Origin of the sequence: Polaribacter sp. 11A2H, assembly GCF_011379025.1 — a bacterium.
Classification (GTDB): Bacteria; Bacteroidota; Bacteroidia; order Flavobacteriales; family Flavobacteriaceae; genus Polaribacter.
Genome location: NZ_WTLD01000010.1, coordinates 1 through 57,671, shown reverse-complemented (window position 1 = coordinate 57,671; position 57,671 = coordinate 1). Strand labels below are relative to the sequence as shown.

The 57,671-nt window shown below is 30.4% G+C and carries 50 protein-coding genes (1 of these 50 running past the window's edge); 36 read left to right on the top strand and 14 right to left on the bottom strand.

Translation table 11 applies throughout. From position 1 onward, the window contains the following. Positions 1-96 carry the 5' end (the start) of a division/cell wall cluster transcriptional repressor MraZ gene (gene mraZ, locus GQS58_RS13040; RefSeq protein WP_166386584.1) on the bottom strand. Its footprint begins 372 nt before the window's first position, so 96 of the gene's 468 nt are visible here — the first part of the coding sequence; its start codon is at positions 94-96; its stop codon lies beyond the left edge, outside the window. Between the two features lie 202 nt (positions 97-298). On the opposite strand from mraZ, the gene GQS58_RS13035 reads away from it, so the two are divergent. From GQS58_RS13035 to GQS58_RS13025, 3 genes are read left to right on the top strand one after another with little or no spacing between them, the layout of a single operon-like run. Then, positions 299-1,063, top strand: a complete 765-nt coding sequence (locus tag GQS58_RS13035) for an alpha/beta fold hydrolase (RefSeq protein ID WP_166386582.1) — start codon at positions 299-301, stop codon at positions 1,061-1,063. Between the two features lie 42 nt (positions 1,064-1,105). Continuing rightward, positions 1,106-1,717, top strand: coding sequence for a ribosome biogenesis GTP-binding protein YihA/YsxC (gene yihA, locus GQS58_RS13030; RefSeq protein WP_166386580.1), 612 nt, complete (start codon positions 1,106-1,108; stop codon positions 1,715-1,717). A gap of 6 nt (positions 1,718-1,723) precedes the next feature. Next, the gene (locus GQS58_RS13025; protein WP_166386578.1) at positions 1,724-2,410 is read left to right on the top strand and encodes an RluA family pseudouridine synthase; all 687 of its coding nucleotides are present in this window, start codon (positions 1,724-1,726) and stop codon (positions 2,408-2,410) included. A gap of 408 nt (positions 2,411-2,818) precedes the next feature. On the opposite strand, the gene GQS58_RS13020 is transcribed toward GQS58_RS13025, so the two are convergent. Further along, complete coding sequence (locus GQS58_RS13020; RefSeq protein WP_166386576.1) at positions 2,819-5,203, bottom strand: penicillin acylase family protein; 2,385 nt, start codon at positions 5,201-5,203, stop codon at positions 2,819-2,821. 97 nt (positions 5,204-5,300) lie between these two features. On the opposite strand from GQS58_RS13020, the gene GQS58_RS13015 reads away from it, so the two are divergent. The 7 genes from GQS58_RS13015 (at position 5,301) to GQS58_RS12985 (ending at position 15,316) form a co-directional block, all read left to right on the top strand. Beyond that, the gene (locus GQS58_RS13015) at positions 5,301-6,464 is read left to right on the top strand and encodes a DegT/DnrJ/EryC1/StrS family aminotransferase (RefSeq protein WP_166386574.1); all 1,164 of its coding nucleotides are present in this window, start codon (positions 5,301-5,303) and stop codon (positions 6,462-6,464) included. A gap of 109 nt (positions 6,465-6,573) precedes the next feature. After that, positions 6,574-7,584, top strand: coding sequence for a UDP-glucose 4-epimerase GalE (gene galE, locus GQS58_RS13010; RefSeq protein WP_166386572.1), 1,011 nt, complete (start codon positions 6,574-6,576; stop codon positions 7,582-7,584). Positions 7,585-8,012: 428 nt separating this feature from the next. Then, positions 8,013-9,464, top strand: a complete 1,452-nt coding sequence (locus GQS58_RS13005) for an MBOAT family O-acyltransferase (RefSeq protein ID WP_166386570.1) — start codon at positions 8,013-8,015, stop codon at positions 9,462-9,464. A 1-nt stretch (position 9,465) separates the two neighbouring features. Next, positions 9,466-10,536: a hypothetical protein gene (locus GQS58_RS13000; protein WP_166386568.1), complete on the top strand. Its 1,071-nt coding sequence runs from the start codon at positions 9,466-9,468 to the stop codon at positions 10,534-10,536. A 486-nt stretch (positions 10,537-11,022) separates the two neighbouring features. Continuing rightward, positions 11,023-11,694 (top strand): YiiX/YebB-like N1pC/P60 family cysteine hydrolase, encoded by a 672-nt coding sequence (locus GQS58_RS12995; RefSeq protein ID WP_166386566.1) that lies wholly within the window; start codon positions 11,023-11,025, stop codon positions 11,692-11,694. Between the two features lie 479 nt (positions 11,695-12,173). After that, positions 12,174-12,368, top strand: coding sequence for a hypothetical protein (locus GQS58_RS12990; RefSeq protein ID WP_165732480.1), 195 nt, complete (start codon positions 12,174-12,176; stop codon positions 12,366-12,368). Positions 12,369-12,481: 113 nt separating this feature from the next. After that, complete coding sequence (locus GQS58_RS12985) at positions 12,482-15,316, top strand: M16 family metallopeptidase (RefSeq protein WP_166386564.1); 2,835 nt, start codon at positions 12,482-12,484, stop codon at positions 15,314-15,316. A 136-nt stretch (positions 15,317-15,452) separates the two neighbouring features. Here the strand turns inward: GQS58_RS12985 and GQS58_RS12980 are convergent, their stop codons facing one another. Then, entirely contained in the window at positions 15,453-16,067 is a 615-nt protein-coding gene (locus GQS58_RS12980; protein ID WP_166386562.1) for an FMN-dependent NADH-azoreductase, read from the bottom strand. 119 nt (positions 16,068-16,186) lie between these two features. Here GQS58_RS12980 and GQS58_RS12975 point away from each other — a divergent pair, with 119 nt between their 5' ends. Further along, positions 16,187-16,552, top strand: coding sequence for a winged helix-turn-helix transcriptional regulator (locus GQS58_RS12975; RefSeq protein WP_166386560.1), 366 nt, complete (start codon positions 16,187-16,189; stop codon positions 16,550-16,552). A 50-nt stretch (positions 16,553-16,602) separates the two neighbouring features. Here the strand turns inward: GQS58_RS12975 and GQS58_RS12970 are convergent, their stop codons facing one another. After that, the gene (locus tag GQS58_RS12970) at positions 16,603-17,019 is read right to left on the bottom strand and encodes a winged helix-turn-helix transcriptional regulator (RefSeq protein WP_166386558.1); all 417 of its coding nucleotides are present in this window, start codon (positions 17,017-17,019) and stop codon (positions 16,603-16,605) included. 89 nt (positions 17,020-17,108) lie between these two features. On the opposite strand from GQS58_RS12970, the gene GQS58_RS12965 reads away from it, so the two are divergent. Both GQS58_RS12965 and GQS58_RS12960 read left to right on the top strand, forming a co-directional pair. Next, positions 17,109-17,804 carry a hypothetical protein gene (locus GQS58_RS12965; protein WP_166386556.1) on the top strand — a complete coding sequence of 232 codons (696 nt, stop codon included), beginning with the start codon at positions 17,109-17,111 and terminating at the stop codon, positions 17,802-17,804. Positions 17,805-18,036: 232 nt separating this feature from the next. Then, positions 18,037-18,972, top strand: a complete 936-nt coding sequence (locus GQS58_RS12960) for an alpha/beta fold hydrolase (protein ID WP_166386554.1) — start codon at positions 18,037-18,039, stop codon at positions 18,970-18,972. Between the two features lie 543 nt (positions 18,973-19,515). Here the strand turns inward: GQS58_RS12960 and fabD are convergent. Continuing rightward, positions 19,516-20,403 carry an ACP S-malonyltransferase gene (gene fabD, locus GQS58_RS12955; protein WP_166386552.1) on the bottom strand — a complete coding sequence of 296 codons (888 nt, stop codon included), beginning with the start codon at positions 20,401-20,403 and terminating at the stop codon, positions 19,516-19,518. A gap of 331 nt (positions 20,404-20,734) precedes the next feature. On the opposite strand from fabD, the gene GQS58_RS12950 reads away from it, so the two are divergent. From GQS58_RS12950 to GQS58_RS12925, 6 genes are all read left to right on the top strand, one after another. Continuing rightward, positions 20,735-21,445 carry a DUF547 domain-containing protein gene (locus GQS58_RS12950; RefSeq protein ID WP_166386550.1) on the top strand — a complete coding sequence of 237 codons (711 nt, stop codon included), beginning with the start codon at positions 20,735-20,737 and terminating at the stop codon, positions 21,443-21,445. A gap of 258 nt (positions 21,446-21,703) precedes the next feature. After that, positions 21,704-22,189, top strand: coding sequence for a rhodanese-like domain-containing protein (locus GQS58_RS12945; RefSeq protein ID WP_166386548.1), 486 nt, complete (start codon positions 21,704-21,706; stop codon positions 22,187-22,189). Positions 22,190-22,367: 178 nt separating this feature from the next. Next, complete coding sequence (locus tag GQS58_RS12940) at positions 22,368-22,985, top strand: TIGR04282 family arsenosugar biosynthesis glycosyltransferase (RefSeq protein WP_166386546.1); 618 nt, start codon at positions 22,368-22,370, stop codon at positions 22,983-22,985. A 71-nt stretch (positions 22,986-23,056) separates the two neighbouring features. After that, on the top strand, positions 23,057-23,872 hold the full coding sequence (locus tag GQS58_RS12935) for a purine-nucleoside phosphorylase (protein WP_166386544.1): 816 nt from the start codon (positions 23,057-23,059) through the stop codon (positions 23,870-23,872). A gap of 77 nt (positions 23,873-23,949) precedes the next feature. Then, the gene (locus tag GQS58_RS12930) at positions 23,950-24,834 is read left to right on the top strand and encodes a sterol desaturase family protein (protein ID WP_166386542.1); all 885 of its coding nucleotides are present in this window, start codon (positions 23,950-23,952) and stop codon (positions 24,832-24,834) included. A gap of 38 nt (positions 24,835-24,872) precedes the next feature. Continuing rightward, positions 24,873-26,966: a S46 family peptidase gene (locus tag GQS58_RS12925; protein ID WP_166386540.1), complete on the top strand. Its 2,094-nt coding sequence runs from the start codon at positions 24,873-24,875 to the stop codon at positions 26,964-26,966. Positions 26,967-27,220: 254 nt separating this feature from the next. On the opposite strand, the gene GQS58_RS12920 is transcribed toward GQS58_RS12925, so the two are convergent. From GQS58_RS12920 to GQS58_RS12895, 6 genes are all read right to left on the bottom strand, one after another. Beyond that, positions 27,221-27,952 carry a metallophosphoesterase family protein gene (locus tag GQS58_RS12920; RefSeq protein ID WP_166386538.1) on the bottom strand — a complete coding sequence of 244 codons (732 nt, stop codon included), beginning with the start codon at positions 27,950-27,952 and terminating at the stop codon, positions 27,221-27,223. Between the two features lie 69 nt (positions 27,953-28,021). Next, complete coding sequence (locus GQS58_RS12915; RefSeq protein ID WP_317168386.1) at positions 28,022-29,296, bottom strand: outer membrane protein assembly factor; 1,275 nt, start codon at positions 29,294-29,296, stop codon at positions 28,022-28,024. Beyond that, positions 29,296-30,699 carry a hypothetical protein gene (locus tag GQS58_RS12910; RefSeq protein WP_166386536.1) on the bottom strand — a complete coding sequence of 468 codons (1,404 nt, stop codon included), beginning with the start codon at positions 30,697-30,699 and terminating at the stop codon, positions 29,296-29,298. Before GQS58_RS12910 ends, GQS58_RS12915 begins: the two co-directional genes overlap by 1 nt. A gap of 6 nt (positions 30,700-30,705) precedes the next feature. After that, positions 30,706-31,539 carry a universal stress protein gene (locus GQS58_RS12905; protein ID WP_166386534.1) on the bottom strand — a complete coding sequence of 278 codons (834 nt, stop codon included), beginning with the start codon at positions 31,537-31,539 and terminating at the stop codon, positions 30,706-30,708. Positions 31,540-31,620: 81 nt separating this feature from the next. Continuing rightward, entirely contained in the window at positions 31,621-32,625 is a 1,005-nt protein-coding gene (locus tag GQS58_RS12900; protein WP_166386532.1) for a glycoside hydrolase family 113, read from the bottom strand. Between the two features lie 25 nt (positions 32,626-32,650). Next, positions 32,651-33,544, bottom strand: a complete 894-nt coding sequence (locus GQS58_RS12895; protein ID WP_166386530.1) for a transporter — start codon at positions 33,542-33,544, stop codon at positions 32,651-32,653. Positions 33,545-33,703: 159 nt separating this feature from the next. Here GQS58_RS12895 and GQS58_RS12890 point away from each other — a divergent pair, with 159 nt between their 5' ends. The 8 genes from GQS58_RS12890 (at position 33,704) to GQS58_RS12855 (ending at position 42,914) form a co-directional block, all read left to right on the top strand. Then, positions 33,704-35,053, top strand: a complete 1,350-nt coding sequence (locus GQS58_RS12890; RefSeq protein WP_166386528.1) for an NAD(P)/FAD-dependent oxidoreductase — start codon at positions 33,704-33,706, stop codon at positions 35,051-35,053. An 85-nt stretch (positions 35,054-35,138) separates the two neighbouring features. Then, entirely contained in the window at positions 35,139-36,761 is a 1,623-nt protein-coding gene (locus GQS58_RS12885) for a 4Fe-4S binding protein (protein WP_166386526.1), read from the top strand. A gap of 157 nt (positions 36,762-36,918) precedes the next feature. Then, positions 36,919-37,395: a toxin-antitoxin system YwqK family antitoxin gene (locus tag GQS58_RS12880; RefSeq protein ID WP_166386524.1), complete on the top strand. Its 477-nt coding sequence runs from the start codon at positions 36,919-36,921 to the stop codon at positions 37,393-37,395. Then, positions 37,392-38,087 (top strand): glycosyltransferase family 2 protein, encoded by a 696-nt coding sequence (locus GQS58_RS12875; RefSeq protein WP_166386522.1) that lies wholly within the window; start codon positions 37,392-37,394, stop codon positions 38,085-38,087. The genes GQS58_RS12880 and GQS58_RS12875 overlap by 4 nt, the downstream gene beginning before the upstream one ends. Before the next feature lie 56 nt (positions 38,088-38,143). Further along, on the top strand, positions 38,144-39,577 hold the full coding sequence (locus tag GQS58_RS12870; protein WP_205860436.1) for a cellulose synthase family protein: 1,434 nt from the start codon (positions 38,144-38,146) through the stop codon (positions 39,575-39,577). Beyond that, complete coding sequence (locus GQS58_RS12865) at positions 39,577-40,995, top strand: mannosyltransferase (RefSeq protein WP_166386518.1); 1,419 nt, start codon at positions 39,577-39,579, stop codon at positions 40,993-40,995. The genes GQS58_RS12870 and GQS58_RS12865 overlap by 1 nt, the downstream gene beginning before the upstream one ends. Positions 40,996-41,056: 61 nt before the next feature. Continuing rightward, positions 41,057-42,085 (top strand): LacI family DNA-binding transcriptional regulator, encoded by a 1,029-nt coding sequence (locus GQS58_RS12860; protein WP_166386516.1) that lies wholly within the window; start codon positions 41,057-41,059, stop codon positions 42,083-42,085. Next, complete coding sequence (locus GQS58_RS12855; RefSeq protein WP_317168385.1) at positions 42,054-42,914, top strand: HAD family hydrolase; 861 nt, start codon at positions 42,054-42,056, stop codon at positions 42,912-42,914. Before GQS58_RS12860 ends, GQS58_RS12855 begins: the two co-directional genes overlap by 32 nt. 10 nt (positions 42,915-42,924) lie before the next feature. On the opposite strand, the gene GQS58_RS12850 is transcribed toward GQS58_RS12855, so the two are convergent. Together GQS58_RS12850 and GQS58_RS12845 are read right to left on the bottom strand one after the other, a co-directional pair. Then, complete coding sequence (locus GQS58_RS12850) at positions 42,925-43,767, bottom strand: glucosaminidase domain-containing protein (RefSeq protein ID WP_166386514.1); 843 nt, start codon at positions 43,765-43,767, stop codon at positions 42,925-42,927. Then, complete coding sequence (locus tag GQS58_RS12845; RefSeq protein ID WP_166386512.1) at positions 43,764-44,723, bottom strand: pyridoxal-phosphate dependent enzyme; 960 nt, start codon at positions 44,721-44,723, stop codon at positions 43,764-43,766. Before GQS58_RS12845 ends, GQS58_RS12850 begins: the two co-directional genes overlap by 4 nt. 612 nt (positions 44,724-45,335) lie before the next feature. Here GQS58_RS12845 and GQS58_RS12840 point away from each other — a divergent pair. The 7 genes from GQS58_RS12840 to GQS58_RS12810 all read left to right on the top strand — a co-directional run bounded on the left by GQS58_RS12840 (position 45,336) and on the right by GQS58_RS12810 (position 52,780). Next, the gene (locus GQS58_RS12840) at positions 45,336-46,781 is read left to right on the top strand and encodes a RimK family protein (protein ID WP_166386510.1); all 1,446 of its coding nucleotides are present in this window, start codon (positions 45,336-45,338) and stop codon (positions 46,779-46,781) included. Position 46,782: 1 nt separating this feature from the next. Beyond that, positions 46,783-48,015, top strand: a complete 1,233-nt coding sequence (locus GQS58_RS12835) for a glutamate-cysteine ligase family protein (RefSeq protein ID WP_166386508.1) — start codon at positions 46,783-46,785, stop codon at positions 48,013-48,015. Positions 48,016-48,017: 2 nt separating this feature from the next. After that, complete coding sequence (locus GQS58_RS12830; RefSeq protein WP_166386506.1) at positions 48,018-48,698, top strand: N-formylglutamate amidohydrolase; 681 nt, start codon at positions 48,018-48,020, stop codon at positions 48,696-48,698. Between the two features lie 1,123 nt (positions 48,699-49,821). Continuing rightward, on the top strand, positions 49,822-50,262 hold the full coding sequence (locus tag GQS58_RS12825) for a thioredoxin family protein (protein WP_166386504.1): 441 nt from the start codon (positions 49,822-49,824) through the stop codon (positions 50,260-50,262). Position 50,263: 1 nt separating this feature from the next. After that, positions 50,264-51,244 carry an FAD:protein FMN transferase gene (locus tag GQS58_RS12820; RefSeq protein WP_166386502.1) on the top strand — a complete coding sequence of 327 codons (981 nt, stop codon included), beginning with the start codon at positions 50,264-50,266 and terminating at the stop codon, positions 51,242-51,244. Further along, complete coding sequence (locus tag GQS58_RS12815) at positions 51,241-51,453, top strand: DUF4266 domain-containing protein (protein WP_166386500.1); 213 nt, start codon at positions 51,241-51,243, stop codon at positions 51,451-51,453. The genes GQS58_RS12820 and GQS58_RS12815 overlap by 4 nt, the downstream gene beginning before the upstream one ends. A 13-nt stretch (positions 51,454-51,466) precedes the next feature. Then, on the top strand, positions 51,467-52,780 hold the full coding sequence (locus GQS58_RS12810; protein ID WP_240914615.1) for a DUF3570 domain-containing protein: 1,314 nt from the start codon (positions 51,467-51,469) through the stop codon (positions 52,778-52,780). A gap of 321 nt (positions 52,781-53,101) precedes the next feature. Here the strand turns inward: GQS58_RS12810 and GQS58_RS12805 are convergent, their stop codons facing one another. Beyond that, the gene (locus GQS58_RS12805) at positions 53,102-55,645 is read right to left on the bottom strand and encodes an adenosylcobalamin-dependent ribonucleoside-diphosphate reductase (RefSeq protein ID WP_166386496.1); all 2,544 of its coding nucleotides are present in this window, start codon (positions 55,643-55,645) and stop codon (positions 53,102-53,104) included. A gap of 447 nt (positions 55,646-56,092) precedes the next feature. Between GQS58_RS12805 and GQS58_RS12800 the strand changes: the two genes are divergently transcribed. Together GQS58_RS12800 and GQS58_RS12795 are read left to right on the top strand one after the other, a co-directional pair. Beyond that, complete coding sequence (locus tag GQS58_RS12800) at positions 56,093-56,761, top strand: hypothetical protein (RefSeq protein WP_166386494.1); 669 nt, start codon at positions 56,093-56,095, stop codon at positions 56,759-56,761. A 154-nt stretch (positions 56,762-56,915) separates the two neighbouring features. Beyond that, positions 56,916-57,599 (top strand): hypothetical protein, encoded by a 684-nt coding sequence (locus tag GQS58_RS12795; RefSeq protein WP_166386492.1) that lies wholly within the window; start codon positions 56,916-56,918, stop codon positions 57,597-57,599. Positions 57,600-57,671 lie beyond the last annotated feature (72 nt).

The window sequence follows — 57,671 nt, the reverse complement described above, 5'->3', positions numbered from 1 at the left end:
TAACACAGAATCCAGTTGCTTTTTAAAGGCTGATGAAAACATCAATCTTCCCTTAGCATCTGATTTACACTCATATGTACCGATTAGGTTTATCACTCTTAAAATATATTAATTGAAGTCAAAAATATGTAAATTTTACCACTTTTTACCACATTTTACCACTTTGTTAATAAATAACGCTTTTATTAACAATTCATTGCAATTAGAACCCATTTTATTTTAAAAATAGTCCTTTACGAAAACGATATTTATTTCGCAAAAAAGAATTACATTTGCTTCTAAGCCAATTAAAAATTTAATGACTGATAAGTTAACAGAGGAAGGGAAATTTACATATGCAGAAGCTGGAGAAGGACCTGTAATCATTATTTTACACGGATTAATGGGTGCTTTGAGTAATTTCGACTCAACATTTGATCATTTTTCCAATAACGGATATAAGGTTTTAATACCTGAATTACCATTATACTCATTACCCCTTATAAAAACAAATGTTAAAAACTTAGCAAAGTTTTTAAAGGAGTTTTTAGAACATAAAAAAGTAGAACACGCCATTCTTTTAGGGAACTCTCTAGGAGGGCACATTGCATTATATTTTACAAAACATTACCCACAAAAAGTAAGTGCACTTGTACTTACCGGTAGTTCTGGTATGTATGAAAAAGCGATGGGAGATAGTTTTCCTAAAAGAGGAAACTACGAATATATAGAGCAAAAAGCTAGAGAAGTTTTTTACGACCCAGCTATTGCAACTAAAGAATTAGTAGACGATGTTTACAGTACTGTTAATGACAGAATGAAAGCTTTAAAAACTTTATCTATTGCCAAAAGTGCCATAAGACATAATATGGCTAAAGATTTACCCGATATGAAACATCCAACATGTTTAATTTGGGGAAAACAAGACGGTGTAACACCACCTGAGGCAGCAGAAGACTTTCATAAACTTTTATCGAACTCAGAATTATTCTGGATAGATAAATGTGGACATGCAGCAATGATGGAGAAACCAGAAGAATTTAACAACATTCTTCACGCTTGGCTTACTTCTAAAAACATATAATTCTCACTTAGAGAAATTTCAATAAAAAGACACCCCAGTATAATGAAAATTAGATCTGCAGATTTTGTAATGAGTAATAGTAATGTTACGAATGCTCCAAAAGAAAGAATGCCAGAATATGCATTTATAGGACGTTCTAATGTTGGTAAATCTTCATTAATTAACATGTTAATGGAACGTAAAGATTTAGCAAAAATTTCTGGAAAACCTGGAAAAACACAACTTATTAATCATTTTAAAATTAATGAAGAGTGGTTTTTAGTAGATTTACCTGGTTACGGTTATGCTAAAGTTTCAAAAAAGAAAAGAACTATTTTTCAGTTTTTTATAGAAAACTACTTCAAAGAAAGAGAACAACTAGTATGTACTTTTGTTTTAATTGATTCTAGACACGATCCTCAAAAAATTGATTTAGAGTTCATGAAATTTTTAGGCGAAAACCAAATTCCGTTTTGTATTGCTTTTACCAAAGCAGACAAATTAGGAAGCTCTAAAATAAACAAGCAAATTACTTCTTATAAAAAGAAATTATTAAACACTTGGGAAACGCTTCCAATGTCTTTTATTACTTCTTCTTCTACCGGACTTGGTAGAGAAGAGTTTTTAAATTTTATTGATGGAGTGAATAAAGATGTTGCTAAAGATTTTAAATAATCAAAAATGCATTCTACTAAAGAAAATTTACAAATTTTATTTGAAGACAACCACATTATCATTGTAAATAAACGCGCAGGCGATATTACACAAGGTGATAAAACAGGTGATAAACCTTTAAGTGATGTTGTAAAAGAATACATTAAGGACAAGTACGACAAACCTGGAAACGTATATTTGGGTGTTGTGCATAGATTAGACAGACCCACTTCTGGTATTATTATTTTTGCGAAAACGTCTAAATCTCTAGAACGTCTTAATAAGATGCTACGAGAAAAAACAATTAATAAAACCTATTGGGCAGTTGTAAAAAACCATCCGAAGAAAGAAAAAGACACCTTAATTAATTTCTTAAAAAAGAACCCGAAGAATAATAAATCTACGGCATACCCTAAAGAAATTGATGGTAGCAAAAAAGCGATTCTTCATTATGCCGTTATTAAAAAACTAGATAATTACTCCTTAATAGAGGTAGATTTAGAAACCGGAAGACACCACCAAATTAGATCGCAATTATCTAATATTGGCTGTCCTATAAAAGGAGATTTAAAATACGGATTTAACAGAAGCAACAAAGATGGAAGTATTCATTTGCATGCTCGTAGAATTCAATTTATACATCCAGTCACAAAAGAACAAGTTACCGTTACAGCACCGACTCCGAAAGAAGTTATTTGGAACGCCTGTTTGTAATTTATCATTCTTAAAACACCTCTAATTGTCATTTTTAACTCCAATTGTCATTTCGAGGCTAGGAGAAATCTCATAGCAATGATAACAAACACCTACCTAATTTTATGGGATTTCCTATAAGGATAAAAATAACAAACTGATTGCAAAACAGCATAACAATTGTCATTTCGACGTTAGGAGAAATCTCATAACAGTGATAACAAACACCTACCTAATTTTATATAATTTTCCACTAAGGAAGAAATGACAAACTGATTGCATAACCGCATAACAATTGTCTTTTCGACGATAGGAGAAATCTCATAACAGTGATAACAAGGACCTACCTAACCTTATGGGATTTCTCCCAAAAGGTCGAAATGACAAAACTAAGTGTTTTATTTTTTTCAGATGACCAAGAACAAAAAACTACTCCATCGGCTTAAAAATCAACACATTTTTACTTTGTTCAATTTCAGCTTGATTTAGTTTCATTTTTACAAATTTCCCTTCTAAGTATTTTTTAGTTTGATTTTTGTAATACCTACTAAACACATTACCAGATTGCCCGGTAGGTATAATTGCTAAACTATTTTCTACATCAGAAAAATCGATAATCCTTCTTGTAGATGGTCCCGCAGCTACTTTATAATACCCCGTACTATCTAGTTTAAAAATCTGATTATTTATCACTTCATTCCCACCAATAGTTTCATAAGGACCTAAGTTAAACAGTTTTCGCAACAATCCGCCTGCTTTACCTATTGCATGCTCATACTCTACTGAGATCACTCTGTTCCAAGTCCAATTTTCTACATTTTCACCTAACTGATTTTGTAAAAATGAAAAAGCACTTTTATAAGACGTTTGTATAATATCACTTTTCGTTTCAACCTTATCTTTCGTAGCAATATTATCCCACCAAACAGAATGCTCTCTATTTAGTTGATTTGGCAATACTTCATCCTGCAATTGAGAATTGATAAACAACTCGAAACTACCACCCAATTCATCTTTATAAGTCGCGCTTAAAAACTCATATAAAAAACGATTGTAAATTGTTGGGCCAACAGCTGTTTTTAAATAGTTTCCATCCCAATTTTCAAGAACAGAAAACGCTTTTCTTTCCGATGCAGACAAATCAGATTTATCTACACTTTTTAACAAACCACGAATAATATTAGGCACTGTAGATGATTTCACATCATAAGTCATATTCGCAACATCTTCTCTTGTAAAATCATTCTTTTTATCTAATAATTCTACAATTCTTTTAGCTCTATCTTGCGGCTGATAATAACCAGGATACAATTCTCCTCTTACAGAATCTACTTGATTATTGGCCGAATACACATAATTCCAACTTGGGTTTATAGCTTTCGGATTTTCTTCAAAAGGTAAAAACTCTAAGATTTCATCATTTCCAGAAGCTCCATTTAAATAAGTTTTAGAAGACAAACTGTCTCTTAGTTGATACAATCTTGCCGAAGAAAACCAAGCAATATTATCTTTTGCATCACCATACATTACATTTAAACCTGGTGCGTGAATTCTAGCAACTCCACTTTTAAAATCTTTCATAGAGTTTGCATGAGACATTTTATAAGAAACATCTAACATTTCATTAGGCAGTTGCGTGTACACCCAATTCATGGCAATAGGTCTATCATCTATAATATGTGTTATTAAATTATTCATTATAGGTCCGTGTTTACTTACTTTTACCAGAAAAGTAGTATCCTCTTCATTCTTTATACGAATGGTTTTGTCCCTAAATTCATATTTTTTATAACCTTCTTTGGTTTTATATTCTGCTGCATCCGCAGGATTATTTTCTTCTACATAAAAGTTTAGATCATCATTTGCCAACATGGTTAAACCATAAGCATATTCTCTATTATGTCCTAATAAAGGAAATGGCATTAAAGCAATATTGAATCCATAAATTTCAAAATCGGGTGTTTTTATATGGTTTTGATACCAAACTGAAGGTTGCGAAAACCCAATATGCGGATCGTTTTCAAAAATCACTTTTCCGTTCTTCGTTTTTTCCGGACCTAAAATCCAAGCATTACTACCAATAAAAGGAGAAACAGGTAAATCGTCCATAATGGCAGCTACTGATTTAGAAAATGTAGCTTCAACTTTAGTTGGAATACTTGTTCTGTTAATTGTTAAATACTCATTATTAGTACTCAATAATTCATTTAAATAAGAATCTCCAAGTTTTTCTTTAATCTCAGTTAATAAAGGATCCGTTTTATGAGCAGCTGCAAAACTAAAAGACATATAACCAAAAACATTATAAATATCTTTCATTGTATACTTCTCTTTCTCCACTCCTACCAACGTAAATTCTAAGGGTGTTTTTCCCTCTTCTATATATTGATTTATTCCATCTAAATAAGACTGGGTTAAAATATAAGATTGAGTCGTTTTATCTAGACCAGCAATTGTTACCTCTGCAGCTTCTTCAATTCCTAACCCTCCAAAAAACTGATCTACACTTACCAAGTCTTTTCCAAAAATCTCAGACAATCTTCCGGACGCAATTCTTCGCATTAATTCCATTTGCCACAATCTTTCTTGCGCATGCACATACCCTAAAGCAACATAAGCATCCTCTTCATTTTGAGCATTGATATGCGGCACACCTATTTCATCAAAATAAACAGTTACTTCTTCAGAAATATTTTTTAATTCTAACTCCCCAGAATATTTAGGGTGATATGTTTTAGAGTACACCCAAACAGAAACCACCAGCAAGACTACAAGAATTAACAGAATTTTAAAAAAACGTCCTAAAAACTTCATAAAATTGATTTTTTTCAAAGATAACAGAATTATTATTTACGGATAACTACAAAGAAAATGAAAGTAAGTTGTATTTTTGATGAGCAAAATTTTTTATATGAAAAAAATTCAAATGGTTGACCTACAAGGTCAATATCAACAAATAAAAGAAGCTGTAAATTCTTCTATAGAAGAGGTTTTAAATACTTCAGCATACATAAATGGACCTTTAGTTCATGAATTTCAAGCAGATTTAGAGAAATATCTAGGTGTAAAGCACGTAATTCCTTGTGCAAACGGAACCGATGCATTGCAAATAGCAATGATGGGATTAGGTTTAGAACAAGGTGATGAAGTGATTACTGCCGATTTTACTTTTGCAGCAACTGTAGAAGTAATTGCATTGTTAAAATTGACCCCTGTTTTAGTGGATGTAGATGCAGACACGTACAACATAGATATTGAAGCTTTAAAAAGAGCGATTACTCCAAAAACAAAAGCCATTGTACCTGTTCATTTATTCGGACAAGTAGCAAATATGGATGCCGTTATGGAAATTGCAAAAGAACACAATCTTTTTGTAATTGAAGACAATGCACAAGCAATTGGAGCAGATTACACATTTAAAGACGGAACAAAAAAGAAAGCAGGTACTATTGGTAATGTAGGAACAACTTCTTTTTTCCCTTCTAAAAATTTAGGTTGTTATGGAGATGGTGGTGCTATTTTTACTAATGATGATGCTTTAGCGCATACAATTAGAGGTATTGTAAATCACGGAATGTACACACGTTATTACCATGATGTAGTGGGTGTAAATTCTCGTTTAGATTCTATACAAGCCGGAGTTTTAAAAGCAAAACTACCACTTTTAGACACTTATTGTGAAGCAAGAAGAAATGCTGCTCGTTTTTATAACACAGCTTTATCGGCTTCAGAACATATCATTACACCAACAACAAAATCGAACGCAACACAAAGTTGTGGAGAAATTTGTAACACCTGTGATTGTCACGTTTTTCATCAATATACATTGCAAATTACAAATGGTAAAAGAGACGATTTACACAAACATTTATTAGACCAAGGAATTCCGAATGCAATCTATTATCCTGTAGCTTTGCATTCTCAAAAAGCGTATGCAGACACTCGTTATAAGGAAAGTGATTTCCCTGTAACCAATGAGTTAATTAAAACGGTAATTTCTTTACCAATGCACACAGAGCTAGACAAAGAACAATTAGAATTTATTACAAAGACTATTTTAGATTTTGTAAACTAAAAAGTAATTGCCACGTCATTGCGAGGAGTAACGACGTGGCAATCTCAAAAATAACCAAACAGACTACTTCATCATATTTCCTCGCAATGATAGGTATAAACTAAACACAATGAAAAAAATACTAGTAACTGGAGGCTTAGGTTTTATTGGTTCTCACACTGTTGTAGAATTACAAAACGAAGGTTTTGAAGTGGTAATTATTGACGATTTATCAAACACTTCTATTGGAGTTTTAGACAAAATCACAGAAATTACAGGTACAAAACCAGATTATCACAACATAGATTTAAGAGTTAAAAGTGATGTGAAAAACTTTTTCGACAATAATAAAGTAGACGGAATTATACATTTCGCAGCCTTTAAAGCAGTTGGAGAAAGCATGCACAAACCTTTAGATTATTATGAAAATAATTTAGGAACCCTAGTATATTTATTGCAAGAAATGAGAGATAGAAAGTTAGACAACTTTATTTTCTCTTCTTCATGTACCGTTTACGGTCAGGCAGATGAATTGCCTATTACAGAAAATGCACCTGTAAAAGCTGCAGAATCTACCTACGGGAATACCAAACAAATTGGCGAAGAAATTTTAAGAGATGCTAGTAAAGCACATGGTTTAAATATTATCGCTTTAAGATACTTTAACCCAATTGGAGCACACCCAACCATAAAAATTGGAGAATTACCTTTAGGTGTTCCTCAAAATTTAATTCCTTACATTACACAAACAGCTGCAGGAATGCGTGCAGAATTATCTGTTTTTGGTGATGATTATGATACGGTAGACGGAACTGCGGTTCGTGATTATATTCACGTAGTAGATTTAGCAAAAGCACACATTGCCGCTTTACAACGTTTGATTAAAAAGAACAATAAAAAAGCATTTGAATACTTTAATGTAGGTACCGGAAAAGGAAGTTCTGTATTAGAGGTAATTAAAGCTTTTGAAAAAGCTTCTGGAAAACCTTTAAATTATAAAATTGTCCCTAGAAGAGAAGGTGATATTACTGCTGCTTTTGCAGACACTACTATTGCTAATAAAGAGTTGAACTGGAAAACAGAAAAAACTCTAGAAGAAGCACTTGAGGCTTCTTGGAAATGGCAATTAGCTCAGAAATAAAATTCTTAAAAACTCCAATCTTTACCGATTGGAGTTTTTTTTTGTTTTAATGAGAAACCATATAAGTCTTAGAAAATATAAGATCTAGTTATAATAATTACTTTATTTACAAGCTTTATATAATTGTGAATTGTCCAAAAATAGAACGGTCTTAAAAATTTTGAAATGCTCTAAAACATTGATAAACAAATGGAGTTAGACTGTATTTGGTAGGTGCTGAATTACAAATCTTATTCGGAAAAACTGAATGTAGAAAACACGCCAGCATTAGCTTAAAAACAACTCCAGAAGAGTCAATTTAGTTTGATTCTAAAATTAAAAAAAGCTAACTTCGTTAACTTCTGATATAAAACATTGAAACGATTTAAAATCATTAGAGTTGTGCGTCATACAAAATGAAATTACAAACATTAAACAAGGAATTATAAATGCTTTTTAACTCAATAGATTTTGCAGTATTTCTACCAATAGTATTTCTATTATATTGGTTTGTTGCGAATAAAAATTTAAAACTTCAAAACTTTCTAATAGTTGTTGCAAGTTATGTTTTTTACGGTTGGTGGGATTGGAGATTTCTTTCTCTAATACTATTTAGTACATTAGTAGATTATACAATTGGTCGTAAATTATTAAATGAAGAAAACCAGACGAAAAGAAAAATACTACTTTGGACAAGTTTAGTTGTTAATCTTGGATTTCTAGGATTTTTTAAATATTATAATTTCTTTTTAGCCAATTTTGTAGAAGCATTTAGTTTCTTTGGACATCCTATAAATCCACAAGGACTGAATATCATTCTACCAGTTGGAATTAGTTTCTATACATTTCAGACTCTTAGTTACACAATAGATGTTTACAGAAAAAAACTTGAACCTACTAAAGATTTTATTGCGTTTACAGCGTTTGTAAGTTTTTTTCCTCAATTAGTTGCTGGGCCAATTGAAAGAGCAACAAATTTATTACCTCAATTCTATAAGAAAAGAAAATTTGAATACGATAAAGCAGTTGACGGACTAAGACAAATTTTATGGGGTTTATTCAAAAAGATTGTAATCGCAGATAATGCGGCACAATTAGCGAATGAGATATTTAATAATTCGGCTGATTATTCTGGAAGTACATTAGTTTTAGGTGCATTGTTTTTTACATTTCAAATTTATGGGGACTTTTCGGGATATTCTGATATTGCAATTGGAACATCAAGACTTTTTGGCTTTAATTTAATGCAGAATTTTAATTTCCCATATTTTTCAAGAGATATTGCAGAGTTTTGGAGAAGATGGCACATTTCACTTTCTACTTGGTTTAGAGATTATTTATATATTCCATTAGGAGGTAGTCGTGGCGGAACTTGGATGAAAGTTAGAAATACATTTATAATATTTGTTATAAGTGGCTTTTGGCACGGTGCAAATTGGACTTTTATTGCTTGGGGAGTATTAAATGCTTTATACTTTATGCCTTTGTTACTACTTGGGAAAAACAGAATAAATACCGATACAGTGGCAGAAGGTAAATATCTCCCTTCAATTAGAGAGTTCTTTCAAATGGGAATAACTTTTGGCTTAACTGTATTAGGTTGGGTGTTTTTTAGAGCAGATGATATTGGACACGCTTTAAGTTATTTATCAACTATTTTTTCAAAATCATTAATATCTATTCCTCATTTTCCACAAATGAGATTAGCCCTAACAACAATAATTTTAATTGGTTTTTTCATTATCGTAGAATGGATAGGACGAAATAAACAATTTGCTATTCAAGACTTATCTACTATAAAAAATAGTTATTTACGATACGGCTTTTATCTATGTATTATTATTATTATAATTAGTTTAGGTAATTTTAATGAAAATTCATTTATATATTTCCAATTTTAATATGAAAAAATTTATAATTAAAACATCCATATTTGCAATAGTTATATTGACACTTCTTATGTCCGTAAATTACTGGGGAGATGCTGCAAAAATATTTCATACTGGATATGAGCGTAATATTGCTAATATTATTTATACCAGCAAAAATGCTACAAATATTTCAAATTATGATGAGCGAATTTTACAAAAGGAATTGATTAATAAAATTAAAAGTAAACCAGATATATTAATTCTTGGTTCAAGCAGGACGATGCTTATAAACAGTTCTTATTTTGAAGATAAAAAAGTAATAAATAATAGCGTTTCAGGAGCAAGTATTGAAGATCTTATTGCTATTTATCAAATGTATAAAACAAAAAATATTTTACCAAAGAAAATTATTTTAGGTATTGACCCTTGGATTTTTAATGAAAATAATGGGCAAACAAGATGGAATTCTTTAAAAAGAGAATATTATAGTTTTTTCAACAAAACAATAGATAAGGATATTTTGAACAACAAAACACAACAATTATTTTCGTTTTCCTATTTTCAGTCCTCATTAAGAAGTTTACCTGCAGTAATTTTAGGTAAATCGAATCCTATTGCAAGTAATAAAATATATAATGAAAGCAATACGAAAATTAAAGATGGTTCGCTTGCGTACTCTGAAAAATATAGAAATGCATCTGTTACAGATGTAGATAATAAAATGAAGAGCTATATTGCAGGTAAAATATACTCAATTGAAAAATTTGATAGCATATCACCTAAAATATTTAGTGAATTTGACGACTTATGTAAAGAAGTACTAGCTAATGATATTGAATTGAGTTTTTTCTTAGCACCATATCACCCATTAGTCTATGCAAAAATAAAAGAAGACTATAAAATTATTTTAGAAGAAGAAAATAAAATAATTAAATATGCTCGTCAGAATAATATAAGAATATTTGGTTCTTTTAATCCTGTAAAAATAGAGATTGACAATACAGGATTTTATGATGGGATGCACAGTAAAGAAAAAACAATTCAAAAAATATTAGAAGTACAAACGCACAACAATGTATATAAGTCACTGGTTGATTGGTGATTAAATTGAAAAATCATAAGTATTAATAAACGGTATAGTAATTTGAAAGTTAGGTTTTCCAAAGCACCCAACGCCTCATATACTAACCGTTAACGAAACCGAAAATCAATCACAAAAATAAAAACGAACTCATATCTGTTCGTTTTTTTATTTTAAAAACTTATTAAACGTTTAAATAACTCCTAATATCCAACCACTATAAATTCGATTGCAACATTTTTAAATCTTACTATTTGCCAAAATATAACGGACTTAAAAATTTTGAAATGGCTGCAAAAATTGACAAACAATTGGAGATAGAAAATATTTGACAAGGAAATAATTATACGGAAATTTAGAATATTAAACAAGTTGTAAATGTTTGTTTAAAAAAATAGCAGGAAACATACTTGGTTTGGTTAATTTTTAAAATAAAAATCTCAAATAATTCTAGATCTATTTAGTTCGTTGTAATTTTACGATTCCTAAATTTAACAACAAAAAAGCATGAATAAAATCTTAAATCAGACCTATCCTTTCCTTATACTCTCTTTAATTTTATTCAGTTGCAGTAATCAAAAGAATAAATTTGAATTGCAACAAGGAGATTTACTATTTCAAAATACAGGAACAGGTGAAATAGACAATGCCATTAAAGACGTAACGGCAACTTCAGTTTCTAAAAACTATTCGCATGTTGGCATAGCAATGCAAAAAAATAAAGAATGGTTTGTAGTAGAAGCGATTCCAAAAGAAGGTATTCGTCAGACTCCATTACAAAAGTTTCTGAATAGAAATAAAAATAAACTCAACAAATCTCAAACTACAGTGGCTAGACTAGATAGCTATTACCAACCTTATATTTCTAAGGCAATAGCCTATGGTATTGAAAGAATAAATACACCTTATGATGAGATTTTTTTATGGGATGACAATTCTTATTATTGTTCCGAATTAGTTTATAAAATGTTTTCTTCTCAAGACCTACCTAAAGATTCTATTCCTTTTCTTACACACCCAATGACATTTAACGACAGCACAGGAAACCCTATGCATAGTTGGAAAAAGTACTACGAAACACGCAACCAACCAATTCCCGAAGGAATTGAAGGAACAAACCCGAACTTAATGGCTAGCAGTCCTTTCATCACATTTGTACATGATTATGAGAATAAATAACGCGTAACTTATTATCTTTAAAAACTTACGACATCAGTAATAATTAAAACTCGTTTTGCTGCTTCATTTATAAGTTTAGAATATTTAATCGGTACATCAATCCCATCTTTTATGAGGTATGATCATAAAAGTGAACAAGGGTGGAGAAAAAACATTCTATCTAAATCCGATTGACTATTTGACAAATAATGTACAGCTAAGTTTTAGCACACTCATAAAATCATTTATAAATCACCCAAAACAGAAACAAAAACCAATAATTACAAGTAATTCTCAAGCTTTACAATCAGTTTCCTGCTTTTTAATGTTCTTATATGATAATTATATCACCCTTAGAATATCATATCCATAAAACCTTCTTGTAATGTTTTACATATTCATGTTTCTTCACCCTTTTATCGGATTTTAACAGTTATAAATAGACAGCCCTTTCAAATCACAATAAATTTGTAGCCGATTTATTAATGATACTAGAAAACATGAAACTGATTAAAATTAAAAGAAAAACACGCTTAGAAAAACGATTTACGCCCAAAATGGGAAAACTACACACCAATGTAACCTACATTCAAAAAAGATTATTTAATATCATACCTATAGAAACGGTACACAAATATAGAGAAACATATTACGGAGAAATTAAAGCTTGTGAAGACTGCGTTTTATCTAAATAATATTCAAAATCCTAAACTAAAGTTTAGGATTTTTTTTGCATTATATTTAACAATACAAAAAATATGACCATCAATAAATAATAGTATTTTTAAAAGCTTAAAAATCAACCTAAATGAAAAAAATATTACTTGTATTCTTAGCAACAACTTGCTTATTAAGTTGTAAAAAATCATCCGAAGAAAAAACACCAGAACTGAGCATCAATTATAAAAAAATTGAACTAGAAAACGGCTTAGATGTTGTTTTTCATGTGGATAAATCAGACCCAGTTGTAGCTGTAGAACTAATGGTGCATGTTGGATCTGCAAGGGAAGTGGAAGGTAGAACGGGTTTTGCTCATTTATTTGAACATTTATTATTCTTAGAATCAGAAAATTTAGGGAAAGGTGGTCTAGACAAAATGAGTGCTAAAATTGGTGGTTCTGGTGCTAATGGATCTACCTCTAGAGACAGAACAAATTACCTACAAACCATACCAAAAGATGGTTTAGAAAAAATGATTTGGGCAGAAGCAGATAAATTAGGCTATTTTATAAACACCGTTACAGCCCCCGTTTTAGCAAAAGAAAAACAAGTTGTTAAAAACGAAAAAAGACAAAGTATAGATAACAGACCGTATGGACATAACCAATATGTAATTGGTAAAAACTTATACCCAAAAGACCATCCATATAACTGGCAAGTTATTGGCTCTTTAGAAGACTTACAAAATGCAACCTTACAAGACGTAAAAGATTTTTATAAGAAATGGTACGTACCAAACAATGCTACTTTAGTCTTGTCTGGAGATATAGATATTGCACAAGCTACAGAATGGGTTCACAAATATTTTGATGAAATACCAAAAGGAAAAGAAGAAATACCTGCATTGACTAAAAGACCTGGTATTGTTAAAGAAACCAAGTTTTTATATTACGAAGATAACTTTGCCAGAGTTCCGCAATTAACAATGGTTTGGCCAACTGTAGAGCAATACAATCCGGACTCTTATGCACTAGATGTGTTGTCTCAATATTTAACAGATGGTAAATCAGCCCCTCTTAATCAAGTTTTAGTTGATGATTTAAAATTGACTTCTAGAACAGGTATGTACAGTAGAAATTCTGAATTGGCAGGTGAAATTCAAATTTCTATCCGAGCTTTTAACAATGTAAAACTAGACGATGTAAAAGCTGGAGTTGAAAAAGGATTGGCTAAGTTTGAAACTGAAGGAATTTCAGAAAAAGATTTAAATAGAATTAAAGCAGGTCAGGAAACTAATTTTTACGCAAGTCTTTCTAGCGTTTTAGGTAAAGGAACCAACCTTGCATCTTATAACACCTATTTGGGCAACCCAGGCTTTGTAACAGAAGATATTAAAAGAACACTATCTGTAACTACAGAAGATGTAATGCGTGTTTATAATAAATATATAAAAAATAAAAATTATATAGCAACCAGTTTTGTTCCTAAAAGTAGTGCCGAATTAGCAGTAACAAATTCTCAATTAGCAGATGTTGTTGAAGAAAAAATTGTAACAGGTGCAGAAGAAAATTTTGATGCTAAAATTGCTGCAACGTACGAGAAAACACCTTCTTCTTTTGACAGAAGTGTAGAACCAAATTATGGTGAAACCCCTTCTTTAGCAGTTCCTAAAGTATACGAAAGTAGTTTAAAAAATGGTTTAAAAATCTTTGGAATTGAAAATGATGAAGTGCCTTTAGTTCGTTTTAATATAACAATAGATGGAGGCCAATTATTAGAATCTATGGATAAATTAGGTGTTGCTAACTTAACTGCAGATTTATTAAATAAAGGAACCAAAAACAAAAGTGTAAAAGAATTAGAAGAAGCTATTCAAGAATTAGGCGCTTCTATTTATGTCTATTCAGATGTTGAAAACATAACTTTAAGCGGAACAACTTTAGCCAAAAACTATGATAAAACATTGGCTTTAGCCCAAGAAATTTTATTAGAACCAAGGTTCGATGAAAACGAATTCTATTTACTAAAAAAGGCAACCATTGCTAATTTACGTCAGCAAGAAGCAAGCCCTAATTCTGTAGCAAGCAATGCGTACAATGAGTTAATTTATGGAAAAGAAAACATCCGTTCTAAAAATATTTTAGGAACTACAACATCCGTAGAAACAATTTCATTAGAAGATTTAAAAAACTATTACAACAAATACATTTCTCCTTCTGTAGCAAAAATGTTAATTGTGGGAGATATTTCTAAAGAAAAAGTAATTGCTTCTTTAGAAACTTTAAATACTAATTGGAAAGCTAAAGAAGTTACAATTCCAACTTACATAACACCAGAAACACCAACTAAACCTACTGTTTATTTTTATGATATTCCGAATGCAAAACAATCTGTTATACAGTTTGGCACACCCGCTTTAGCGGCAACTGATAAAGATTTTTATGCCGCTTCTGTGATGAATTATATTTTAGGTGGTGGTGGTTTTGCTTCTCGTTTAACACAAGAATTACGTGAAGGAAAAGGATATACATACGGAATTGGCTCTAGGTTTTCTGGTACAAAAGCAAAAGGTGCTTTTACCATTTCTAGCAGTGTAAGAACTAATGTTACTTTAGAATCTGCTCTATTGGTAAAGCAAATTCTAGAAGAATACCCAACTACTTTTTCTGATAAAGATTTAGAAACTACAAAAAGTTTCTTAATTAAAAGTAACGCAAGAGCTTTTGAAACCTCTAGAGCAAAATTAAATATGTTGTCTAATATTAGCGATTATGGTTGGAGTGCAGATTATGTAAAAGAGCAAGAAAACACCGTTAATAACATGACCAAAGAACAAATTACAGCATTGGCTAACAAATATGTAAATCCTAATAAAATGATTTGGTTAGTTGTTGGTGATGCAAAAACACAATTAGAAAGAATGAAAGAATTAGGGTACGGAGAACCAATTTTATTAAATAAAACACAGAGAATTAAAAATTAAATTTAAGATAATTCCATAGAAAAGCCCCAATTTCAACTTTAAAATTGGGGCTTTTCTTATTCTTAAATTAATTATTTTAAGCAAAAAAAACTTAATAGCCTTACTACTACATAAATAGCTTAAAAATGAATACTAATTAATACCATTGATTACTTACTACTTTAATTTCTTCTTTTGCATCGGCTATCATTTGATTCGATTTGTCTGCATACTCTATCATACCAAACTTATTGATAGCTTGAGCAGGAATTCCAAGAAAATTAAATGCTGTTATTAAAAAAGGAGTCGCAAAATTAACACTTTTATAAGGCTCTATTCCAAAATCACTACCACTTGTCATTAATATCAAAGCTTTTGTGTTTTCACAAAACCCTTTAATTCCAGTTTCAGTATATCCAAAAGTTTTTCCAGCCTGTATAACTGCATCAAACCACGCTTTTACGGTTGCAGGAACTGAAAAATTATACATAGGGCTTGCCAAGACAACAAAATCGGTATCCAATAATTGTTGCATCATTTTATCATTTTTAGCTAAAACTTTCTGTTCTTCATCAGTAAGCTCTACACCTCCAAAATTTCTATTTACATAAAGATTCAAATTTTCTTTTAATAATAAATCTGGCGCTTCTTCTGCCAAGTCAATAAATGTTATTGTTGTTTTTTCTTGATTATTTTCGATAAAGAAATCAAGCATTTTTTTTGTATTTGAATTCTCTCTTGGAGTGTAACTTAAAATTAGTGTTTTTTTCATTTTAATATCCTTTTATTAAGATTCACAAATTTATAGTAAATTTGCTATACAAAGTATATCACTATACTAAAAGATAGTAGTATACTTTAGTATAGTGGCTAATCTAAATAAATCTAAAGATGAACAAAAAAAAGACTGAAACGGATATTTACACACCTACAGAATGTAAAAAATTTATTCTTCCTGTTCGAGATGTCATAGATATCATTGGTGGAAAATGGAGATTACCAATTATTATAGCTCTTTCTTTTAAAATTCACAGATTTAAAGAATTAGAACGTCAAATTGAAGGAATAACTCCAAGAATGTTATCTAAGGAATTAAAAGAATTAGAAATAAATGGACTAATAAACAGAGAGGTATTTAATACAATACCTGTTTCTGTTGAATATAGTCTTACGGATTATGGAAAATCTTTAGATAAAGTAATTGAAACGATGAGAGACTGGGGATTAACTCATAGAGACAAAATAAAGAATGAATAAAAAAACGATTTCATATCATTAGAACTGCATGCTATTTGATAGCAACATTATCAGAAATTAAGCAACATAGAATTATAATGATCTTGAACCGATTGAATAATATAAGACTTATCTAAATTCAAACCTTTTACATCCTTTATTTTATTAAATTCTCGCATATTAGTATCGCCCCACAAACTGAATTCTATAATTATAGGAGTTAAACGAATTCCTTTTTCTGTTAACAAATAAATATTCTCTTTTTTATTTTTAGGTATTTTTATCTTAGATATCAATTTATAAGATTCCAATAATTTTAATCGTGCAGACAAAATACTCGGAGCTATACTTTCGTCCGAATCAGATATTTCTTTGAATGTCTTTTTATGTTTAATTAACATATCTCGTATAATTAACAAAGACCATTTATCTCCTATAACATCTAATGTAGAAGAGATTGGACAACCAGAACGAAATTCTTTTTTCATTTTCAACAGATTATTACTTTCAATTCGAAAGTAATTATTATTTTTGCTTTCAATTCAATAGCAAAAATACAAAATTTAAAACAAAAACTATGTTAGCAGGACATTTTACCACCGCATTAATTGCCAAACAAAAGTTCCCTAAAGGAACATTACTTTATTTTTTAATCATATCACAATTACAAGATTTATTGTGGTTTACCTTCCATTATTTAGGTCTTGAAGTTACTGAACCAAGTGATGCTTTTGATGCCACTTTAAGTAATATGGCTGTAGATATGTTATATAGCCATGATTTAGCACCTTTATTATTCTGGCTAGCTATTGCATTTATATTTGGAAAATTATTATTTAAAAGTACACAAATAGGATTAGTCAGTATGGCTTTGGTATTGGTACATTTTATATTAGACTTCTTTTCTGGTCATATGCATCATCTGTTTGGATCTGGCACAATGGACGCTGGTCTTGGTTTATATGCTTCCAACGTATATTTAGCTATTTTTATAGAAATAATATTCATCATTGGATCACTTTTATATTTCTTTAAAGGAGAGGCAAAAAAAGGAATTATACGAACCACTAAAAACAGAGTTGCTATAATTTCTGTTTTCGCTTATGGAATTGTTTTTATGTCACTAATTGCAACACGTTCTTTTAGAGAAATTTTAAGTATACCAGCATTTGATTTAGGTTTTAACACCAATATGCCTGTCCTTATTTTTACTTATGTAGCAATGCTTTATTGCTTATATTATTTTCTACCTAAATTTAATACAACAAAATAATAATGAGAGTATTAAATACTAAAGAAATCTTTTAAGATGTATCTAAGTTTTTAAAAGCTAACTGTGTTCACTGCTGATAGAATACATTTTATCCATTTTACATCATTAAAGTTGGTAGCAATTTTATAGGCAGATAACATAAATAAATAAACAAAAAATAATACTTTATACTTTTAGCACCTAATTTTACGCTAGCATATAATAGCTATTTTACACTGTAAATTCAATAAAAATGAAATCATACAATTCAAATATCGCTTGGAAAGAAATAAACGCTTTACTTCCCTTCGACTTTCAAATTAAAGAAAATAACCATCCGGTAGAAGAATCTTGGGATTGGAAAGGCAATCAAATTCATCTTGACCGGTATCCAAATTCAAAATCAGAATATCGAATTTTTCTTCATCACGGAGTTGGAACAAACGGTAGACAGATGAATATGATTTTGGGACATAAATTAGCAGAACTGGGCTATGATGTTGTTGCTATGGACAACTTAGGCTACGGAATGACCGAAGTAAACCAGAAAGATATTACCTACGATAATTGGGTTCATTGCTTTGCAGACTTCGTTAATGAAGAAACCAAACGAGATTATAAAAAGCCCGTTCTTTACGGATTAAGTGCAGGCGGAATGCTTTGCTACAATTCCGCTTGTCATATGGACGAAGTTCACGGAATAATAGGAATGTGTTTTTTAAAAAATGACGATAAAGAAGTAGGTAAAGCAACTGCAAAATTTGGTTGGTCTAATTGGTTTCTTTTTCCAATTGCTAACCTTTTAATAAAAATGGGTATAAAACGAGTACCATTTCCAATGAAAGCTGCCTCTAAGATGAATGCTTTAACAAACAATAAACAAGCGTTAAAAATTTTCTTAGAAGACAATGCATCAGCAGGGGCAAATATACAATTGCAATTTTTGTATGATTATACTCACTATAATTTACCTATTCCGGTAGCTGAATTTGACAAATGTCCTATCCTTTTAACACAGCCAGAAAAAGATAATTGGACACCTTTACACTTAAGCGAAATTTCAATGAAAGGAATAAAAGCACCTTACACTGTAAAGATTCTAAAAGGTGGTGGTCATTACCCAATGGAAGAAACCGCATTAAATGAATTATTAAAATATAGTAATGAGTTTATAAAAAATCTAAATTAAAGACCGGCTAATAGCAATCTATATAAAGAATGCTACGCTTCATGTACTAAACGGTAACGAAACTAAAAATTAGCAACAACAAAAAACGAACTCTCACAAGTTCGTTTTTTTTATATAAAATATTTCATAAAATCTATTCAAACAAAACTGCTCCAGAAGCAGCAACAGATCTATCAATTTATAATAGAACATTTATATCATTATAATTTGTTTTATCTACCTAACTATAGAATTAATAATTGCAACAAAATGTAACGGTCGTTAAAATAGATAAGAAAATGAAGATTAAAAAAACTTAACAAGGAAAAATTATAAGAAACTATAGTACAGTAAAACGAATGTAGAAAACATGCTAACATCAACTTAAAAACAACTAATTTAGTTTGTTTCTAAGTTTTTAAAAAGCGAACTTCTTTAACTTCTGATATAAAACATTGAAACGATTTCATACCATTAGAGTTAACGAAACCGAAAATTCGACCACAAACAAAAAAAACGAACTCTCACAAGTTCGTTTTTTTTATATAAAATATTTCGTAAAATCTATTCAGACAAAGCCGCACCAGAAGCAGCAACAGATCTATCAATTTTACGCATTAAACCCTGTAACACTTTACCCGGTCCAACCTCAACAAATTCTGTACCACCATCAGCAATCATTGCTTGTATACATTGTGTCCATTTTACTGGTGCCGTTAATTGTGCTATTAAATTATCTTTAATTTCTTCCGGACTCGTAACTGCCTTTGCAACCACATTCTGATACACAGCACACGTAGGCTTACTAAAAGTAGTCGCTTCAATTGCAGCTGCTAATTCAGCTCTTGCAGGCTCCATCATTGGCGAGTGAAACGCACCACCAACAGGTAATAATATAGCTCTCTTTGCTCCTTTTTCAGTTAAAACAGCACACGCTTTTTCCACCGCAGCAATTTCACCAGAAATAACCAATTGCCCAGGACAATTATAATTTGCAGCAACCACTACTCCATCTATTTCTGCACACGTTTCTTCCACAATAGTATCTGCCAAACCTAAAACTGCCGCCATTGTACTTGGTGCAGCTTCACACGCTTTTTGCATTGCCAAAGCACGTTTAGAAACCAATTTTAAACCATCTTCAAAAGTTAAAACTCCGTTTGCAACCAAGGCAGATAATTCTCCTAAAGAATGTCCTGCAACCATTTCTGGTTTAAAAGAATCTCCTAAAACTTTCGCTAAAATTACCGAGTGTAAAAAGATTGCAGGCTGCGTAACTTTCGTTTCCTTTAATTGCTCAGCAGTTCCTTCAAACATAATATCTGTAATCGAGAACCCTAAAATCTTGTTTGCTTTTTCAAAGTATTCTTGCGCCAATGCAGACTTTTCGTATAAATCCAATCCCATTCCTGTAAATTGCGCCCCTTGACCCGGAAAAATATATGCTTTCATAAAATATGTATTTTAGTAACTATTTATTCTTTTAATTGGCTGCAAAAATAATCATTTTTATTTGAAGCTAATCCCGCTAGGAGTTTATCTTGAGCCTCGTCGAAAGGCACTCGCTTTTTTGTAAAAACAAAAAGAGCTCAAACAATTGCTTCAATCGGGGCTAAACCACTTAAAAGACCTATTGTAAAACTAAAAAATCTATTTTTTTTTATTAACTTCACCTCTTTAAATTGAATAATAGAACACATTAACCTTAATTTAACAAGAATTGGAATCATTTTTGTAATCAACTAAAAAACATTTCGTCTATACTAATAGAAATTATATAAAAATGAAAAAAATACTTTTAACACTAGTTACTCTTTTTACTTTATCACAAGTAAACGCACAAACATCAATTTTTAACAGCTTATTGCAACAGCACGTTACCAAAAGCGGAATTGTAGATTACAAATCATTAAAAAAAGAGGAAGCTAAATTAGACAGCTACATTTCTTATTTAGAAAAAACAACACCAACTAGTTCTTGGTCTACCAATAAACAAAAAGCATTTTGGATGAATGCATACAACGCATACACCATTAAAATTATTTTAGATAATTATCCTCTAAAAAGCATTACAGACATCAAACAAAAAGGAAAAACTGCTTGGAAAACTCCTTTTGCAATAGTAGGCGGAAAAACATATACTTTAGATGATATTGAACATACCATTTTACGTAAAAATTTATTTGACCCAAGAATTCATGTAGGTGTAAATTGTGCTTCTGGTTCTTGTCCTAAATTAGGAAACGAAGCTTTTACAGAAGAGAATGTAGATGCAACCTTAGATAAACTAATAAAAGGTTTTGTAAACGACCCTACGAGAAATAAAATTTCTGCTAAAAAAATTCAAATCTCATCAATTTTCGATTGGTTTAAAGAAGATTTTACTAAAAAAGGTTCAATTATCGATTTTTTAAACAAATACTCAGAAACTAAAATAAACCCGAAAGCAAAAATTAGTTATCTAAAATATGATTGGACTTTAAACGGAAAATAATATTTTTAATTTTCATATAAAACATCAAAAATAAGTATGCCGTTGCACATTAAATAAAATTTGCAAGAACCATACCCCACAACAAAGAACTTGGAAACAAGTTCTTTGTCTATTATAAAAGGATTTGACAATTGTATAAAACAAAAAAAACTTTAACTTTATAGCTTTATATAAGCTGACTTACCTTTTAAGAATACTCTAAAAAAATCGCTATAGAAATTAAAGTCAAATAACACTTACCAAAGGAATACCTATAAAATGAAGAAAATTTTAATTCTTTTTCTACTAATAACATCAACACTAACTGCACAAAAAAAGTTAGATAAATTGTTAAACAAATTCAACAAGAACAATGTTCCTTATATTTCTGTAGATACATTAGCAACTACAAAAACTTTTCTTTTAGATGCTAGAGAAGAAAAAGAATATAAAGTCAGTCATTTAAAAAATGCTATTCTTGTAGGTTTTGATCATTTTAATATCACTAAAACTTTAGAGAAACTGCCAAAAGACAAAAGTGCAAAAATTGTTGTGTATTGTTCATTAGGCATTCGTTCAGAAATTGTTGCGCATCAATTAATTGAAAAAGGGTATACGAATGTTTTTAATTTATATGGCGGAATTTTTGAGTGGAAAAACAATAATTATCAAGTCATTGATACTTTAGGTAACCAGACAGAAAAAATACATACTTTTAATAAAGAGTGGAGCAAATGGCTTTTTAAAGGAGAGAAGGTTTATTAAAAAGTAATCCGTTTTAGTATACAGTTTTCACTGTTGTAATTTTTAAAATAAGTTTGCAGTATACAGTAACAGTTTTCTGTGATCACTCTTTTGTTAAAATAAAAATAGGTTAAAATATAATTCTTACTACATTAAAAACTTAGTCTATGTTTCTAAGTGATGAAAACTTGATACATTAATGGAAAATAAAATAAAAAGTGAAAACTTACTCCTAATCTTCACCAGAAACCCAGAATTAGGCAAAGCAAAAACACGTTTGGCTAAAACCGTTGGTGATGAGAAAGCTTTAGAAATCTATAAATTCTTATTAGATAAAACGAAAGAAATAACCTCTAAAGTAACATCTGATAAAGCTGTTTATTATTCTGTAAAAATTAGAGAAAATGATATTTGGGATGCAAAAAGCTATCAAAAACACCAACAAGTAGGAGAAGATTTAGGCATTAGAATGTTAAATGCTTTTAAAAATAGTTTTGCCGCGGGGTATCAAAAAGTTATGATTATTGGTAGCGATTTATTTGATTTAACCTCAGAAAATATAGAAAATGCATTCCAACAACTAGACTCTAATGACGTGGTTTTAGGACCTGCAGAAGACGGTGGTTATTATCTTTTAGGAATGAATGCTTTACAAGAAGATATCTTTAAAAATAAAGACTGGGGAACGGCTTCAGTTAGAAAAGATACATTAATAGATTTACAAGATAAAGCAGTATTTTTGTTAAAAGAACTAAATGATGTGGATGTTTTTGAAGATATTGAGCATCATTCTGCATTTCAACAATTTTTACAATAACAAATTTCCCTAGAATTCAGTCCAGAAGGGAATATAATTTAGGTCTCGACTGCGCTCGACCAGACAACAAAATGAAAAAACAACAATTACAAGAAACCATCGATTTTTTAAAATCAAACGGAATTACAAATCCAGAAATAGGAATTGTTTTAGGAACAGGATTAGGGAAATTAGTAAATGAAGTTGCTATTGAAAAAGAAATTCTGTATTCAGAAATACCAAATTTTCCAGTGGCAACGGTAGAGTTTCATTCTGGTAAATTAATTTACGGAGAATTGTCTGGCAAAAAGGTAATTATAATGGCAGGTCGTTTTCATTTATATGAAGGCTACAATGCTTGGGAAGTAACTTACGGAATTAGAACCATGCACGGTTTAGGCATTAAAAACCTACTAATTTCTAATGCTTCAGGAGCCATTAACTTATCTTATAAAAAAGGAGAGTTAATGCTAATTGAAGATCATATTAATTTGCAAGGAAGTTCTCCTTTAGCTTTTAAAGGAGCCAATAATTTTGGAAATATTTTTGCAGATATGTTAGCTCCATATTCCGAAGAAATAAATAGTAAAATTATTAAGATTGCCAAAGAGCAAAACATTTTATTACACAAAGGCATTTACACCAGTGTATTAGGCCCACAATTAGAAACAAGAGCCGAATATAGAATGTTGCAAATTTTAGAAACAGATGCAGTTGGTATGAGTACGGTACCTGAAGTTATTGTTGCAAAACAACTGAATTTACCTTGTGCAGCCATTTCTGTGTTAACGGATGAATGTGATCCTAAAAATTTACAATCTGTAGATATTTCAGAAATTATAGCTATTGCAGGTGAAGCAGAACCTAAAATGATTGCATTGTTTAAGGAAGTTATAAAAGTGATATAGTTTAATTTAAACAAAATTAGAGTACGTTAGCCCCTTCACAGGTTTTAAAAACCTGAAGGGACAATATTACCAACATAATGAACAAATACCTAGATATCATAAAAAACTCTTATTCCGGTTATTGGAATTACGTAAAACAATCTGTTTTAATGGAACTCAATTGGGAGAACTATTTCTATGGATTAATAATAATATCTTTAGTTGTCTGGGGATTAGAAGCTATTTTTCCTTGGCGAAAAAACCAATCATTATTTAGAAAAGACTTTTGGTTAGACACCTTTTATATGTTCTTTAATTTCTTTTTACTAAATTTAATTGTCTTCATTGCCTTATCAAATTCGGTTGCAGAATTGTTTAATGATATTTTAGGAATTATAGGTTTATCTATTGCTGATTTTCAATTATTAGAAATTAATAAACTGCCATTTTTTCTACGTATTTTTATCTTTTTTATTGTGGTAGATTTTGTACAATGGTGGACACACAGATTATTACATACTTTTGAGTTTCTTTGGAATTTTCATAAAGTGCATCACTCTGTAAAAGAAATGGGGTTTGCGGCACACTTACGTTATCACTGGATGGAACCTGTAGTTTACAGTTCATTAAAATACATTCCGTTAGCAATTATTGGTGGATTTTCTGCAAAAGATGTTGCCCTTGTTCACTTTTTTAACATTTTTATTGGCCATTTAAACCACGCAAATATCAATTGGGATTATGGTTGGTTAAAATACATTTTAAACAATCCCAAAATGCACATTTGGCATCACGTAAAAGTATTACCAGAAGACAGAAAAAACGGTGTAAACTTCGGAATTACATTAAGCATTTGGGATTACATTTTTAAAACAAACTACATTCCGTATTCAGGTAGAGACATTGAGTTAGGCTTTGAGGGGGATGACGAATTTCCAAAAAACTTCATTGAACAAGAAATATATCCTTTAGGAAAAAAGTAACCCTTTTTGTATCTTTATTGCCTTAAAAAAACATAAATATGAAATATATTAAAATACTTTTTTTACTCCTATTTGTCCAGGTTTCTGCACAACAAGGTGGTATGTGGATTCCGTCTCTTTTAGAGGGGATGAACGAACAAGAAATGACTTCTTTAGGAAGTAAATTAAGTGCAAAAGACATTTACGATGTAAACAATTCTAGTTTAAAAGATGCCATTGGGCATTTTAATGGTGGCTGTACTAGTGAAATTATTTCTCCAAAAGGTTTAATTTTAACAAATCATCATTGTGGTTTTGGTCAAATTCAAGCACATTCTACCTTAGAAAATGATTATTTAAAAGATGGTTTTTGGGCTATGAATTTAGAACAAGAATTACCTAACCCCGGTTTATATATAGAGTTTATAGTTCGTATTGAAGATGTTACAGACAGTGTTCTTGCAGGTGTAAATGACTCTTTAACTGAAAAAGAAAAACAATCTATCATTACAAAAAACAGCAATGCTTTACAAAAAACAATAACCAAAGAAGCTTGGCAACAAACCAAAGTAAAATCCTTTTTTCAAGGAAATCAATTCTTTTTATTTGTAACAGAACGCTTTGAAGACATTCGTTTAGTTGGTGCACCACCTACAAATATTGGTAAATTTGGTAGCGATACAGACAATTGGGTTTTTCCTAGACATACTGGAGACTTTTCTATGTTCAGAATTTATGCAGATGCAAATAATCGTCCTGCAACATACAGTAAAGACAATGTACCTTATACACCAAAACACTTTTTACCAATTTCTTTAGACGGTGTAGAAGAAGGAGATTTTACCTTAGTATTTGGTTTCCCTGGAACTACAGATGAGTATTTACCTGCCGCTGCAATTAAGCACATTACAGAAGAATATAACCCAACAAATATTGCCATTAGAGAGGCTGCTTTAAAGGTTATTGATGAAAAAATGAAATCTAGTGATGATATTCGTATAAAATATGCGTCTAAACAAGCTAGAATTGCCAATGCTTGGAAAAAGTGGATTGGTGAAAATTTAGGAATTCAAAAAAGTAATGCTGTAGAAAAAAGGCTAGCCTTTGAAACTACATTTACAAATGCTTTAGCAGAAAAAAACTTAATGGAAAAGTATGGGAATATTCTTCCTGAATTTGACCGTTTGTACGCCGATTTTGCACCTATAAATATTAAAAGAAGAAACTTTATTGAAGTCTTTTTAATTACAAATGAGCTGATGACCATGACGTTTAGAGCGTATCAGTTTGAGCAAGCTATTGCCAAAGATCCAAAGTCTTTTGATAAAGCAAAAACATACATAAAAAACACCTTAAAAGGGATTCATAAAAATTATGATGTTGGTGTAGATAAAGGCGTTTTTGAAAATGTAATGCCTTTTATAAATGAAGATGTAGATGCTACTATTTATGAAAAATCGGCTTTTACAAACTTAGATTCTGCTTTAAAATTATTTAAAGGAAACCCTAAAAAAGTGCTTAAAAACCTAAATAACGATGCTGCTTATCAATATGCAAAACCAATGATTGCCGCTTTTTATAATGATCTAAACAGAGAATATCAGCTAAAAAACGAACCTATTGTAGCCTTACAAAAAACCTATATGAAAGCATTGATGGAAGCTTTACCAAATGCGCGTTATTTTCCGGATGCAAATAGTACTTTACGTGTAACTTACGGGCAAGTAAGAGGGTATTCGCCAAGAGACGCTGTGTATTATAACCCTGTTAGTTATTTAGATGGAGTAATTGAAAAATACATTCCAGGAGATTATGAATTTGATGTTCCAGAAAAATTACGTGAACTTTATAAAACTAAAAATTATGGGCAATATGCAGATAAAAACGGGAAAGTTCCGGTTTGCTTTTTAGGTACAAATCATACTACAGGTGGTAATTCTGGAAGCCCTGCAATAGATGCTGAAGGAAACTTAATCGGCTTAAATTTTGACAGAGTTTGGGAAGGAACTATGAGTGACATGAACTACGATCCTGAAATTTGTAGAAACATTATGGTAGATGCTAGATATATATTATTTATTGTAGATAAATATGCGGGAGCTACTCATTTAATTGATGAAATGACATTAGTACACCCGAAGAAAAATAAATAACTAAACTATTATTAAATATTAAAAAAGGTTTAAGAAACATGAAAACAAATGTTTCTTAAACCTTTTTTTGTGTTGAAAAATCAGTGTATTCCTGTCACTAAATAGTAAAATTCCACATAGAAGGTTTCGAAGTCGTTCCTTTTTGAGGTGACTTAATACACTAACACATTCTAAAAAAAAGAATTGGAACTATGAGATTCCTCTTCGTTCCTCATTCGGAATGACAATTATAACTATTTAAAACAATAAAGGTTTTACTTATTTCTTCCTTTTTCATCAGGGTATAAACTTGGTAAATCTTCACTTTGTACAAACTCTTTTGTATCAATATTTAAGCCTGTTACTTTACCTTTAAAAGCAGCTCCAGTATCTACATTCCAAACATTAGCAATATTCATTGGGTTAGGGTTATTATAATTGGTGGTTGGTGTGTGCCCAATGTAAATTTCTTTATAATGCTGTATTCTTTTAGGATAAAAAACAGACTCTTTTTCAATCGTTTTATCTAGCCCTAAAAGCATTTCCCACAAAGACCTATCTAAGTACAACAACTCTTTAAATTCCTCTTTTTCTACTCCGTGCATAGAAGTAAAACCCGCATGTAAAAATAACCTGTTTTCTGTATCTATATAATGTAGAGGTAAATTATCAAAAAAAGCAACATGTTTTTGTTTTTCTTCCGCAGAAAAACCCTCATAACTCTCCATGGTTTCTTTACCGCCATGCATAAACCAAGAGGAATTTACATCATTAGCATCTTTTAGCCAGTTCTGGCACCAAACATCATGGTTTCCTTTGATAAAAATACAATCGAATTTTTGAGATAATTCTATTAAAAACTGAATAACTTGTGCAGATTCACTCCAACCATCTACATAGTCTCCCATGAAAATAATTTTATCACCATCTTTTAATTCAAGCTTATTTAATACCTGAAGTAATGCTTTTAAGCCTCCATGAATGTCTCCTATTGCAAAAGTTCTCATCTTAATTTTATTTTTTAGCAAAACTAAGTGTTTCTCTTTAAGAAGTAAGAAAGTAATATTAAATTTAGATTAAAAATATTGTCCTATTCCAAAAACTAAACCTCCTTTAGATTGCCCTGGATTGTTAGAAACTCTAAATCCATAATCGATTCTAAAAGTAGCATTGTATATTTTTTTACTGATAAAACGCAGACCAATACCAGAATAGGCTTTTATATTTTTACTTTTAAAAAAGTCATTAAATTTACCTCCTGGATTTCTCCAAGAACCAAAATCTGTAAAAACATTGGTCTGAATTGCCAACCATTTTTTGTCTACAACAGTATACCTATATTCTGTATTCCAGAGAAGTACGCCGGTTCCTCTATCTACTAAAATACCAACTCCTCTTAAATTAATATTATTATCTAAAGCAAAGGGAGCAAAAGGTGTATTCTCATTAGATGCTAAACCAAAACGCAATCTATTAGCCCAATTTCCTTTTTCTTTTATTCTTTTATAATAGAAAAAATCGTTCCAAGCAATTAAAAAATCATTCTGAAAAGCAGTACTAGAAGTTACAAACTGTGTATATAAAACACTTTTAAAACCACTTACATATTGGTAATAGTAATCTAAATCGTTATACGTATATACTAATTTAAATAACGTTTTATCTAGATCTAAATTTTGTGGAATTGATGCATCTGTTACTCCTGATAAATATTGGTATTTTTCATTAAAGAAATTTACCCCAAAATTAAATTGATTTTTCAGGTTTATTTGATACAAGCCTAATACTTCAAAAGAAGTGTTGTTGTACAAGTAATTTGCAGTTTTGTTGCCAAAGTACAATGGTTCTTCACTTTTCCAGTTTTGATGGTTTAAAGCTATTCCCCATTTTCTAGAAAACAAATTAGGGGCTTTAAAATTGATGCCATAAGAATCGAATCCGTTGTTTTGATAAAACCCACCAAAGGTGATATTTCTTCCTAAAAAATTATAGTCATACAAACCTAATTTATAAGAAAACTGACTGTTTGTAGTTGTCCATAAGTTAACTTCTGGTATGAGTGTAAAGTTTTCTTCAATATGTATATACACCTTATAAAGATGATCTTGAGATTGAAACACTTGATAATAGGCATGACTAACTGCTGGTAATCTTTTTAAAAAAACGATATCTTTTTCTATCGCTATAGAATCTAAAGCGGTTCCTTTTTTTGTATGAATAAGGTTTTGAATAAAGGATTCTTTGATTTTTTTTATCCCTTTAATTTTAACATCAACAATTATATTCTCTTGCGAGAATACAAAAGATGCTATGGATAAAAATAGAAAAAAAAGACTTTTTTTTAAGATCACTATTCTACTGTAAATGTTTTCTGAATAACCAAATTTACCCAATTATCTGCACTTAATCCCATTACAGTTATTTTATATTCTGCATCAAAAATTAAATCTGCCGGAGTTTCTAGGTTAATCTTATCAATTACATTAGCATCTACATAATATTGAAATGTTTTTTCTTCTGTAAATGTACCCGATAAAAAATTGTCTTCTTTATCTGTAACTACTTGAAGATACTTAACATTCTCTACAAAAGTTCCGTCTAACCAAGTAAATTTAGGCATTAACCTTTCTGAAGTTTCTATAGTAATATCTGTTAACCATTCTGTTGGTCTTGTTTGAATTTTAATTTTTATAGGATCTGATTTATATAATTTATCATCAATAATAAACGTAACAATACACCAACTGTCATTTGTATCTGTTCTAGAATATCTTCTAAGTGCACCATCAAAAGTAGCCTGGTCTGTTATTTTTTTTCTTCGGTAATTAGATAAATCAGTTTCATCTACTGCAAGGTTATCGGTTTCATAATACCTCATATCAGACGCTCCAACCAAAGGATTGTAATAAATATAAGAAAGGCTTGTAGACCCACTACTACTTGCCCCAAAGGCAGTTGCTTTCTCTATTGTTTTGGTTGCATTAAAATCTAAATATTCTTCTAAATTTCTTGTAATAAAACTTTCTTGAATAACCGTATTCACCCAATTATCTTTACTAACAGCCATCATGGTAAATAGATATTCGGTATCTGCTACTAAATTAACGGGAGTTAATGGCACATTTATATTATTTACAACATTAGTCGTATCAAAATATGTGAATATTTTATCTAAAGTATAGGTTCCAGAAACAAATGTATCGTCTTCTTTTTCTGAAATTACTTCAAAATATATTGCATTATCTGTAACTCCAAAATCTGACCAAGTAAATGTTGGTTTTAATGTTTCTGGAAATTTAATAGTTACTGCGTTTGTCCAACTTGTTGGTTTTGTTTCATTTTTTAAACGAATTGGATTCGATTTATGTAATTCTCCGTCTAACATATAAGTAACCAAACACCAATTCTCATTATCTCCAGACCTTGCAAAACGCTCTAACTTCCCTCCAAAAACAGCTGTTTTTGTTAAATTTTTTCTTCTGTACTTAGAAAAATCCTGATTATCAATATTTAAACTATCTGCTTCATAATACCTAATATCTGTTGCGCCTGCTTCTGGATAATAAAAAATATAAGACAAATTAGTGTTTCCGCTTGCACTTGCTGCACATGCAATAACATTACCTAAATCAGTATTAGATGTAGCGGTTATATATTCTTGTAAATTTCTTGGTACAGTAATATCAGTATCTTCTGTACAAGAGAAGAAAAAAAGAGAAACAAAAATGATAATCAACAAATTTTTAACAGTCATATATCTTTAAATTTTAATCGTAAGAATTGGTAAGGTAGAATGATTTGCAATATCCTCGGCAATACTACCTGCAAAAATATGAGATAATCCTTTTCTACCATGCGTACTTACAGAAATTAAATCTGCGCCTACTGTATTAGAGAAGTTAAGAATACCTTTTTCTATCGTTCTATCGCAAACAAAGTTTACGTTAATCATTCTATCTGTATTTCCTTCTGCCTTCATTAAAAAATTATTTGCCAAAGAAGCCATTTCCGAAGTTGTTTTAAATTCTTCATTGGGCAAGTTTACATATAAAATATGTTTGCGTGCATTTAAAAAATCTACTAATTTTAACATGCTTTTAAAAGCAGGTATTCCTTCTTCAGAAAAATCTGTTGCCACCACAATATCTGCAAAATCGGTATTGGTTATTTCATTCTTAATAATTAAAACAGGTAAATCTGCAAATCTGACTACTTTTTCTGTGTTAGAACCTACAAAAAATTCTTTTAGCCCACTTACACCGTGAGATCCCATAATAATTATATCTGCCTTTACTTTTTCTCCAATAGCATTTATTTCACTAAAAACTTTAAAATGCTTAATAATAGGCACCACTTTTACACCTTCTAAATACTCTTTTACAAGAAAATCTTTAAACTTTTTTTCTGCTAATTTTAAAAAATAGATTGCTTTTTCTTGTTGATTGTTTTCACTTTCTGTTAAAGATAGTTCTTGTAAATCTAACATATGTAAAGCATAAATAGTAGCATTATTTTTTTTTGCTAATAATGCTGCGGCTTTTAAAGCATACTCAGAGTGTTTAGAAAAATCTATAGGAACAATTATTTTTTTCATAATAGTGGTTTATTAGTTATGGTTACAAAGTTACTATCTAAACTTAAAAAGATATAAGATATTCGTCATGTTTTGTTCTTTTTAGTCTTGTTTATACAACTTTCTAAGCACAACTTCTGCTGGTTTATTTTGAGGGGTAAATCTATTATCTTTCTCCCCACCTACTTTAGCGTGTGTATGAAACCATTTCCAAATAAAACCACCTGCAAACCAATCTTCTTTCCAAAACTGATTATGTATTGCTTGCAACCCATTTACCTGCCCTTGCATATTTACCTGCCCTTCTACTCTATTTGCATCCCAAGGTTCTTTACCTGTAAAATCTACACTTCTATACCCAAATTCTGTAAATAAAATAGGTTTGTTAAATTGCTTTTGTATCTGTGTAATTACTTTTTTATGAGGTTGCCAACCTAACTCGAAATCTTTTACCGATGGCGTTTTTTTATCACTTAAAGGAAAATAAGCATCAATACCAATGTAGTCTAAATCTGCCCAAAAGGGAACTCGTTTAAATTCGTCCCAATTAGCAGCATACGTTAGTTTGCCTTTGTAAACTTCTCTAATTTTAACAATTAATTCTTTCCAATAAGTAGGTCTTTGAAGTACAAATTGCTCTAATTCTGTTCCTATACACAAAATATCTGCTTTTAAATTTTGTGCAGCTTTTGCGTAGGTTAAAATAAAATCTGAATAGGTGTCTTCTAAAATAGTCCAATTTTCATCAGAATTCATTTCTATAAGTCCTGTAAATTCTCCTTTCCAAACCCAAATCTGGGGCTTTACCATGATTTTTACATCTGCTGTCTGAAAATTTTTTGCATACTGATGCAATCCGTTTTTAGTTTCACCAAACCATTGCCTGTCATTGTTATGAATTACCGTTGGAGAAGAGAGTTTTTTAATAAAACCAAAAGGCATCAAAGCAACGTAATTGCCTTGTGCCTTTATAATTGGCGAAATATGTTTTATACTTATAGTATCTCTAGACGCTACAAAACTAATTCCGTTTATTTTTTTCTGTTGACTATTGCATGATAACTGAATGAATATCAGCAATAAAAAGAGGAGTTTATATATTTTCATAAAGCCCTAAAAATAGCTTTTTTTTCTAAAACAAAGCTCTTAAACCAACACTAAATGAATTCCCTAAACCTTGAAAGTTATGACCTCTAACAATGTTACTATATAAAGCTTCTAAATTTAAAGTATCATTTAACTGAATCTTACCTCCAAAACCAAGTGAAGTACTATTTTGCTCGAAATTTCCAAGTCTTTGTGAGTGTTGTACAAACCCTAAAACGGTAGTTGTATTTGATGGAAAATAACTCATAAATACACCTGGTGATAATAAAAATGTTTTATTTGCAAAACTATCTTCATCACCAAAACCATATTCAGTATTTAATTCTGTAAACAACTGCCAATCTCCACTAGGCAAAGTATAATCGTAGAAAAATCTATTTTGAAATGACCAAGCAGATTGATCTAAAAACGCCTTTGATTGATCACTATCATCACCTTTTGAGATTACAGGAATATGTAGCGCAGATTGAAAAGAAAAATTACTAATATTTTTAAATGGTTGAATCTTTACTGATGGTGCAATAGAAGAAAAACCATTTCTACTTGAACTAGAATCTTCAAAGTTAAATGGAGAAAAAGTAGACTGACCTCCTAAAGTATTTGATCTGTACTCTATAATAGCACCAACGTTTATTCTATTATTATCTGAAATACCCGTAAAAACCTCTAAAGTTGATGTAAAAAAGGTTTGTCTGCCTTCAACTATTTTTTTAGAAGTACTATTATCTGCTCCTGTAGATTTTGTTTGTGTATATAAGTTATTAAAAAACTTAAGATCCCATTGTCCTTTATCTAATAATTTAGAAGGTGTATAGGTTTGAATGTTACTTTTACTTGTCTCCTCATCATCTTGTCCGTAAGACTGTAAACTGATAATTAATATTGATGCAAAAAGAATTTTAGATAAATTTAGTTTCATGTTTTAGATAGAATTTGTTAATATTTTAAATATCAGTCTACACAATTCTTAAGAACTTACAGTTTTTAAAATTCAGCGTTATTTAAAATCATTCTAAACTAATATTAAGTTTTAAGTTCTTAACTTTAGCTTCGACTTAACCCCCACAAGCAATCAACTATGGAACATATTGTAATAATTGGTAACGGAATCTCTGGTGTTACTGCAGCAAGACATATTAGAAAAAACTCTGATAACAACATAACTATTGTATCTGCAGAAACTAAATATTTCTTTTCTAGAACAGCACTCATGTATGTATACATGGGACACATGAAGTTTGAACACACACAGCCTTATGAAAATTGGTTTTGGAAAAAAAATAGAATCACGCTAAAAGAAGGCTTAGTTGACAACGTTAACACAGATAAAAAACAACTTAATTTTACCAACGGAGAAACACTTTCTTTTGATAGACTAATTATTGCAACTGGTTCTAAACCTAATAAGTTTGGTTGGCCAGGGCAAGATCTAAATGGCGTTATGGGCATGTACCATAAACAAGATCTAGAAAAATTAGAAAAATATGCTCCAGACAATAAAACCTGCAATAGAGCCGTAATAGTTGGTGGTGGATTGATAGGTATAGAATTGGCAGAAATGTTAAGAAGCAGAAAAATACCTGTTACTTTTTTAGTGCGTGAAGACAGTTTTTGGAACGGAGTTTTACCTGCACAAGAGTCTGAAATGATTAACGAACATATTAAAGAACATCATATAGACTTACGTTTAAGTACCAATTTAAAAGAAATAAGATCTGATGAAAACGGACGCGTAAAATCGATTATTATTGAAGAAACTGGCGAAGAGATTTTCTGTGATGTAGTTGGCTTAACGGCTGGTGTAACACCAAATATAGATTTTCTAAAAGAGTCTGGTATAGAAGTAGGTCGTGGTGTAAAAGTGAATCGTTTTTTAGAAACCAATATTCCTAATATTTACGCCATTGGCGATTGTGCAGAACAACATGAAGCTATAGGACAACGTAGAAATATAGAAGCGGTTTGGTACACTGGTAGAATGATGGGCGAAACTTTAGCACAAACAATTTGTGGTAATAAAACAGCCTACAAACCTGGTCATTGGTTTAACTCTGCAAAATTCTTAGACATAGAATACCAAACCTATGGTTGGGTTTTTAGTGAGCGAGGCATGAAAGAAAATGAAGCCTATTTTCAATGGAAACACCCAAAAGATCATAAATGTATTACTATTTCTTTTGATAATAATACCAACAAATTTTTAGGAATAAATACCTTCGGAATTAGAATGCGTCATGAAATTTTTGACAAATGGTTAACCGAAAATAAATCGATAGAACATGTATTAGAATTTTTAGCGGATGCTAATTTTGATCCTGAGTTTTTTAAATTACATGAAGTAGAAATTTTAGCAAAATTCAATCAAGAAAACAACACCAACATCCAATCCAAAAAGAAAAGCTGGAAACGTATTTTTTCTAAAATTTAACCACATCAACCTGCAAGGTTTTTAAAGTACAATAATAACTAATACCTACAAGGTCTTTGAGACCTTGCAGAAAATATAAAACTAAATGAAATTCATAAAACAATCAGGTTTAATTATCTTCTTAGCAGGATTAACCTTCTTTATAGCTACCGTTTTTACAGGTTCTTTTAATTTAACACAATCTCAATTAGATACTTTTATTAAAGAAAAAGGATATAAAAGTGAAATTATAAAAGAAGAATTATCTAAGGCAATTGTAACTCAAGAAAATTTAAATATTTTTCAATTCTCTAGCCGCGTTATAAATGCCTACGAAACATCTAACAACCATTATGATGCATTAATTGCAAAATACAATTCAGAAAAAAATTGGGATAAAAAAGGACAACAATTTCAATATAAAATATCAGGAAAACCACATAGCATAAGTTTTGAACTCGCAAAAAAATCTGGTAAAGGTTTGGCTGCAGACAACACCGGTTTGGCTTGGTTTTTAACCTTTGGTTTAGGTATTATTGGTGCGCTTATGTTTATTGTACCTGATGTAATTTTATTAGGTAAACCAGGAATAAAAAATGATGGAATTTTCTTAAGCGCAGTTACCAATCGTGGTTGGATTGGTTGGTTTACTTTTGTATTTCTTGTAACCTTTTATATTCTACTTTATTTTTATCCAGATTTTATTGTAAACTGGGTGTATTTAGTAGAACCAATTAGTTTATCCCTTAGTGGTAACCCTGCAAGTCAATGGTTTTTATACGGTTTTTTATATTGTACAGTAATGTCTGTAATGGCGGTGAGAATGTATATAAAATACCGTCATAATAAATACCAAATTTTAAGAACTACTTCTGTTTTATTCTTTCAAATTGTATTTGCTTTTTTAATTCCAGAAATCTTGGTTCGTTTCGAAAAACCTTGGTACGATTTTAAAAATGCATTCCCTTTAGATTACGATTTTTTCTTTAGATGGAATTTAGATGAACTACTTGCTAGTGGTGGTTTTGGATTATTTATTTTAGTTTGGGGAGTTGTTTTAACAATTGTTGTTGTACCCGTAATGGTATATTTCTTCGGAAAAAGATGGTACTGTTCTTGGGTTTGTGGTTGTGGTGGTTTAGCAGAAACACTAGGAGATCCTTACAGACAAAACTCTAGTAAAACATTACTTTCTTGGAGAGCAGAACGTATTATAATACACTCTGTATTGGTTTTTGTATTAGTAATGACAGGTTTTGCTTTGTATACTTTCTTCTCTGGAGATCAACAAATTTTAGGGATTAAAACACAAACTATTCAAGACATTTATGGCTTTTTAATCGGTGCTATTTTTGCAGGTGTAATTGGTACAGGATTTTATCCAATTTTTGGTAACAGAGTTTGGTGTCGTTTTGGTTGTCCTTTAGCTGCTTATTTAGGTTTTATACAACGTTTTAAATCTAAATTTAGAATTACTACAAACGGAGGTCAATGTATTTCTTGCGGAAACTGTTCTACGTATTGTGAGCAAGGAATTGACGTAAGAGCATACGCACAAAAAGGAGAAAATATTGTACGTTCTAGTTGTGTTGGTTGTGGTGTTTGTTCTGCAGTTTGCCCAAGAGGAGTTTTAAAATTAGAAAACGGACCAGAAGAAGGTAGAATAAACCCTACAGAAATCTTACTAGGAAACGATGTTGACTTAATGGAATTGATGAATAAGAAATAAGCTAATAGCAATACAGTATTCAGCAAAAAATTTCAATGTTCGGTAACAAGGTTGTATTAATTTCTTTTTAATTGATAAAACGCTGTCATGAACCTTTGAGAAAACGAAGCGAAAACAAACAAGAACTCAACAAAAATTAGTGAATTTATTTAACAACATGAAAAAATTACCCCTTATTACTTTTCTCTTTTTCTCGTTGATGCTGTTTAGTCAGAAACAATATCATAAAACTTTCTACAAAAACGGATTAATAAAAGAAGAAGGTTGGCTAAACGGTGATAAAAAAACAGCTTTCTGGAAATTTTATTATAAAAATGGAAATATTAAAAAAGAAGGCAGTTTTACTGATAATTTAGAAACCAATTATTGGTATTTTTACACAAAATTTGCAGCCATAGAAAAAGAAGGTCATTTTAACAAAGGCAAGAAAAGAAATTGGTGGTTATTTTATGATAGTAACGGTGATATTACCCACAAGTGTCAATTAAAAAATGATCAAAAAAATGGTTATTGTTTAATTTACAAAAACCGAAAGTTGGTAAAAGCATCGAAATATAAAAATGATAAAAAAATAAAAGAGTGGACAGACTTTTTATCCTTTAAAAAGGAAAATAGTCTAAGTGATTTAAGATGATAAAACCTATTATAAAAGTTATTATACCTGCTTATAACGAGCAGGATTCTATTACAAATGTTATTAATGACATTCCTAAAATTGTTGATGAAATTATAGTAATTAGCAACAACTCTACAGACAATACAGTAATAAACGCTAAAAATGCGGGTGCTACCGTTTTATCAGAAACTAGAAAAGGCTATGGTTACGCATGCTTAAAAGGAATGAATTATATTTCTAACCAAAAAATAAAGCCTGAAATTGTTGTGTTTTTAGATGGTGATTATTCTGATTATCCAGAACAATTAACAGAAATTATTTACCCTATTTTACACGATAATGTAGATTTTGTTATTGGCTCTCGCGTTAAAGAATTAAGAGAAAGTGGTTCTATGACACCACAGCAAGTTTTTGGCAATTGGCTAGCAACATTTTTAATGAAATTATTTTTTGGTGCAAAATTTACAGATTTAGGTCCTTTTAGAGCTATAAACTATACTAAGTTACTAGCCCTAAACATGGAAGACAAAACCTATGGTTGGACCGTAGAAATGCAATTAAAAGCATTAAAGCAAAAATTAAGTTATGTAGAAATCCCTGTAAAATATAGAAATAGAATAGGCGTTTCTAAAGTCTCTGGTACCGTAAAAGGAAGTATCTTTGCAGGAGTTAAAATATTAGGTTGGATTTTTAAATACAGTTTTAAATAGTGGTTATAGAATACATTATTATAATTATTTACTCGTTATCGTTATTGCTCATTTTTATGTATGCTTTGGCGCAATTAAACCTGCTTTTAAATTATTTAAAAGCAAGAAAAAAAGTAGATAACTCAGAAAAATTTGATTTCTCAAATACAAATGAGATTCCTTATATTACAATACAATTACCCGTTTATAACGAGTTGTATGTAATGGAGCGCTTGTTAAAAAACATTGCGTTATTAGAGTATCCAAGAGAAAAATTAGAAATTCAAGTCTTAGATGATTCTACTGATGAATCTGTAGAAATTACGGCTAAACTTATCAAAGAAATTCAAGCGTTAGGAATAGACATTCAACACACCAGAAGAACTGACAGAAAAGGTTTTAAGGCAGGTGCGTTAAAAGAGGGTTTAAAAACAGCTAAAGGAGAATTTATAGCCATTTTTGATGCAGATTTTTTACCAGAACCAGATTGGTTATATAAAACGATTCCTTATTTTAAAGACTCAAGTATTGGTGTTGTTCAAACACGTTGGGGGCACATTAATAGAAATTACTCTACACTTACAAAAATTCAGGCTTTTGCCTTAGACGCTCATTTTACCTTAGAGCAAGTTGGTAGAAATAGTCAAGGACATTTTATAAATTTTAATGGTACCGCAGGTGTTTGGAGAAAAGAATGTATTTATGATGCTGGTAACTGGGAAGGAGACACTCTTACAGAAGATTTAGATTTAAGTTATAGAGCACAATTAAAAAATTGGAAATTTAAATACCTAGAAGAAGTAGTTACTCCTGCAGAATTACCCGTAGTTATTAGCGCAGCAAGATCTCAGCAATTTAGATGGAATAAAGGTGGTGCAGAGAATTTTCAGAAAATGATGAAACGTGTTATTAAAAGTAAAAACGTTTCTTTTAAAACTAAAATTCATAGTTTATTACACCTATTAAATAGCTCTATGTTTACGTGTATTTTCTTGGTGGCTGTTTTAAGCATACCTATGTTGTATATTAAAAATGAATATGCGCATCTAAAAATATACTTTTTTGTAATGAGCTTTTTTGTAATTAGTTCTTTAATATTTTTTATTTGTTATTGGTATATGTTCAAGGCAATCTATGGAGGTGGATTCATCAAATTTATAAAATATATAGGATCCTTTTTTACTTTTTTCTCTATTGCAATGGGTTTTTCTCTACACAATACAATTGCTGTTTTAGAAGGGCATTTAGGTAAAAAAAGTGAATTTATAAGAACTCCAAAATTTAATATCAGTGGATTAAAAGGAGAATGGAAAAGTAATAAGTACATTACCAAAAAACCCTCTTTTCATGTTATTTTAGAAGGCTTATTGGCTCTTTACTTTGTATTTGGAATGTATAGTGCCTTTATTGTAGGAGACCAGGGTGGAGATTTTGGTTTGTTTCCTTTTCACTTTATGCTTTTTATAGGTTATAGTTATGTATTCTTTAAATCTATATTCTCTAAAGCTTAATGTTGTCTTTTTCAAAATATAAAGACCTAGTACTAATTTTAATTAGCACACTATTATATTTTGCTTTTGCCTATTTTTTAGAAAGAACAGAATTCTATAAACTTTTATTTTTATGGTTTTCCCTTTTCATCTCTTTCTATTTTTTAATAAAAAGTAAATCAATAAATACTTCAACTTTAATTGGATTAGTTATTCTTTTTAGGTTGATTTTTCTCTTCGCGATCCCAAATTTATCTCAAGATTTCTACAGGTTTATTTGGGATGGACGTATGATTCTTGAAGGATTAAACCCATATTTATCATTACCAGAAACCTATATTCAACAAGGGCTTCACCCAGTAGCAGAAACATCTAGCTTATATGCTGGCATGGGCGAGATGAACGGAAGTCATTTTACGAATTACCCACCTATTAACCAGCTTTGTTTTTTAATTGCAGCACTATTTGCTAGTAAAAGTATCTTTGGTTCTATTGTTGTTTTAAGGTTGATTATTATTCTTGCTGATATTGGAATTCTGTACTTCGGAAAAAAACTACTAGAAAGATTAAACTTGCCTGTAAAAAACATTTTTTTGTATGCCCTAAATCCGTTTATAATTATAGAAATGACGGGGAACTTACATTTTGAACCGGTTATGTTATTTTTCTTAATTTGGAGTTTATACAAATTACAGCAACAGAAATGGATATGGGCCGCAGTACTTTTAGCTTGTTCAGTTTCTGTAAAGTTAATTCCACTATTGTTTTTACCGTTGTTTTTTCAATGGTTTGTTCATAAATCATCCAATAAAAGAGAGATTACCTCATCAGAAACATCTCTTAATACCTTTAAGATAAAATGGATTCCTGCCCTCGCAGGATTAAAAAAATTAGTAGCCTTTTATGCAATAATTTTAATAACTATAATCATTTTATTTCTTCCTTTTTATTCATCAGAATTTATTAATAATTATGCTAATTCTGTAGGTTTATGGTTTCGTAATTTTGAATTCAATGCAAGTTTTTATTATATTTTTAGAGAAATTGGCTACTTGTTTAGAGGCTATAATGAGATTGCAATTATTGGAAAAATTACCCCCATTTTAACCATTCTATTCCTTATAATAATCACTTTTTTCAGAAAAAACAAATCTATAATTCAATTAATCACAGCATTATTATTCGGATTGTGTTTTTATTATTTTACAGCAACAACAGTGCACCCTTGGTACCTTGCAACACCTTTAATTTTGTCTGTTTTTACAAAATATCGTTTCCCTGTAATTTGGACAATTGTAATTATTTTCAGCTATCAAGCCTATGCAAATACGCCATGGAAAGAAAACCTATGGTTTGTTAGTTTAGAGTATATTGCTCTCTATGGATTCCTTCTTTTTGAGCTTCTAAAGAATCGTCAATATTATAAAATTGTAAAATAATCAATTTTAGCTATTATATTCCGAGAATTTTGTATTTTAGTCTTTAATTTTTTAATCAAATATGAAAAGACTTACCATAAAAGACATTGCTAAAGAATTTAATGTTTCTATTTCTACTGTTTCTAAAGCACTTAACGACAGTTATGAAATAAGCGTAAGCACAAAAGATAAAATTCAAAAATACGCAAAAGAAAAAAACTACAAACCTAACTTTAATGCACTAAGTTTAAAGAATAGACAAACCAAAACGATTGGAATTATAATTCCGAATATGTTAAACTATTTTTTTGCTCAGGTATTTAACGGAATTGAAAAAGTTGCTAACGACCGAGGATATAAAATAATTTCATGTATTTCTAACGAATCTTTTAAGAAAGAAGTAGAAACTATAGAAACACTTTCTAACGGAAGTATAGATGGTTTTATATTATCTCTTGCAGAAGAAACGGTTTCTAAAGGAGATTATAAACACTTTCAAGAAGTTTTAGACAATGATACTCCTATAGTTATGTTTGATAGGGTTGCAGATAAATTAAAGTGCGACAAAGTGGTTACAGATAATTTTGATAGTGCTAGAAGTACCGTTTCTTATCTAGTAAAATCTGGTCATAAAAATATTGCCTTTATTTCTACAATGAATAATTTAGATATTGGAAGAAGAAGACAATTAGGTTATTTAAAAGGTTTAGAAGATTATAATATTAAAGCCGAAAAAAATCTCATTATAAATATAGATGATAACTATAAAAACTACGAGAATATCTTAACACCTATTTTTAAAGACAATACCATAGATAGTGTTATTGCTACAGATGAATCTTCTGCTATTGCCGCAATGAAGGTAGCTATAAAACAAGGACATAAAATACCAGAAAACTTTTCTGTTATTTCTTTTTCTAACGGAATCTTAGCAAGGCATTCTAGCCCCAGAATGACTACAGTTAGCCAACATGGAGAAATTATGGGTGCTACAGCTGCAGAAATGCTTATAAACCGATTAGAAGACAAATCTAAAGTTAAGAAAAAGGCTGAAACTGTTATTGTAAAAACAGATTTAGTTGAAAGAAATTCTACTAAAAAAATATTATAATTACACCTCTATTTACAACACAATGAATTTATCTAAAGTAAAATTAGTAGTTTCCGATATGGATGGAACATTACTAAACTCCAAAGGAGAAGTAAGCCCTTTATTCTTTGACTTATTTAAACAATTAAAAGAAAAAAATATTATTTTTTGCGCAGCCAGCGGAAGACAATACAATAGCATCGTTTCTAAACTAGACGCTATTAAAAATGATATTTATATAATTGCAGAAAATGGTGGAATTGCTAAAAAAAACGAAGAAGTACTCGTATTAAATTTACTTTCTGCAGATAAAATTAAAAAAATTCTTCCTGTTTTAAAAAATATAGAAAACACTCATGTTGTTTTATGTGGAAAAAATGGCGCATTTATAGATTCTAAAAATGAAGATTTCATCGATTTATTTCAAGAATATTATAGCAAATTTCAAGTTGTAGATGATTTATATAGCATTATAAATAATGAAGATTTCTTAAAAGTAGCAATTTATCATTTTACATCTTCAGAAGAATATATATACCCAGTTATAAAAGATTTTGATGACGACTTATTAATTAAAATCTCTGGAAAAAACTGGTTAGATATTTCTGACAAAAAAGCAAATAAAGGTAATGCTTTAAGAAAGGTTCAACAAATTTTAAATATTACCAAAGAAGAAACAATGGTTTTTGGTGATTACCACAATGATATAGAAATGCTAAGAGAGGCAGATTTTAGTTTTTCTATGAAAAATGCTCATAAAGATATTACCAAAATTGCTAATTACGCAACCGAAAGTAATGACAATTATGGCGTAGAAAAGGTATTGAAACAGTTATTAGATACAAAATAGCAGACTTACTTTATTTAGTAAGCAAATGTTGTCCAATAGAAATTACGTTATCTGTTAAGCCATTAATTTCTTTAATTACCCCAACAGTTGTATTAAATTTTCTGGCAATAGAGTATAACGTATCTCCTTTTTTAACTTCATAGTAATTACCAATAGTTTTTTGGGGAATTCTATCCCCAATCACAACTTTTGTGTTATTATCTTCACCATTAAAACCTTTGTTTTTTATTTTATCAAATTCATGCAATCTGTATTCTTCAATAATTTTGATAAGCTTATGAGGATATTGTCTATCTGTAGCATACCCTGCCCTTTTTAATCCTTTAGCCCACCCTTTATAATCGTCACTATCATAGTCAAACAAAAAAGCATACCTTTTTCTTTGTGTTAAAAAGGCAGAATGATCATCAAAAGAAGATTCTACATATTGATATTTTCTAAAGCATTCTCCTTTATGATCATCATCATGATAAACACGTTCTCCTTGCCATTGGCTATGACACTTTATACCAAAGTGATTGTTAGATTTTAAAGCCAATTCACTCCTTCCTCTGCCCGATTCTAGAATACCTTGTGCTAGCGTAATACTAGCAGGTATACTATGTAAATGCATTTCTTTAACAGAAACGGCTGCATATTTTCTAATATAATCTAACGTGTGTTTATTTAAGTTTGAGTTTTTAGTTATTATATCTTTAGTTCGTTCTACTTCACTTGATGTAGGTATTTTTACAGGTTTTGGTTCATTTAAAACAACTCCAGCATCTCTCTTGGTTCTACTAGCTTTTTTACTAGACCCACAACTTGATAAAACTAACAAACTAATACAAAATAATATAACTCTTAACTTCATATACTTTTAATTATTGGCTCATTTTTCTTCTCTAACATTAGGTTAAACCCAGCTATTCCCTGAATACCACCTGTATGTATTGCTAAAATTTTAGTTCCTTCAGCAAAGAAATCTTTTTTTATTAAATCTATAATACCAAACACCATTTTACCTGTATAAATAGGGTCTAATAAAATACCTGTTTTATCTGTAAAATCGTTAATAAATGTAATTAACGATTCGTCATGCTTCGCATAACCTCCAAAATGATATCCTTTTTGTAATTTCCAATTATCATTTTTTATGGTATATTTTTTTATTTCTTCAGATAAAAAATTACCTTTTAATGCAGGAAAACCTAATACTTTCTGTTTCCTTTTTAAAGACTTTATTAAACCAGCTAACGTACCTCCAGTACCAACTGCAGCACACACATAATTAAATTGAGCATCTTCTTTTGTTAAAATTTCTTCACAGCCATTAACCGCTAAAAAATTTGTTCCGCCTTCAGGAATTAAATAAAAATCGCCCCATTTATTTTTCATTTTCTCTATAAAACCAAACGACGTTTTTTGTCTGTATAATTCTCTAGATACAAAATGAAATTTCATACCATGATCATGTGCAACTTTTAAAGTTGGGTTTTCTTCTAAAGTTTGTTCTAGATTCTTCCCCAATTCCTCGCCTCTAATAATACCAAAAGTTTTTAAACCCTCCATTTTACCAGCAACTGCAGTTGCAACAATATGATTAGAATACGCACCTCCAAAAGTAAGTACCGCCTTCTTTTTAAGCTTTTTAGCTTCTTCTAAATTGTATTTTAACTTTCTAAATTTATTACCCGAAACAAAAGGGTGAATTAAATCTTCTCTTTTTATAAAAAGTTCTATATTTTTTTCTTCTAAAATTGGAAGAAAAACTTGTTGGTTTTCAGCGATAAAATCACTCTCGAAAAAAGTATGGTTTGTATTACTCAATGTTAAGAATTTGTTACGGCAAAAATAACAGATATTATTTTGATAGCTACATAATCTTCGCTTTTTAAAGTAAAAACTACTGCTTAACTTATAATATTAGAAAAAAAGACCCAAAATGCCTTTAAATTAAACGCTTACCTAAAAATTTCCTACTAAAAAAGCTTACAAATAGCCGCAAAAGAAGGAAACTATTCAATTTAGATTTTAAAAACAGGTACTAAACACAGAAATAAGCATTTAATTTTATGAGAGTATCATGAAAAAAAGTCGAATCTACCTATATAAAAAGAAATATATTATTGTTTTTTCGACGAGATAAAAGTAAATCTAAAGTACTTAAAAAACAAACAGCAATCCAGCACTACAAGAACAAACCAAATAGTTGCTTATTTTAAGCAATAAAAAACTATTAGAAATTGAAATCTTCATCAATAGTAAACACAAAACCTCATTAAAAAAGACAAACATAACGTTCATTAGCTACTGTTAATATGAAAGTTAACCATAAAAAATCAACAGAAAAATAATTGCATTTATTTTGTAACTTATGTATTTTCAATCAAAAAAAAGTATAATTTTACTTAAAATACATATCGCGATTATGCTCCATAAATGAACAAATATATTGTTGCCAATCAACCAGAAAAATGGCTTTTTTCTATTGATAATATTACCGTAATTTCCTCACAAGAATATCTTACCAATCCTAAATATTCTACCATAAAAAAAGCGAGGATATTTAATCTTTGTAAAAACTACAGCTACCAATCTAAAGGATACTATGTTTCTCTTTTAGCAGAAGCTAGAGGGCATTTAGCCATACCTACCGTAAAAAACATTGTAGATTTAAAAACATTGAAGCTTGTAAAAATAGTTTCAGAAGAGTTTGAAGACGAGATTCAGCAAAGTTTAAAAAACATTAAATCGAGATCTTTTACTTTAAGTATTTATTTTGGTCAGAATGTTGCACAAAAATACAAAGGATTAAGTAGCTTGTTTTACAAACATTTTCAAGTACCTTTTTTACGTGTAAATTTCAGTTTTAACAACAAGTGGAACATCCAAAGCATTAAAGCTATTTCTGAATCTGAAATACCAAATGAACACTTAGAAAGTGTCTATGAATTTGCGAATCAGTATTTTTCTAAAAAACGTTATGACACGCCTAAACTAATCACTTCAGATTTTGATTTGGCCATATTAGTGGATCCAAATGATCCTGCACCACCAAGCAATGCAAAAGCACTAAAAAAGTTTGTAGACATTGCTGAAAAAATGAATATTTATGCAGAAATTATTGAGCCAAAAGACCTCAGTAGATTATCCTCTTTTGATGCTTTATTTATCCGCCAAAGTACCGAAGTAAATAATGAAGCCTATGCCTTTGCGCGTAAAGCACAGCAAGAAGGTATTGCAATTATAGATTACCCAGACGCTATTTTAAAATGTTGCAACAAGGTTTTTATGGCAGAAGCTTTAAACAATGCCAATATTGCGACTCCAAAAACAATTATAGTTCATAAAGATAATATGGACGCTGTTATTGATAAGGTAGGTTTACCATGTGTGCTAAAGGCGCCAGATTCTACTTTTTCTTTTGGTGTGAAAAAAGCAAAAACAGAAAGCGAGTATTATAATTTAGTAAATGAAATGCTTAAAGAATCTGAACTTATCATTGCGCAAGAGTTCTGCCCTTCTGATTACGATTGGAGAATTGGTATTATAGATGATAAACCCTTTTTTGCCTGCAAATACTACATGGCAAAAGGACATTGGCAAATTTACAATTGGAGTGCGAAAAAGAAAAATGAACAAGATGGAGATGCAGATTGTTTGCCTATAGAAAAAGTACCAAAAGTAGTTTTAGACATGGCTTTAAAGTCGGCCAGAATTATGGGAAAAGGACTTTATGGAATAGACATAAAAGTAGTGAATAATAAACCAATGGTTATTGAAATTAACGACAACCCAAATGTAGATTTTGGTGTTGAAGATGCTTTCTATGGTGATTTGGTGTACACCGAAATTTTATCAGCATTAAAAAAACGTTTAGAATAAAATGGGCAAAAAATATAAATTATTTGAGGTTTATGGTATCGAATTAGAATACATGCTAATTAATGATACTTCCTTTAAAGTTGCACCAATTGTAGATACTTTATTGACCAAAAAAAATGGAGAATTAACTTCTGATATCGATAATGGTGCTATTGCTTGGAGCAACGAATTGGTTGCACATGTGGTAGAAATAAAAACCAATGGCCCAACAGCTGATCTTGCCAATTTAGCGGATGAATTTCATGAAAATATTGTAGAAATTAATGCGCTTTTAAAACCATTAAACACCAAATTATTACCTACGGCGTGCCATCCTTTAATGAATCCGGTGCAAGACACACAACTATGGAAACACAGTTATAGCGAAGTTTATGAGCTATATAACCGTATTTTTGATTGTAAAGGACACGGTTGGTCTAACGTACAAAGTACACATATTAATTTACCTTTTTATAATGATACTGAGTTTGAAAAGCTGCATGCGGCAATTCGTGTTATTTTACCATTAATTCCTGGTTTATGCGCTAGTTCTCCTATTTTAGAAGGTAAACTTACAGGTTTTAAAGATACCCGCTTAGAGTTTTACAAAACCAATCAAAAAGAAATTCCGGAAATGACTGGTAAGGTTATTCCTGAACAAGTTTTTTCAAAATCGGATTATCATAAAACTATTTTTGATCCTATTAAGACAAAGATTAAAAAACACGACACCAATAATATTTTAGACCATCATTTTCTAAATTCTAGAGGAGCCATTGCCCGTTTTGATAGAAATGCCATAGAGATTAGACTGGTAGATATACAAGAATGCCCTAAGGCAGATGTAGCCATTTGTGTTTTAATTATTGAAGTTTTAAAACAATTGGTTAACGGAAAGTTGTCTAGTTTACAAATGCAAAAGGACTGGAAAGAACAAGATTTATTCAGCATTTTAGACGCTGCCATAAAACAAGGTGAAGATTCAAAAATTACCAATAAAGAATATTTAGCTGTTTTTAATATTTCTAAAAGCAGTTCAATTCAAGAAATATGGAAACAGCTTTTTGAACTGGTAAAAGACGATATTACTGAGAACTACAAAGAAGCATTGACTGTAATTTTTAAGCATGGAACGTTGTCTACAAGAATCGAAAATGATCTTAGCAATGATTTTTCTGAAGAAAATATTATAAATACCTACAACAAATTAGCAGATTGTTTAGAAACCAACACTCTTTTTATTCCAAATAATTAGGAATGAAACTTATAATAACTTGCGAGCATGGTGGAAATGAAATTCCTGATACCTACAAGGCTCTTTTTACTGATAAAGAAATATTAAGCACGCACAGAGGTTATGATTTAGGAGCATTAGATGTTTTTAATTCGCTAAAACCGTTAGCAACCTACACTGATTACAGTAAAACAAGCAGACTGTTAATTGAGTTGAATAGATCTCTTTGGCATAAAAACTTATTTTCTGAATTCACGAAGAAACTCACTTTGAGAGAAAAAGAACACCTCATTAAAAGCTATTATGAGGTGTATAGAAATAGGGTAGAAAACCAAATTAAAGCACTTATTACAAAGGAAAACAAGGTTACACATCTTTCTATACATTCATTTACTCCTATTTTAAATGACGAAGTTCGAAATTGTGATATTGGCTTGTTATATGATTCTTCAAACTTACATGAAAAAAATATTGCAACACAACTTAAAGCTAGTTTGTATACAATAAATCCTAAATGGAATGTGCGTTTTAACTATCCGTATTTAGGAAAAGCAGACGGATTTACAACGTATTTAAGAAAGACTTTTACCGAAAATTATGTAGGAATTGAAATTGAACTCAATCAGAAGTTTTCTAAAAATAACAGTATGAATTTGGAATTGAAAAATGATTTATACAAGGCAATTAGTGCCCTAAAAGACTAAAAACTCACTATGTTATTTCTAAATGAGTCTTTTTTGGATGATTGAGAAATTTTATCAGAATAAAACGTAAAAATAAAGATTCCTCGTCGTGCCTCGCTCGGAATGACATTCCGATTAAAAAACTCACAATGTCATTTCGAAATGAGTCCTTTTTGGATGATTGAGAAATCTCATCAAAATAAAACGTGAAAATAAAGATTCCTAGTCGTGCCTCGCTCGGAATGACATTCCGACTAAAAATTCACAATGTCATTTTGAAATGAGTTCTTTTTGGACGATTGAGAAATCTCATCAGAATAAAACGTAAAAATAAAGATTCCTCGTCGTGCCTCCCTCGGAATGACAATCCGACTAAAAAACTCACTATGTCATTTCTAAATGAGTCTTTTTTGGACGATTGAGAGATCTCATCAGAATAAAACGTAAAAATAAAGATTCCTCGTCGTGCCTCGCTCGGAATGACATTCCGACTAAAAATTCACAATGTCATTTTGAAATGAGTTCTTTTTGGACGATTGAGAAATCTCATCAGAATAAAACGTAAAAATAAAGATTTCTCGTCGTGCCTCACTCGGAATGACAATCCGATTAAAAAACTCACAATGTCATTTTGAAATGAGTCTTTTTTGGGTGATTGAGAAATCTCATCAAAATAAAACGTGAAAATAAAGATTCCTCGTCGTGCCTCGCTCGGAATGACATTCCGACTAAAAAACTCACAATGTCATTTCGAAATGAGTCTTTTTTGGATGATTGAGAAATCTTATCAGAATAAAACGTAAAATAAAGATTCCTCGTCGTGCCTCGATCGGAATGACAATCCGATTAAAAAACTCACAATGTCATTTTGAAATGAGTCTTTTTTGAACGATTGAGAAATCTCATCAGAATAAAACGTAAATTTTGAGATTCCTCGTCGTGCCTCGCTCGGAATGACAAACACACATTAAAAAGCCAACATGTCATTTCAAAATGAGTCTTTTTTACCCATATTAAAATTTTATAATTTTATAATTTAGTTATAAAAAATAGAACTATTTATATAACAAAAAATTTATACATTCGTTTATAAGTATTGGTCTAATTGTTGACTATTCAATTATGAAAAATAAATAAAAATAAAATGAAAAAAATAATTGTAGCATTAGTAGTAATGATTGTTAGTATAAACACAACAATTGCTCAAGAATGGCTAACAGATATTAATGTTGCAAAAAAAAATGCAACCAAAGAAAGTAAGCCAATAATTTTAGTCTTTCAGGGTTCAGATTGGTGTGCACCATGTATTAAATTAGACCGAGAAATTTGGAGTACAGAAATTTTTAAAAAGTATGCAAAAGAGAATTATGTTTTGCTAAAGGCAGATTTTCCGAAAAGAAAGAAAAATAAATTATCTGAAGAACAAACAAAATCGAACGCATTACTTGCTGAAAAATATAATAAACAAGGTTTTTTTCCTTTTGTTGTCGTACTTGATTCCAATGGTAAAGTGTTAGGAGAAAGTAGCTATAAGAAGACTACACCTCTAAATTACATTAAAGAATTAAACACTTTTACAAAGTAATTTGAAACAGATAGTCACCTTATTACTTTTATTCTCAATAACAAGTTATACAGCACAACAATCCTATAAGAGAACGCTCAAACTAATGGGCAGTCGGTTTGATATTACTGTTGTAGCAAACGATTTTACTACTGCAAACAAGTACATTGATACTTCGGTTGCTGAAATTACACGAATAGAAAAACTCATATCATCTTGGGATCCTAATTCTCAAACTTCAGAAATTAATCGAAATGCAGGCATACAGCCCGTAAAAGTTGATTCAGAATTATTTCAATTGATAGAACGAGCAATCGGTATTTCAAAATTAACAGATGGTGCTTTCGATATTAGTTATGCTTCAATGGATAAAATCTGGAAATTTGACGGTAGTATGACTGTTATGCCTTCAAAAGAAGAAATAAAAGCTTCTGTACAAAAAGTTAGTTATCATAATATTATTTTAGATAAAAAAAATGGTACTGTCTTTCTTAAGTTAACAGGAATGAAAATCGGTTTTGGTGCTATCGGAAAAGGCTATGCAGCTGATAAGGCTAAAACGCTTCTTATTTCTAAAGGTGTAACTTCTGGTATTATTAATGCCTCTGGCGATATGAATACTTGGGGAAAACAACCAAATGATAGTGATTGGAAAGTAGCCATTACAAATCCAATGGATAAAAACAAAGTTTTTGCATTGCTTCCTATTACAAACGGAGCTGTTGTAACTTCTGGAAATTACGAAAAGTATGTAAACTTTAAAGGGAAACGATACACACATATTATAGACCCGCGCACAGGATATCCTTCAACTGGAATTATTAGTGTAACCGTTTTTGCACCAAAAGCAGAATTGGCAGATGCTCTTGCAACTTCTGTTTTTGTTATGGGAAAAGAGACTGGCTTAGATCGCATTAATCAATTACCCAAAATAGAATGTATCATCATAGATGATAAAGGGAATATTACAAAATCAAAGAATATAGAAATAGATAAATTATGATTAAAAAAATTATATACGCTGCATTGATAACTACTTTTTTTAGTAGTTGTGTTGTCGTTAAAGAATACGAAAAAGTAAATATAAATGACCCAGACATGGCATTGTCAGAAAAAAAATGTGACAGAAATGTTTCTACAATGCATTCCTATCGTGAAGCAGCTGTAGGAGCAAATGGAGGTAAAACAGGAGGTGGCTGTGGCTGTAACTAATAAAATAAGAGGTTTGAAAAAAATAATTTTAATATTCTGCGTATTTGCTTTTGTTAAATCATATTCGCAAACAGAACAAGACTCAACCAAAGTTTATAAAAAACGTGTATTAGAAACTATCGAAGTAGATTTTCTAACAAGTTATTATGCTCAAGATGGTGATAATGCTGCAGTAAGTGGCGGCATAGGAACAGAAGAATTAACTGATGTTACAGGAACTTTTGTAGTTTCAATACCTTTAAATGATGATGATATCTTAACCATTGATGCAGGAGTTTCGGCATACACTTCTGCTTCATCAAGTAACATTGGACCTTTTGACAATGGACAAGCAGACCCTTTTCAAGCTTCTTCTGGTGCATCAAGTAGCGACCTTTGGACAAATTTAACTGGAAATTATAGTCATAGTTCTGACGACAGAAATGATATCTGGTCTGCAAAAATATCAATTTCATCAGAATACGATTACTTTTCAGCTGGTGTTGGCGGTAGTTACACCAAATTATTTAACGAAAAAAACACAGAATTAAGTGTAAATGCAAATATTTATATAGATAGTTGGAATGCTATTTACCCAACAGAATTAAGACCCTTCGGTGAGAATGGCAATGGTTTAAATAATACTTTGTTTACGCAAAATACAATTACCGGCAACACAAATTACACCCCTAGATTTAGTGAATTTAAAGACGAAGGACGTAACTCTTATTCTTTAGGCTTTGGATTCTCTCAAATACTTCATAAAAACGTACAAGGTTCGTTAGCTCTAGATTTTGTAAAACAAGACGGCTTATTATCTACACCATTTCAAAGAGTGTATTTTAGCGATGTTGCAGATTCATTCATAGATAATTTTCAACTTGCAGATGCTATTGAACGTTTGCCAGATTCAAGATTTAAAGTAGCTGCTGGTGGTCGTTTAAACTGGTACCTTAACGAAACATTTGCAATAAGAACATTCTATCGCTATTATTTTGATGATTGGGGAATTACTTCTCACACTGCAAGTATTGAAGTACCAATTAAAATAACTGATACCTTTACATTATACCCATCTTATAGGTTTTATAACCAAACAGCAGCAGACTATTTTAACCCTTATGAAAGTGCTTTATCTACCGATGAATTTTATACTTCTGATTATGACCTTTCTGAGTATTCTGCTAATCAAATTGGTTTTGGAGTATCCTACACAGATATTTTTACAAAGGCACATATTTGGAAATTTGGATTAAAAAGTATTGATTTAAAGTTTTATCAATATGATAGGGATACATCATTTAGTTCTAGTATTATTACAGCAGGATTTAAGTTTGTAATGGATTAATTGAATATTAGATATTTATTGGTTTATAAACGTCAACGTAAAAGGCACACATTTTGAACTAAATAACAAACATTAAAAAACAAAACTGAACATATATATAAAACATAGCTATTATAGGTTTTCTGTGAGGTTTTTGTACCTCTATTAAGTCTGCCAAATTTTTATTTTTGTGTATCTAAAAATTAAAAGGTAAAAAGACTACTCGTATCTAATTAGAAACGATAGCCTCTTTTTACACGCAATAAAACATATATAAATACTATAAAAAAAACGCCAAATACTTTTACGTATTTGGCGTTTTTTTTTATCATATAAATTAGTCTATCCACATTTAGAAGAACCACAATCTTTACAAGTTAAACAACCTTCTTGATAAATTAAATTTGTAGAATTACAATTTTCACAAGTATGTCCTTTTACCTCCGTACCATCTTCTACATAACGTTTTAAAGCACGTTGTACACCGTTTTTCCAAGAACTTATAGATTCTGAATCGAACTGTAAACTTTGTATTAATTCTACAATTTTATCAATAGGCATTCCATGACGAATGGTTCCAGAAATTAATTTTGCATAGTTCCAAAATTCAGGATTAAACTTATGAGACAAACCTTCAATAGTTGTTTTATATCCTCTTTTATTTTGATATTGAAAATCATATCGAGTACCCCCTTCTTCATTTTTATTTTTAATAATAAATCCTTTTTCTACCCAACGCGGAATTAGAATTCCATCTTCATCATCTGCCAATCCTGTAAACACCTCATAAGGTCTTCCGTCTACCAAACCAACAAAGGCAATCCATTTTTCTTTTTGATTTTGAAAACGAACGACATCTCCTTCTAACACTTGCGGACGTTTCTTAGAAAAATTAGTTGTTGTAGTCTCTTTCTTATCATCTGCAGCAATTAAAACTCCAGAACGAGAACCATCTCTATAAACCGTTACCCCTTTACAGCCAACTTCCCAAGCTTTTAAATACAACTCTCCAACCAATTCTTCTGTTGCATCATTTGGTAAATTAACAGTAACACTAATAGAATGATCTACCCATTTTTGGATAGCTCCTTGCATTTCTACTTTGCTATTCCAATCAATATCATTAGACGTTGCTTTGTAATATGGAGATTTTTTTACCAATTCATCAATTTCTTCTTGAGTAAAATTCTTTGAAGAATCTATATTATTTACTTCCATCCATTGTTTAAAACGATGATGAAAAACTACATATTCTTCCCAAGAATCTCCAACCTCATCTACAAAATCTATACGTGCATTTTTATCATTAGGATTCACTTTTTTTCTACGCTTATACACAGGCATAAAAACAGGCTCAATTCCAGATGAAGTTTGCGTCATTAAACTGGTAGTTCCTGTAGGTGCAATAGTTAACAAGGCAATATTTCTACGACCATGCTCTAGCATTTCTTTATACAGTTTGCTATCTGCTTCTTTTATTCTTAAAATAAAAGGATTGTCTTTTTCTCTGTCTGCATCAAAAATAGCAAACGCACCTCTTTCTTTTGCTAAATTAACAGACGCTCTATAGGTTTCAACACCTAAAACTTTATGTACTTCTGTAGAAAAAACATTTCCTTCTTCACTTCCATAACGAATATTTAAAGCCGCTAACATATCTCCTTCTGCAGTAATACCAATACCGGTTCTTCTCCCCTCTTCGGCTTTGTGCTTAATATTCATCCACAAGTTTCTTTCTGTTGCCTTTACAACTTCTTCCTCTGGGTCTGCAGCTATTTTTGCTAAAATTCCATCAATTTTTTCTAACTCTAAATCAATAATGTCATCCATCATTCTTTGAGCAATAACAATATGTTTTTTGAATAATTCAAAATTGAAAACTGCCTTTTTAGTAAACGGGTTCTCTACATAAGAAAATAGGTTCATCGCTAATAATCTACAAGAATCATACGGACATAAAGGAATCTCACCACAAGGGTTTGTAGAAACTGTTTTGTAGCCTAAATCTGCATAACAATCTGGCACAGATTCATTAATAATGGTATCCCAAAATAAAATTCCTGGCTCTGCAGATTTCCATGCATTGTGTACAATTTTCTTCCAAATTTTAGTTGCTTCTATTTCTTTAGTATACAAAGGATTTTCACTAAATGTTGGATATTTTTGTGTGTATTTACCGTCACTTTTTACAGATTTCATAAATGCATCATCAATTCTTACTGAAACATTTGCTCCAGTAACTTTTCCTTGCTCTAGTTTTGCATCAATAAAATCTTCTGCATCTGGATGATTGATAGAAACAGACAACATTAAAGCGCCTCTTCTTCCATCTTGCGCAACCTCTCTTGTAGAATTAGAATAACGTTCCATAAAAGGAACAATTCCTGTTGATGTTAATGCTGAATTTTTTACTGGAGATCCTTTGGGGCGGATGTGAGATAAATCGTGTCCAACACCACCTCTACGTTTCATTAACTGAACTTGTTCTTGGTCTATCTTCATGATTCCTCCGTAAGAATCTGATTCGCCATTGTTACCAATTACAAAACAATTAGACAAAGACGCTACTTGAAAAGGGTTTCCAATTCCTGCCATCGGACTTCCTTGAGGCACTATATATTTAAAATTCTTGATCACTTCAAAAATTTCTGATTCCGTTAACGGATTGCTATATTTTTGCTCTACTCTAGCAATTTCTGATGCAATTCTTTGATGCATTTCATCTGGTGTGCTTTCGTAAATATTATCAGCAGAATCTTTTAAAGCATATTTATTTAACCACACACTTGCAGCTAATTCATCGCCTTTAAAATAGTTAAGAGCTGCTTTTAAAGCTTCGTCTCTAGAGTATGTTTTTGTTGGAATATGTGTTGTAGAAGATTTCATTGTATGATAGAGCAATTAGATTGTTTTTTTATTGGATAAATATCCCACAAATGTACAACCTAAAAGGTGACAATTATCATAAAGTTTACAAGAAAAAAACATAGATAACTGAAAATTAACAAGATAAAACTTATCAACACAAAAAAGTTAACAAATAAATTACTTTTTATTAAATTCTCACCGCCTTAAACCACACTACTTATTATCAGTATTTTAAATTTATTTTAGCTTGTTTGTATAAAAAATAAAGGACTTTATTGGATAAAAAAATGTCTTAAATTATACTTTTTGCACAACTTTTCACTAACCAATATTTTAAACTACGGAAAACCGTAATAAAAACTCCTTTTTGTTTTGTACTTTTATAGCAGCTATGAATCGAGATAATAAAAGTTTTTATTTTGATATATGGAGTTGTGTGTAATTAAACGAAACCGACAGAAAACTATGAAAATTGGAGATATATTTAACTTCACAAATAATCGGATTCGAATAATGATGTTTGATAATAAAGAAGTGTTTTATCAAACTGTAAAGGAAGATGATACTTTGGTTTATGCAAAAAATCGAACATTAAGTTATTATAGAATACCAAAAGAATATTTCGAAAATAATTCTGAATTTATTAAAAATTTGGCTTTTACAGAAAAGGAAATTGAAATACATAAACCAAATTTACCATTGAGATTAAATTTTTTTTCTGGATTATTTTGGACAAATATTGCTTTCCGAACAGAAACTGATTTTAATGAATTCATCGAATCTGCTGATATTAATCCAAAAGAACTGAAAGGTATTGAGAATTCTAAAGTTGTTATATTTCCAACAAGCCAGCAACAATCGCATAAAAAATCAATTTTGTTGGAAAATAAGAATGGTTCTATTTCAGGAAATGAATTAATGATTCAATGTTTTGGAATACAAAGCGAATATGTGAAATCGGAAAAGCCATACTTTTCAAGATTTAGATTAATTCCAAATGGACGAGAGGAAAAAAGACTTTCAGGAATTGGAATTTATAGATTAGGAATTAAAGGAAATTTACCTTCATATTATTTAGGAGGAGAAATAAGTTTTATGGAAGTCGAATCTGAAAAAAAATTAATAGTCGAATAATAACTACACACAACACCGTATAAACTTTATTGCTGGTTTTAGCTCACTTGGGAAATTCCTCCGGAATTTCGCCGTTCGTATTTTATTTACTAAATTCACTGCTTAAACAACGCAACAAAGCTTATACAACAACGTTAGGGCACATAAAAACGAAATGAACAGATTAATAATAATTTTTCTATTATCAATTATTTTAGGTTGTAATTCACAAAAAAATGAATTAGAATTTGAAAAAAAAGTTTTTAATGAAATATTTTTAGAACTAATAGATTCTACATTTTATGATTTCAGAACACTTCAACCACCTTTGACACTTGCTCCTCTTCCAAATGGAATTACAATAAGTGAAAGTCAAAAAAAAGAGAATCTTAAAACACATAAAAAATATTTAGCTGACTTTAAAAAAAGGAAAATTGAGATTGAAAAAGATACTTCCAGAATTGTAATAGCAATAGTTGACACAATTTTCACATTAGGTCAAGATAGTTTTGAAAAATTAGGTAAGAATTTTGAAAATTTGAAATTCAAAAATGATTCTCTAGAAAAAAAAATCGAATACAAGATTAATTTATCTAAATTCAAGAATAATGAAAAGTTTATATTTAAATACTATTCAGAATTTCCAAAAGGTCGAAAAATTTGGAGAACTGAATACCCTTTTCATCTTGGAGCAGTAATATCTTTTTCCCGAATCTATTTTGACCGTAATAAAAAAAATGGAGTTATTGAAAGCGGAACTACTTTTGGAATATTAAATGGAAATGGTTTTAGAATATTTATTAAAAAAGTATCTGATAAATGGAGAATTGAAAAAATTGAAGGAACTTGGATTTCATAAATAACGTGCCCTAACAAAGTACTGTGGTAAAAAACAAGTAAAAACTCATTAATTTTTCACTAAAACACTTCT

Bases quoted from the DNA above. Each gene is read 5' to 3' on its own strand.
- GQS58_RS13025 (WP_166386578.1), top strand. From the start codon at position 1,724: ATGCATTCTACTAAAGAAAATTTACAAATTTTATTTGAAGACAACCAC.
- GQS58_RS12985 (WP_166386564.1), top strand. From the start codon at position 12,482: ATGAAAAAAATATTACTTGTATTCTTAGCAACAACTTGCTTATTAAGT.
- GQS58_RS12840 (WP_166386510.1), top strand. From the start codon at position 45,336: ATGAACAAATATATTGTTGCCAATCAACCAGAAAAATGGCTTTTTTCT.
- GQS58_RS12880 (WP_166386524.1), top strand. From the start codon at position 36,919: ATGAAAAAATTACCCCTTATTACTTTTCTCTTTTTCTCGTTGATGCTG.
- GQS58_RS12960 (WP_166386554.1), top strand. From the start codon at position 18,037: ATGAAATCATACAATTCAAATATCGCTTGGAAAGAAATAAACGCTTTA.
- GQS58_RS12890 (WP_166386528.1), top strand. From the start codon at position 33,704: ATGGAACATATTGTAATAATTGGTAACGGAATCTCTGGTGTTACTGCA.
- fabD (WP_166386552.1), bottom strand. From the start codon at position 20,403: ATGAAAGCATATATTTTTCCGGGTCAAGGGGCGCAATTTACAGGAATG.
- GQS58_RS12970 (WP_166386558.1), bottom strand. From the start codon at position 17,019: ATGAAAAAAGAATTTCGTTCTGGTTGTCCAATCTCTTCTACATTAGAT.
- GQS58_RS12950 (WP_166386550.1), top strand. From the start codon at position 20,735: ATGAAAAAAATACTTTTAACACTAGTTACTCTTTTTACTTTATCACAA.
- GQS58_RS12945 (WP_166386548.1), top strand. From the start codon at position 21,704: ATGAAGAAAATTTTAATTCTTTTTCTACTAATAACATCAACACTAACT.
- GQS58_RS12920 (WP_166386538.1), bottom strand. From the start codon at position 27,952: ATGAGAACTTTTGCAATAGGAGACATTCATGGAGGCTTAAAAGCATTA.
- GQS58_RS12815 (WP_166386500.1), top strand. From the start codon at position 51,241: ATGATTAAAAAAATTATATACGCTGCATTGATAACTACTTTTTTTAGT.
- GQS58_RS12975 (WP_166386560.1), top strand. From the start codon at position 16,187: ATGAACAAAAAAAAGACTGAAACGGATATTTACACACCTACAGAATGT.
- GQS58_RS12835 (WP_166386508.1), top strand. From the start codon at position 46,783: ATGGGCAAAAAATATAAATTATTTGAGGTTTATGGTATCGAATTAGAA.
- GQS58_RS12980 (WP_166386562.1), bottom strand. From the start codon at position 16,067: ATGAAAAAAACACTAATTTTAAGTTACACTCCAAGAGAGAATTCAAAT.
- GQS58_RS12830 (WP_166386506.1), top strand. From the start codon at position 48,018: ATGAAACTTATAATAACTTGCGAGCATGGTGGAAATGAAATTCCTGAT.
- GQS58_RS12870 (WP_205860436.1), top strand. From the start codon at position 38,144: ATGTATGCTTTGGCGCAATTAAACCTGCTTTTAAATTATTTAAAAGCA.
- GQS58_RS12805 (WP_166386496.1), bottom strand. From the start codon at position 55,645: ATGAAATCTTCTACAACACATATTCCAACAAAAACATACTCTAGAGAC.
- GQS58_RS12850 (WP_166386514.1), bottom strand. From the start codon at position 43,767: ATGAAGTTAAGAGTTATATTATTTTGTATTAGTTTGTTAGTTTTATCA.
- yihA (WP_166386580.1), top strand. From the start codon at position 1,106: ATGAAAATTAGATCTGCAGATTTTGTAATGAGTAATAGTAATGTTACG.
- GQS58_RS12990 (WP_165732480.1), top strand. From the start codon at position 12,174: ATGAAACTGATTAAAATTAAAAGAAAAACACGCTTAGAAAAACGATTT.
- GQS58_RS12800 (WP_166386494.1), top strand. From the start codon at position 56,093: ATGAAAATTGGAGATATATTTAACTTCACAAATAATCGGATTCGAATA.
- GQS58_RS12885 (WP_166386526.1), top strand. From the start codon at position 35,139: ATGAAATTCATAAAACAATCAGGTTTAATTATCTTCTTAGCAGGATTA.
- GQS58_RS13015 (WP_166386574.1), top strand. From the start codon at position 5,301: ATGAAAAAAATTCAAATGGTTGACCTACAAGGTCAATATCAACAAATA.
- GQS58_RS12965 (WP_166386556.1), top strand. From the start codon at position 17,109: ATGTTAGCAGGACATTTTACCACCGCATTAATTGCCAAACAAAAGTTC.
- galE (WP_166386572.1), top strand. From the start codon at position 6,574: ATGAAAAAAATACTAGTAACTGGAGGCTTAGGTTTTATTGGTTCTCAC.
- GQS58_RS12995 (WP_166386566.1), top strand. From the start codon at position 11,023: ATGAATAAAATCTTAAATCAGACCTATCCTTTCCTTATACTCTCTTTA.
- GQS58_RS12895 (WP_166386530.1), bottom strand. From the start codon at position 33,544: ATGAAACTAAATTTATCTAAAATTCTTTTTGCATCAATATTAATTATC.
- GQS58_RS13005 (WP_166386570.1), top strand. From the start codon at position 8,013: ATGCTTTTTAACTCAATAGATTTTGCAGTATTTCTACCAATAGTATTT.
- GQS58_RS12875 (WP_166386522.1), top strand. From the start codon at position 37,392: ATGATAAAACCTATTATAAAAGTTATTATACCTGCTTATAACGAGCAG.
- GQS58_RS12935 (WP_166386544.1), top strand. From the start codon at position 23,057: ATGAAAAAACAACAATTACAAGAAACCATCGATTTTTTAAAATCAAAC.
- GQS58_RS12905 (WP_166386534.1), bottom strand. From the start codon at position 31,539: ATGAAAAAAATAATTGTTCCTATAGATTTTTCTAAACACTCTGAGTAT.
- GQS58_RS12925 (WP_166386540.1), top strand. From the start codon at position 24,873: ATGAAATATATTAAAATACTTTTTTTACTCCTATTTGTCCAGGTTTCT.
- GQS58_RS12910 (WP_166386536.1), bottom strand. From the start codon at position 30,699: ATGACTGTTAAAAATTTGTTGATTATCATTTTTGTTTCTCTTTTTTTC.
- GQS58_RS12825 (WP_166386504.1), top strand. From the start codon at position 49,822: ATGAAAAAAATAATTGTAGCATTAGTAGTAATGATTGTTAGTATAAAC.
- GQS58_RS12930 (WP_166386542.1), top strand. From the start codon at position 23,950: ATGAACAAATACCTAGATATCATAAAAAACTCTTATTCCGGTTATTGG.
- GQS58_RS12865 (WP_166386518.1), top strand. From the start codon at position 39,577: ATGTTGTCTTTTTCAAAATATAAAGACCTAGTACTAATTTTAATTAGC.
- GQS58_RS12860 (WP_166386516.1), top strand. From the start codon at position 41,057: ATGAAAAGACTTACCATAAAAGACATTGCTAAAGAATTTAATGTTTCT.
- GQS58_RS13035 (WP_166386582.1), top strand. From the start codon at position 299: ATGACTGATAAGTTAACAGAGGAAGGGAAATTTACATATGCAGAAGCT.
- GQS58_RS12795 (WP_166386492.1), top strand. From the start codon at position 56,916: ATGAACAGATTAATAATAATTTTTCTATTATCAATTATTTTAGGTTGT.
- GQS58_RS12900 (WP_166386532.1), bottom strand. From the start codon at position 32,625: ATGAAAATATATAAACTCCTCTTTTTATTGCTGATATTCATTCAGTTA.
- GQS58_RS12940 (WP_166386546.1), top strand. From the start codon at position 22,368: ATGGAAAATAAAATAAAAAGTGAAAACTTACTCCTAATCTTCACCAGA.
- GQS58_RS13020 (WP_166386576.1), bottom strand. From the start codon at position 5,203: ATGAAGTTTTTAGGACGTTTTTTTAAAATTCTGTTAATTCTTGTAGTC.
- GQS58_RS13000 (WP_166386568.1), top strand. From the start codon at position 9,466: ATGAAAAAATTTATAATTAAAACATCCATATTTGCAATAGTTATATTG.